At 54.9% G+C, this 57,671-nt stretch carries 45 protein-coding genes and 4 pseudogenes; 33 read left to right on the top strand and 16 right to left on the bottom strand.

All coding sequences use genetic code 11. The annotated features are described in order from the left end of the window. Positions 1-33: 33 nt before the first annotated feature. Positions 34-693 carry a nitroreductase family protein gene (locus PEH01S_RS06995; protein WP_025849965.1) on the bottom strand — a complete coding sequence of 220 codons (660 nt, stop codon included), beginning with the start codon at positions 691-693 and terminating at the stop codon, positions 34-36. A 183-nt stretch (positions 694-876) separates the two neighbouring features. Here PEH01S_RS06995 and PEH01S_RS06990 point away from each other — a divergent pair, with 183 nt between their 5' ends. From PEH01S_RS06990 to PEH01S_RS06975, 4 genes are all read left to right on the top strand, one after another. After that, positions 877-1,464, top strand: coding sequence for a TetR/AcrR family transcriptional regulator (locus tag PEH01S_RS06990; RefSeq protein ID WP_127484479.1), 588 nt, complete (start codon positions 877-879; stop codon positions 1,462-1,464). A 177-nt stretch (positions 1,465-1,641) separates the two neighbouring features. Next, positions 1,642-3,525 (top strand): PAS domain S-box protein, encoded by a 1,884-nt coding sequence (locus tag PEH01S_RS06985; protein WP_127484477.1) that lies wholly within the window; start codon positions 1,642-1,644, stop codon positions 3,523-3,525. Positions 3,526-3,832: 307 nt separating this feature from the next. Next, positions 3,833-4,510 carry a response regulator transcription factor gene (locus tag PEH01S_RS06980; RefSeq protein ID WP_036714102.1) on the top strand — a complete coding sequence of 226 codons (678 nt, stop codon included), beginning with the start codon at positions 3,833-3,835 and terminating at the stop codon, positions 4,508-4,510. A gap of 23 nt (positions 4,511-4,533) precedes the next feature. Beyond that, entirely contained in the window at positions 4,534-5,568 is a 1,035-nt protein-coding gene (locus PEH01S_RS06975; RefSeq protein ID WP_246062821.1) for a sensor histidine kinase, read from the top strand. Positions 5,569-6,510: 942 nt separating this feature from the next. Here PEH01S_RS06975 and PEH01S_RS06970 read toward each other — a convergent pair. Then, positions 6,511-6,837, bottom strand: coding sequence for a hypothetical protein (locus PEH01S_RS06970; protein ID WP_127484475.1), 327 nt, complete (start codon positions 6,835-6,837; stop codon positions 6,511-6,513). A gap of 278 nt (positions 6,838-7,115) precedes the next feature. Between PEH01S_RS06970 and PEH01S_RS06965 the strand changes: the two genes are divergently transcribed. The 16 genes and pseudogenes from PEH01S_RS06965 (at position 7,116) to PEH01S_RS36115 (ending at position 32,573) form a co-directional block, all read left to right on the top strand. Next, positions 7,116-7,898 carry an ABC transporter ATP-binding protein gene (locus PEH01S_RS06965; protein WP_025849972.1) on the top strand — a complete coding sequence of 261 codons (783 nt, stop codon included), beginning with the start codon at positions 7,116-7,118 and terminating at the stop codon, positions 7,896-7,898. Next, positions 7,876-9,813, top strand: a complete 1,938-nt coding sequence (locus tag PEH01S_RS06960) for an ABC transporter permease (RefSeq protein WP_246062819.1) — start codon at positions 7,876-7,878, stop codon at positions 9,811-9,813. Before PEH01S_RS06965 ends, PEH01S_RS06960 begins: the two co-directional genes overlap by 23 nt. A gap of 40 nt (positions 9,814-9,853) precedes the next feature. After that, positions 9,854-10,186: a YxeA family protein gene (locus PEH01S_RS06955; RefSeq protein ID WP_025849974.1), complete on the top strand. Its 333-nt coding sequence runs from the start codon at positions 9,854-9,856 to the stop codon at positions 10,184-10,186. 439 nt (positions 10,187-10,625) lie between these two features. Then, positions 10,626-11,534 (top strand): chitosanase, encoded by a 909-nt coding sequence (locus tag PEH01S_RS06950; RefSeq protein ID WP_246062817.1) that lies wholly within the window; start codon positions 10,626-10,628, stop codon positions 11,532-11,534. 75 nt (positions 11,535-11,609) lie between these two features. Then, positions 11,610-11,903, top strand: a pseudogene (locus PEH01S_RS35365) (DJ-1/PfpI family protein); the annotation flags it as partial. Between the two features lie 167 nt (positions 11,904-12,070). Next, positions 12,071-15,502 (top strand): non-ribosomal peptide synthetase, encoded by a 3,432-nt coding sequence (locus PEH01S_RS06940; RefSeq protein ID WP_127484473.1) that lies wholly within the window; start codon positions 12,071-12,073, stop codon positions 15,500-15,502. A 215-nt stretch (positions 15,503-15,717) separates the two neighbouring features. Further along, on the top strand, positions 15,718-16,938 hold the full coding sequence (locus PEH01S_RS06935) for an ABC transporter substrate-binding protein (protein ID WP_127484471.1): 1,221 nt from the start codon (positions 15,718-15,720) through the stop codon (positions 16,936-16,938). Between the two features lie 48 nt (positions 16,939-16,986). Beyond that, positions 16,987-18,003, top strand: a complete 1,017-nt coding sequence (locus PEH01S_RS06930) for an ABC transporter substrate-binding protein (RefSeq protein ID WP_127484469.1) — start codon at positions 16,987-16,989, stop codon at positions 18,001-18,003. Positions 18,004-18,069: 66 nt separating this feature from the next. After that, entirely contained in the window at positions 18,070-18,930 is an 861-nt protein-coding gene (locus tag PEH01S_RS06925) for an alpha/beta hydrolase (protein ID WP_025849979.1), read from the top strand. An 81-nt stretch (positions 18,931-19,011) separates the two neighbouring features. Next, positions 19,012-19,794: a 2,3-dihydro-2,3-dihydroxybenzoate dehydrogenase gene (locus tag PEH01S_RS06920; RefSeq protein WP_127484467.1), complete on the top strand. Its 783-nt coding sequence runs from the start codon at positions 19,012-19,014 to the stop codon at positions 19,792-19,794. 34 nt (positions 19,795-19,828) lie between these two features. Then, positions 19,829-21,085 carry an isochorismate synthase DhbC gene (gene dhbC, locus PEH01S_RS06915; protein ID WP_127484589.1) on the top strand — a complete coding sequence of 419 codons (1,257 nt, stop codon included), beginning with the start codon at positions 19,829-19,831 and terminating at the stop codon, positions 21,083-21,085. A 3-nt stretch (positions 21,086-21,088) separates the two neighbouring features. Further along, positions 21,089-22,720 (top strand): (2,3-dihydroxybenzoyl)adenylate synthase, encoded by a 1,632-nt coding sequence (locus tag PEH01S_RS06910; RefSeq protein ID WP_127484586.1) that lies wholly within the window; start codon positions 21,089-21,091, stop codon positions 22,718-22,720. A 21-nt stretch (positions 22,721-22,741) separates the two neighbouring features. After that, the gene (locus PEH01S_RS06905) at positions 22,742-23,704 is read left to right on the top strand and encodes an isochorismatase family protein (RefSeq protein ID WP_127484465.1); all 963 of its coding nucleotides are present in this window, start codon (positions 22,742-22,744) and stop codon (positions 23,702-23,704) included. Positions 23,705-23,718: 14 nt separating this feature from the next. Next, on the top strand, positions 23,719-30,915 hold the full coding sequence (locus PEH01S_RS06900) for an amino acid adenylation domain-containing protein (protein WP_127484463.1): 7,197 nt from the start codon (positions 23,719-23,721) through the stop codon (positions 30,913-30,915). Continuing rightward, on the top strand, positions 30,912-31,139 hold the full coding sequence (locus PEH01S_RS06895) for an MbtH family protein (RefSeq protein WP_025849985.1): 228 nt from the start codon (positions 30,912-30,914) through the stop codon (positions 31,137-31,139). Before PEH01S_RS06900 ends, PEH01S_RS06895 begins: the two co-directional genes overlap by 4 nt. Next, positions 31,136-32,573, top strand: a pseudogene (locus PEH01S_RS36115) (DHA2 family efflux MFS transporter permease subunit). Before PEH01S_RS06895 ends, PEH01S_RS36115 begins: the two are co-directional and overlap by 4 nt. Before the next feature lie 74 nt (positions 32,574-32,647). On the opposite strand, the gene PEH01S_RS06885 reads toward PEH01S_RS36115, so the two are convergent. Continuing rightward, positions 32,648-33,511, bottom strand: a complete 864-nt coding sequence (locus PEH01S_RS06885; RefSeq protein WP_127484461.1) for a DMT family transporter — start codon at positions 33,509-33,511, stop codon at positions 32,648-32,650. Between the two features lie 134 nt (positions 33,512-33,645). Here PEH01S_RS06885 and PEH01S_RS06880 point away from each other — a divergent pair, with 134 nt between their 5' ends. The 4 genes from PEH01S_RS06880 to PEH01S_RS06865 all read left to right on the top strand — a co-directional run bounded on the left by PEH01S_RS06880 (position 33,646) and on the right by PEH01S_RS06865 (position 37,680). Further along, the gene (locus tag PEH01S_RS06880; RefSeq protein ID WP_127484459.1) at positions 33,646-34,101 is read left to right on the top strand and encodes a MarR family winged helix-turn-helix transcriptional regulator; all 456 of its coding nucleotides are present in this window, start codon (positions 33,646-33,648) and stop codon (positions 34,099-34,101) included. 231 nt (positions 34,102-34,332) lie between these two features. Further along, positions 34,333-35,274 (top strand): thioredoxin-disulfide reductase, encoded by a 942-nt coding sequence (gene trxB / locus PEH01S_RS06875; RefSeq protein WP_127484457.1) that lies wholly within the window; start codon positions 34,333-34,335, stop codon positions 35,272-35,274. Positions 35,275-35,455: 181 nt separating this feature from the next. Then, positions 35,456-37,153, top strand: coding sequence for an amidohydrolase family protein (locus PEH01S_RS06870; protein WP_127484455.1), 1,698 nt, complete (start codon positions 35,456-35,458; stop codon positions 37,151-37,153). Between the two features lie 77 nt (positions 37,154-37,230). Beyond that, on the top strand, positions 37,231-37,680 hold the full coding sequence (locus PEH01S_RS06865; protein WP_127484453.1) for a MarR family winged helix-turn-helix transcriptional regulator: 450 nt from the start codon (positions 37,231-37,233) through the stop codon (positions 37,678-37,680). Positions 37,681-38,004: 324 nt separating this feature from the next. On the opposite strand, the gene PEH01S_RS06860 is transcribed toward PEH01S_RS06865, so the two are convergent. The 4 genes from PEH01S_RS06860 to PEH01S_RS06845 are packed head-to-tail and all read right to left on the bottom strand — an operon-like array spanning position 38,005 to position 41,527. Further along, positions 38,005-38,814, bottom strand: a complete 810-nt coding sequence (locus PEH01S_RS06860) for an ABC transporter permease (protein WP_127484451.1) — start codon at positions 38,812-38,814, stop codon at positions 38,005-38,007. After that, positions 38,811-39,761 carry an ATP-binding cassette domain-containing protein gene (locus tag PEH01S_RS06855; protein WP_127484449.1) on the bottom strand — a complete coding sequence of 317 codons (951 nt, stop codon included), beginning with the start codon at positions 39,759-39,761 and terminating at the stop codon, positions 38,811-38,813. The genes PEH01S_RS06860 and PEH01S_RS06855 overlap by 4 nt, the downstream gene beginning before the upstream one ends. A 19-nt stretch (positions 39,762-39,780) precedes the next feature. Next, on the bottom strand, positions 39,781-40,608 hold the full coding sequence (locus PEH01S_RS06850) for an NAD(P)H-binding protein (protein WP_127484447.1): 828 nt from the start codon (positions 40,606-40,608) through the stop codon (positions 39,781-39,783). A 1-nt stretch (position 40,609) separates the two neighbouring features. Then, positions 40,610-41,527, bottom strand: coding sequence for a helix-turn-helix transcriptional regulator (locus tag PEH01S_RS06845; RefSeq protein WP_127484445.1), 918 nt, complete (start codon positions 41,525-41,527; stop codon positions 40,610-40,612). Positions 41,528-41,830: 303 nt separating this feature from the next. Between PEH01S_RS06845 and PEH01S_RS06840 the strand changes: the two genes are divergently transcribed. The 8 genes and pseudogenes from PEH01S_RS06840 to PEH01S_RS06805 form a co-directional block, all read left to right on the top strand. Continuing rightward, the gene (locus PEH01S_RS06840; RefSeq protein WP_127484443.1) at positions 41,831-42,529 is read left to right on the top strand and encodes a class I SAM-dependent methyltransferase; all 699 of its coding nucleotides are present in this window, start codon (positions 41,831-41,833) and stop codon (positions 42,527-42,529) included. 90 nt (positions 42,530-42,619) lie between these two features. Beyond that, on the top strand, positions 42,620-43,051 hold the full coding sequence (locus tag PEH01S_RS06835) for a winged helix-turn-helix transcriptional regulator (RefSeq protein WP_127484441.1): 432 nt from the start codon (positions 42,620-42,622) through the stop codon (positions 43,049-43,051). Between the two features lie 174 nt (positions 43,052-43,225). After that, the gene (locus tag PEH01S_RS06830; protein WP_127484439.1) at positions 43,226-44,140 is read left to right on the top strand and encodes a YitT family protein; all 915 of its coding nucleotides are present in this window, start codon (positions 43,226-43,228) and stop codon (positions 44,138-44,140) included. Between the two features lie 23 nt (positions 44,141-44,163). After that, positions 44,164-44,847, top strand: a complete 684-nt coding sequence (locus PEH01S_RS06825) for a VOC family protein (RefSeq protein ID WP_127484437.1) — start codon at positions 44,164-44,166, stop codon at positions 44,845-44,847. Positions 44,848-45,022: 175 nt separating this feature from the next. After that, positions 45,023-46,420, top strand: coding sequence for a M28 family peptidase (locus PEH01S_RS06820; RefSeq protein ID WP_051570439.1), 1,398 nt, complete (start codon positions 45,023-45,025; stop codon positions 46,418-46,420). A gap of 162 nt (positions 46,421-46,582) precedes the next feature. Continuing rightward, positions 46,583-46,816: a GNAT family N-acetyltransferase gene (locus PEH01S_RS06815; RefSeq protein ID WP_127484435.1), complete on the top strand. Its 234-nt coding sequence runs from the start codon at positions 46,583-46,585 to the stop codon at positions 46,814-46,816. Between the two features lies 1 nt (position 46,817). After that, complete coding sequence (locus PEH01S_RS06810) at positions 46,818-47,222, top strand: hypothetical protein (protein WP_025850002.1); 405 nt, start codon at positions 46,818-46,820, stop codon at positions 47,220-47,222. Between the two features lie 214 nt (positions 47,223-47,436). Beyond that, positions 47,437-48,126 (top strand): annotated as a pseudogene (locus tag PEH01S_RS06805) (dihydrolipoamide acetyltransferase family protein); the annotation flags it as partial. An 82-nt stretch (positions 48,127-48,208) separates the two neighbouring features. Here PEH01S_RS06805 and PEH01S_RS06800 read toward each other — a convergent pair. The 6 genes from PEH01S_RS06800 to PEH01S_RS06775 all read right to left on the bottom strand — a co-directional run bounded on the left by PEH01S_RS06800 (position 48,209) and on the right by PEH01S_RS06775 (position 54,896). Then, positions 48,209-49,723, bottom strand: a complete 1,515-nt coding sequence (locus PEH01S_RS06800) for a serine hydrolase domain-containing protein (RefSeq protein ID WP_127484431.1) — start codon at positions 49,721-49,723, stop codon at positions 48,209-48,211. Further along, positions 49,710-50,492, bottom strand: a complete 783-nt coding sequence (locus PEH01S_RS06795; RefSeq protein ID WP_246062813.1) for a sensor histidine kinase — start codon at positions 50,490-50,492, stop codon at positions 49,710-49,712. Before PEH01S_RS06795 ends, PEH01S_RS06800 begins: the two co-directional genes overlap by 14 nt. A 166-nt stretch (positions 50,493-50,658) precedes the next feature. Next, positions 50,659-51,420, bottom strand: coding sequence for an ABC transporter permease (locus PEH01S_RS06790; protein ID WP_164827712.1), 762 nt, complete (start codon positions 51,418-51,420; stop codon positions 50,659-50,661). After that, positions 51,404-52,336, bottom strand: coding sequence for an ABC transporter ATP-binding protein (locus PEH01S_RS06785; protein WP_127484584.1), 933 nt, complete (start codon positions 52,334-52,336; stop codon positions 51,404-51,406). Before PEH01S_RS06785 ends, PEH01S_RS06790 begins: the two co-directional genes overlap by 17 nt. A 93-nt stretch (positions 52,337-52,429) precedes the next feature. Next, positions 52,430-53,119 carry a response regulator transcription factor gene (locus PEH01S_RS06780; protein WP_025850008.1) on the bottom strand — a complete coding sequence of 230 codons (690 nt, stop codon included), beginning with the start codon at positions 53,117-53,119 and terminating at the stop codon, positions 52,430-52,432. Positions 53,120-53,417: 298 nt separating this feature from the next. After that, positions 53,418-54,896, bottom strand: coding sequence for an Lsa family ABC-F type ribosomal protection protein (locus tag PEH01S_RS06775; RefSeq protein WP_127484425.1), 1,479 nt, complete (start codon positions 54,894-54,896; stop codon positions 53,418-53,420). 291 nt (positions 54,897-55,187) lie between these two features. Between PEH01S_RS06775 and PEH01S_RS35350 the strand changes: the two are divergent. Next, a pseudogene (locus PEH01S_RS35350) lies at positions 55,188-55,286 on the top strand (TetR/AcrR family transcriptional regulator); the annotation flags it as partial. 182 nt (positions 55,287-55,468) lie between these two features. Here the strand turns inward: PEH01S_RS35350 and PEH01S_RS06765 are convergent. The 3 genes from PEH01S_RS06765 to PEH01S_RS06755 are packed head-to-tail and all read right to left on the bottom strand — an operon-like array spanning position 55,469 to position 57,577. Beyond that, positions 55,469-56,182, bottom strand: a complete 714-nt coding sequence (locus tag PEH01S_RS06765; protein ID WP_127484420.1) for an ABC transporter ATP-binding protein — start codon at positions 56,180-56,182, stop codon at positions 55,469-55,471. Then, positions 56,175-56,996 (bottom strand): ABC transporter permease, encoded by an 822-nt coding sequence (locus PEH01S_RS06760; RefSeq protein WP_025850011.1) that lies wholly within the window; start codon positions 56,994-56,996, stop codon positions 56,175-56,177. The genes PEH01S_RS06765 and PEH01S_RS06760 overlap by 8 nt, the downstream gene beginning before the upstream one ends. Further along, a complete protein-coding gene (locus PEH01S_RS06755) occupies positions 56,996-57,577 on the bottom strand; it encodes a nitrous oxide reductase accessory protein NosL (RefSeq protein ID WP_127484418.1) in 582 nt (193 codons plus the stop codon). The genes PEH01S_RS06760 and PEH01S_RS06755 overlap by 1 nt, the downstream gene beginning before the upstream one ends. Positions 57,578-57,671: the final 94 nt, after the last annotated feature.

The following is a 57,671-nucleotide window of genomic DNA, read 5'->3' as shown; positions in this document are numbered from 1 at the left end:
TCCCGGTCATCGAATATCTTTAAAATCATTATCTTAGGCGTCAGGCATTTCGTTGAAGAAAGCTACATCGTCGATGGGCAGCCTCACCGTCGGATGACCGGGCTTCGCCGCCTTGCCGATGGCGATCAGCATAATCGGAACGTACCGCTCTGATATGCCGAAAGCTTTCATGAACTTTTGTTTGTCATAACCGCCTATCGGTACCGTATCGTAGCCTTTGGCGCGGGCAACTAGCATGAGCTGCATCGATACCAGCCCGCTGTCGGTATATACGATTTGGCGGATAGCTTCGGACGGCATGCTCGAATACATATCGGTATAGCGTTCGACAAACGATTTTGCCGTATCCGCAGGCATAAAACCCGCATCGACAGCCAGGCCGTAAATCTTCCCGGCCATCCGGATGTTCTCCAGGTCCCCAAGAACGGCGATGACAGCAGAAGCCTCGATCACTTGTTGTTGATTGAATGCGATCGGAAGCAGTTGCTGCTTCAGCTCCGGGGAGTCGATAACGAGAAAACGCCACGGCTGCAAGTTGGCGGCTGAGGGAGCCAGCGTGGCTTGCCGCAAGATTTCGGTCAATTCCTCCCGTGAAATAACCTGGGGATCATAGCTGCGAACCGACCGGCGGTCTCGAATAACATCGAAAAAGAGTTGTTGCTCCAGTGTTTGTGACGGTTGCGAAACGGACATGGTTCTCTCCTCCTCTTGGCATGTGGATCTGGCAACGCAGTACTCAGTATCCAACATAGGCTGCTTAGACAACATTTGTTGTATTTGTAGGTTATAATAATAACAGAGCGGTGACAATCATCAATATAATGAAATCGTTGTTTAGACAACACCATTTCGATAATGTCGTTTTAATCAGGAGGTTTGACAATGAAAAAGAATGAGGCTGATCCTCGGGTGATACGTACACGGCGGCTCCTTCAAGACGCTTTCGCTTCATTAATTCAAGAAAAAAACTTCGAATCGATAACCGTTAGGGATATTACAGAGAGGGCCACTGTTAACAGAGCGACGTTTTATGCCCATTTTGCAGATAAATTCGAAATTCTGGAGTCCAAACTAACGGAATCTTTTATGACCATCATAAATCGCAGAATAAGCGGTCACGAAATATTAAATAAAGAAACCATTCGGAGTATTTTTCTGGCTGTATGCGATTTTCACGAGAATCTAAGCACCATGTGCAAAAGAAGCTATAAACCGCTTGGACCCGTATTCGAAATTCAAATAAAGGAAAAAATTCAAACGGTACTTCTTTCCTTTATAGACAAAGACAGGATGCTTTCGAGTCCAGACGCGCAATTAATAAATACAGCTTCGATCATGTTAAGTTGGGGGATGTACGGGGCCGCTTATGCTTGGAACAATGAGGGGCGTCGACTAAATGCGGAATCATTCGTTAAACAGACCATGCCTTTAGTAATGAACGGAGCCAAAGCACTGCTGGGCTAGGTCCTGTCGCTCAACTAGCGGTTGGATATACTTTCAAAAAAACGTCTTAGCGATAAATCTTGGTAAAATCGGTAGCTTATATGTTTCAGCGGACCCAGTAATGGGTAAATACCTTAGGAAGTGTGTCATTTGAACGAAATAACGAAGTTATTTGTAGAACTTACGGAGGTAAGCCGCATGCATCGCGTGAATTTGAACCAAATCACCTTCAATCAACAAGTGTTTGACCATGCTTCTTTTGGAATTTTTCTTGTGTCGCCCGATGGTCTTATTTTGACGGTCAACCCTGCAATGGAAAAGATGTTTGGATATTCCAAAGCGGAGTTTGACGGCAAGCGCATCGGCGACTTTACTCACCTCGATGAAGCCCAAACCGACATTGACGATTTAAAGGCGCTATTAAGCAATGAGAGTGAAGTAATGATTGAAGGCAGGTACATCAAAAAAAACGGCGAGACCATGTGGGGACTGCTATCCTTCAAACTTTTTTGCGACGAAACGGACAAACCTTTGTATTACATTGCCCAAATGATTGATATCACGAAACAAAAGGAATCGGAGCGACGACTCCAGGAATCCGTCGAACGCTATACTTCGCTCAAAAAATACAACCATGATGCCGTCATTTCCTTTGGCCTCGACGGTCGCATTATTAATGCCAATACCATGGCCGAGAAGCTGACCGGGTACTTGATCGAAACGGAATTGATCGGCATGAAGCTTGCGAATCTGATTGGAAATGAAAATGTAAGCAAGATCCTTGAGAAGTCCCTTTATGATAATTCGATTGAACATGACATCGACATGCTGGTTACCAAAGGCGGGAATACCGTCGAAGTGCTTGCAAGTATAGCGCCGATTTTTGTAGGCGGGCATAATATCGGGTTTTACCTGATTTGTAAGGACATCTCCGAACAGAAAAAATTGCTGCTTGCCAAGGAGGCAGCCGAGGCCACAAATAAAGCAAAAAGCGAGTTTTTAGCCATGATGAGCCATGAAATCCGTACACCCATGAACGGAGTGATTGGAATGACGGATATTCTGCTCGATATGACCGATTTAAGTGAGGAGCAGCGGAGCTGTATCGAAGTGATCCGCAAAAGCGGAGAGACCCTGCTCAGCATCATTAATGACATCCTTGATCTTTCCAAAATCGAAGCGGGGCGAGTCGAACTTCAAGAGGAGATATTCGATCTGCACAAATGCATCAAAGACTGCTTTTCCGTCATTTCCGGCAGAGCTGAAATTAAGAATTTAACCCTGACGTATACCCTCAACCACGATGTTCCCGACTATATTTACGGCGACCCCGAGCGGCTGAAACAGGTGCTGATCAACCTGCTGGGCAATGCCGTAAAATTTACGCCAAGGGGCAGCATATCGGTAAAAGTGGAGCAACGGAAAGGAGATCCGGACAAGCTGGCCTTTACCGTTACGGATACGGGGATGGGCATTGATCCCGCGTGGCTTAACGACATATTTGAGCCGTTCGCACAAATCGGCAGCTTGATGACCCGCAGACACGAAGGAACCGGCCTGGGTCTTGCGATCAGCCGCAGGCTGGTCAGTATGATGGGCGGGGAAATTTACGCCGTTAGTGACGGCATGAACGGCTCGTCGTTTATTTTCACCATCAGGCTTAAGGAGGCTCCAGGACTTCCCTGTGAGCAGGAGTTTGAGCAGATGCTGAATAGGGCGATTAAAACGAGCATCCTGCTTGCTGAAGACAATCCAATCAATCAACTTGTGATGAGCAAAATGCTTGAAAAAATGGGGCATAAGGTTACCGTCGTCTCCAACGGTAAAGAGGCGATCGAAGCCGTCCACAAAGATCATTATGATATCATTTTTATGGACCTGCATATGCCCGTTCTGAATGGCTTGGAGGCAACACAAATCATAAAAAACAGCCTTAAAGAGAAGAGTCCCCGAATCATTGCCGTCACGGCCAACGCCTTGAAGGGCGATCGGGAAAAATGCCTGGAGGCTGGAATGGATGAGTATATCAGTAAGCCTGTTAAAAGAGAGGCCGTTATGAAGCTTCTGCGTCAGACTTGGTAACCGAAGATCTACGTTGGTTCAAAACAATTTGAAAAGGCCGCCGCGGGCGGCCTTTTCCGCGCGAACCGGCCGTTTCATTTGGCAGTGTCTGTTCAGCCGCGCAAGAGCAAGCGGGTTCAGCATCAGGCCTGTTCTCGACCGCGCCGGACGTATCCAGCACTTCTTCAAAGAAAAAATGCGGCCCGGCAAAAGTCTGCTGCCAAAATACCTATGTGTGAAAGTTGCATAAACGTCACATATAGTTTTTTTGTTTATTGGAGATGTTTCATTTAAACTAGGGGTGGAAAGGAAGTGCATTGGAATGGACATGAGCATCTTCATTGTGGAAGACGATACCTCTATCTTCGATTCCCTGAAGGAAAGGCTGGAGAAATGGTCTTTTCGCGTCATAGGACCTGATCGCTTCGATGATGTTATGGGGCCTTTTTTGCAGGAGAAGCCTCAGCTTGTCGTTCTGGACGTTCAGCTTCCCAAGTATGACGGCTTTCACTGGTGCCGGGAAATTCGGGCGGTATCGAAGGTGCCGATTCTTTTTATCTCTTCACGCGATCACCCGATGGATATGGTCATGGCCATGAATATGGGAGCGGACGACTATATCCAGAAGCCGTTCAACATGGACGTGCTGCTTGCCAAAATCCAGGCTGTTCTTCGCCGCACGTATGCCTACGGGGAAGAAACGTCCGATCTTATCGAATGGAACGGCGCGGTGATCGATATGAAACGCGGCGTCATCCGCATGGACGGCAAAGACGTCGAATTGACGAAAAACGAATTTTTCATTCTCGCCATCCTCGTCAAGGCGAAGAACGAGATTGTCACGCGCCATGACCTGATCCGCAAGCTGTGGGAAGACGAGCAGTTCGTCAACGATAATACCCTGACCGCGAATATTACGCGCTTGCGCCAGAAGCTGGCCATCCTTCGGCTGGAAGACGCCATCGTAACGAAAAAAGGATTGGGCTACATGGCCATCACTCTATAGGGGAAGGGAGGAACAGGACAGGGGTGTTTATACGCTACGTCGGCAGTATGAAAAGCTGGATTCTACTGTTTATGATGCTGCTTGGATTGACAGACTTGCTCATTTTGCTAGATAAAGGAATCTATGTACAAACAAGTTCCATCGTGTATTTGAATGCCTTGTTTCTTCTTTCTTTTACGGCTTTTTTCCTGTGGCGCTACCGGAAAGAGACGAAATATGCGGCGGCGCTTGCTGCACTCGCCGAAGAAATGAATGACGACTGGATCGAAGCCTTGCCAGTTGCCGAAACTGTTCGGGACGAGATCACGGGCGAGGCGTTGCGCGCGGCCGATCTTTTGTTCAGACGCAAGCTATCGGAATGTAAAATGGCACACCTCATCGAAAATGATTACACCGCCTCCTGGGTGCACGAAGCCAAAGCGCCTCTCACCGCCATGAAGCTGACCATCGATGCCAATCGCAGCGATCCGGCGATGCGCAAAATCGAAGCGGAATGGCTGCGGATCTACCTGCTTATCGATCGGCAGCTGTATATGACGCGTCTGCCTTCCCTGGAGTCGGATTATGTTTTGGAAGCAGCGGCCATTCAGCGGCTTGCAGCGAAAGAAGTTCGCGAACTGGCCTCGTGGTGCGTGGAGAAGAACCTCGCGGTCGAATTCGAAGGAGAGGATGCGGAGGTCGTCACGGATAGCAAGTGGTGCCGGTTCATGATCCGGCAAGTATTGACGAACGCCGTGAAATACAGCCCGGGTGGCGGGACGATCGTGATTTCGACCGAAACCGCGAAGGCCGGCAATGTCATACTTAGCATCAAGGACGAGGGGCCTGGAATTCCGGCGCACGATCTGCCGCGCATTTTCGACAAAGGGTTTACAGGAGGCAACGGCAGACTGCAAAATGCGGCGACCGGACTTGGATTGTATCTTGCGCAGACCGTTGCCGCCAAAATCGGCATTACCCTTGAGGCGCAATCCGAACCGGGGAAAGGTACCGTGATGCGTATGATGTTCACCGCGAAAAACGACTTCGAATCTATTCGAACCGGATTGCTGCCGTAACCTGAACGCTCCGTGGAACAGCGCCCTCTTTTCCGCTTTTTTAATTCGGCAATTGTCTTTTGCTCCAGCACATTAGCTCTTTATCGTCATGCGAAGGGTTTGGACAATTTTCCAGCTGACGCCGGTTGATGGCCGACGTCAGCTTACCGCTCAGGGTCTTTTTTCAATGTCTACAAATGGGGTCTTGACCACTTATTTTCCTTGAAGTCACAAAAAAGACCTTTCCCACACATATTTGGATTTAACAATACTTGCTACACCTCAGCCCAGAGCAATTGTGTCCAAGTATTTTCCAATCAGCTCTCGATGTATCCGATAAGGTTAGACCATTAAAGGCTTGCTGATAGTTTCAGACGAATTAAAAAAAAGCATGGTATCGAATTGTTCCCAATTCCGTAGAAAAGGGTATCCGCATCCAGTTCCGCAGGAGGAAAAAAAGCGAAGCGGGATTTCACCTCGTATCCGTATCAATTTACATTAAACATCGAAACACATTTTTGCCGTCGAAAAAGCGGAACATAGTTTGACGTTAGTTACTTTATTTAGAAATACATAGGCTAATACGAAACAAGCCAGTATTAGGAAAGCACCCGATACCCTCGTTAGCAATAAATCGAAATCACTGGGCTTCCTCACTTTTTTGGAAATAAATTCTCTCTTCCATACAACAGTTGGTTTAACAATAGCAAGAATTGCATAAGAAAGTGTTAGTAACAAAAGTAATACGATTAATACGATTAACGCTTTTTCCAACATGTTCATCTCCCTATTTTCTAAAAATGGATTCCCAGCTTTCTCCCTTGAAAAATCGTTCCCATTGTGCTGCTGTCGCTGGCTTCCCTTCATTTAGGTTTTGTTTAATTTTTCCCCCGTCGTAAAACAAAACAGCTCCATATTTTCCTTTTGCGAAAGTAGGTCCAAAACTACTCTTAACGCTACTTCCTATGCATGTGTAAATTTGACCTCTCGAATCGTCTTTTCGTACCTTACGATTCGTACGGTCACGCTTCGATAATAGTCATTGTCCGGCCTATACTCGGTAAGCGCCCATGTATACAGTGTATTGGAGTTGTCCGCCTCTTGTTCCACAGGGGGAAGCAGTCGAAGTGGAATCTCACCCCGGATCTGAATCGAGTGTACCACATTATAAGCTTTGGCAAAAAAATCCGCTGGGCTTGTGTTGATGTAGCTAAAGCCAGTAATTTGCCCATTGCCAAGCTCAATCGGCTGACCACCGGATTCTCGTTCAACCCTCAGCAATATATTCATACTGCATATCTCCCTTTTGGCTAACTACTCCTAGCTTCCTATAACCGATTCCTTATCTTAATATATATCGGACATCTTAATATTCCATTTAATGTAAATTATCACACTGGATATATGGGAATACAACTCAAGACATCCTGACTGCTTGTTTTATTCCCATTTTACATAGCGCAACATGACAATATTGTAACGTTGCCTTTCCGCTTTATCATCTAAAACGTGCGACAAAGCTGGAGGGACACTCTACAATAAGGCTATAGCAAACTTGGAGGTTAGGTATGAATCCAATATCGCAACAAACGATACTGCACGCTCAGAATGTTCGCAAATCATACGGGACGAAGGGAAGCGCGCAGCAAGTGTTAAAAGGCATCGAGCTTCGTGTCCTCGAGAGTGAATTTGTCGGAATCATGGGACCGTCCGGATCGGGAAAGACGACCCTGCTGAATGTTCTGGCTACCATCGACCGTCCGACAGAAGGGACGATTCTTATCGAAGACGCGGACATTTCCACGATGAAAGATGCCGAGCTGTCCGCTTTCCGCCGGAATAAGCTGGGTTTTATTTTCCAGGACTATAATCTGCTTGACACGTTGACGGTCAAGGAAAATATTCTCCTTCCTCTATCGCTTGGAAAAATGAATAAGAAGGAAGCGGAAGAAGAGTTCCATACCATTGCCAGTATTCTCGGCATCCAAGAGCTGGCGGACAAATACCCGCACGAAATATCGGGCGGTCAAAAACAGCGGACCTCCGCCTGCCGCGCCCTCATTCACCGGCCGGCCATCTTATTTGCGGATGAACCGACCGGCGCGCTTGACTCCAAGTCCGCTTCCTCGCTGTTGGGGACCATGGAAGCTCTCAATCAAAAACGCAGCGTCACCATTGTGATGGTCACCCATGATCCTGTGGCCTCCAGTTATTGCAGCCGCGTTGTCTTTTTGAAGGACGGGATGATCTACTCCGAATTATACCGCGGGGACAAAACGAGACAGGCCTTCTTCAAGGACATTATGGATGTGCAGGCGGTTCTCGGGGGTGACACGGTTGACGTTATTTGAGCTTGTCACCCGCAGCATGCGGAAAAATATTAAACACTATTACCTGTATTTTTTCGCACTCATCTTCAGCACGAGTCTGTATTTCGTCTTTGCCACGCTGCAGCATGATTCATCCATTGCCCGTACGTCGAGTGCGGATATGAAGTTCGCCGCTTCGTTCCAAGTGGCAGGCATTTTGCTGCTTCTGATCGTGGCCGTGTTCACGGTTTACGCGAACCGTATCTTCCTGAAGCGCCGCAGCAGGGAAATCGGGCTGTACCAATTGATAGGGTTGACAAGGAAGGGAGTGGCGCGCTTTCTCATCATCGAAAATGTGCTGCTGGGCGCAGGCGCGCTTCTGGCAGGTATCGGCAGCGGCGCTCTTGTGGCGCGCCTGTTCCTGCTTATTCTGATGAAGCTTCTCGGGTTTGAAGGATTCATCGAGCTGACGTTCTCCGCTCCGGCTGCGCTTCAGACGGTTATCGTGTTTGCCGCGCTGATCGTGCTCACCTCGATCCAGATGCTGCTAACGGTGTATCGCAGCACCTTGCTCCAACTGTTTCATGCGGACCAACAGGGCGAGCATCCGAAAAAGCCGAATTCTGCCGTTGCGGCGTTCCTGGCCTTATTGGGCATAGCGCTCATTGGTTTCGGCTATTGGCTTTCAGGGCATATGGTGAACGACATGCTGTTCTTTAACATGCTATTGGTTCTCCTGTCGACCATCTTGGGCACGTATCTTCTGTTCCGTGTCACGATTGGTTGGGCCTTCTATCTGTTCCGGAAGAGCAAAGACGGACACCTCGGACTGGCCAACAGTTTGTCCCTCGCGCCGCTTATGCACCGGATGAAGGCGAATGCCAACTCGCTGACCTTAATTACCGTGCTGTCGGCGATGACGCTCACGATGGTCGCGATGAGCTACTCGCTTTACTTTTCTGCGGAAAGCGATACCCGGATCTCGCTGCCGTACGATTTTATCTTCGAGAATAACGGGACGGATTCAAAGTCGTTCAGCGAGGAGCTGCAAAAGGAGGGGATCACATTCGTCCATAAGCCCGTGGAAGCCGTGCGGCTGATGGGAAAAATCCGCGATCCGGACAATCATTCGAAGAGCGATTACCGGGGGCTGCTCTTTCTTCCTGCTGAACAGCTTCTGGAGGCCGGGGCGGACATCAAGGTGCCTGGCAAAGGGGAAGCGGTTCTTTTCGACGGTCGGGCAAATCTTGCCGGAAAGAACACGGAAGAGAATAAGAAATTTCCACAGGAGATCGAACCGGGCAAAAACGGAGGTACGGAGACGCTTCGACTGACAGGACTCGTCGTTAAATTTGCCATGAATTTTAATGTGTATGGCGCTCAACTCGTGACAGATGAATCAACCTTTAAGGAGCTCAGGGAGAGCATGCGGACCTCGCCCGATTTTGAAGCGGTACGTTTCGACACGTACCTGATTCCCGACAAAAAGGAGCGTGCCAAGGCGTCCGGCCTCTATGCGAAGTATACAAAGGAAGATCGGTTTATGCCCGATTTCCATACGCAATATGAAGCTACACTCCAGACGTTCGGGCTGCTCATTTTCATATCGGGATTTCTTGGTCTCGTCTTTCTTATTTCGACCGGCAGCATCCTGTATTTCAAACAGATGACGGAAGCGGAGCAGGAGAAGAGGAGCTTTGTGACCCTTCGGCAGCTCGGCTTCGACGTGAATGCCATCATGAGGGGAATTGTACGCAAACAGCTGTTCGTCTTCGCCATACCGCTCTTGATTGGGCTTGTGCATTCCGTATTTGCCGTCAAAGCGGCATCCATCTTGGCGCTTTCCAGCATCGTCGTGCCGTCGGCGATTGCGATGGGGGTGTACGCCTTGATTTACTTTGTGTTTGCCGTGTTAACCATCGGTTATTACCAAAAGATTGTCAAACATGCCATGTAGAGCATGAATAAAGGGTACAAAAGGAAGGAGAAGACAAACCATGAAAAAAGGCGGCTCCATAGCAGCTTTAGTCATTGTGATTTTGGCGGTTCTGGTTGGTATAAAGTACAAAGACGTAGTCGACCGTTTCAACCCCTTAATGACAAAAGAATATGTTTATGTCCAAATTACTAAACCGGGAGAGCCCGATGAGGGCCGATACAAGTACGTGTTGGCCGGTTACAATGCCCAGGGGGAAAAGAAAGAGGTCACGTTCACGGCAAGCCTTTCCTTACTGCCGGGGACCTATCTAAAAGTATTGGCAAAAGGCGCTTACGCGCAAGAATGGGAAGAAGTAAAAAAAGAAGACATTCCCAAAGCAATCAAGTGGTAATACCTACAGCTAAGACGCGCCCGGGAGAAGCCTGCTCCATGAGCGCGTTTTCTTTTATAAATTTAAAAAAAGTGTCTTCACAAGGACCGGCGATGATGTTAATCTGGAAGTAAGTGGTTATGCGATCCGAGGTTAAAAGTGATTCGCTGTTGTACGCAACACGGGTCTGCTTTTCAAATACGACATCTCTTTTAGCCTAAAAGTATAAACGTTTATACTTTAGGGGGTGAGTCCCACTAAAGTGTATACGTTTATATATAAAATGAAGAAGGGAGGAAATGGCCTAATTTGTTAATCCGATGGGCTAACTGCTGTGCAAAAGTATAATCGTTTATATTTTGGTTGACGAAAGGAGAAGGATCATTAGATTTGAATTCGTCTGTGAGTCGGCAAGCCGCCCGTTGTTATTCATGAGGTCCATATTTTAGGAGGGATTACTATGCATATGTCCAATGGGAAACCATCCAAAAGCCCGGCAAGAAAACTGTTGGCATTCCTTTGTTGTTTTACCTTATTGGCTTCCTTGTTTGGCGCAACCGCTTTGTTCCAGCCATCCAAAGCGGCCGCAGCCTCTCCTGACGATAATTTCTCTCCGGAAACCCTGCAATTCCTCCGTGATCGTACGGGTCTTGATGGCGAGCAGTGGAACAATATCATGAAGCTCATCAATAAACCGGAGCAGGACGATTTGAACTGGATCAAATACTACGGGTATTGCGAAGACATTAATGATGAGCGCGGGTATACGATCGGCATTTTCGGCGCTACCACAGGCGGCCCCAGAGATACCCATCCCGATGGCCCGGAACTCTTCAAAGCCTATGATGCCGCCAAAGGAGCCGGCAACCCGTCGGTCGAAGGCGCATTGAAGCGCCTTGGCATCAACGGGAAAATGAAAGGCTCGATTCTGGAAATTAAAGATAGCGAGAAGGTTTTCTGCGGCAAGATTAAAAAGCTGCAAAACGATCCGGCTTGGAGAAAAGCGATGTGGGAAACCTTCTATAACGTGTATATCCGGTACAGCGTCGAACAAGCGCGTCAGCGCGGCTTTACCAGTGCGTTGACGATCGGATCGTTTGTCGATACGGCTTTGAATCAAGGCGCCACCGGCGACTCCAATACGCTCCAAGGCCTGCTCGCCCGTTCCGGCAGCAGTACGAACGAGAAAACCTTCTTGAAGAAATTCCATGCCAAACGTACCTTGGTTGTGGATACCAACGAATACAACCAGCCTCCTAACGGTAAAAACCGCGTAAAACAATGGGACACCCTCCTGGACATGGGGAAAATGAATCTGAAGAACGTCGATGCCGAGATTGCTCAAGTCACGAACTGGGAAATGAAGTGATCTTTTTCATATTATCATGTTCGTTCGTAAGGACGGTCGCATTTTGCGGCCGTTTTTTAGCTCTTTAGAGCTATCGTAAAGTTTATCGGCAAGAAAAAAGGGATTATCCAATTGGACTCCAAAATGGGGGATTTGCATGCCGATTACAGCTTTTCCGAAATAACTTCAGCCGATATTCTTGTCGTTCCCGGTTGCAGTCCGCCTAACTATAAAACTCCAATGAACGACGAAGAAACGCTGGATTGGATTCGCCAAACACACGGTACCGTGAAATAGACGACGTCGGTTTGTAACGGCTCTCTGATTTTGAGCGCCGCAGGCTTGTTGAACGGAGCGGCGGCAGCCTGCCATTGGGGTTCTTTTGACTTGCCCATCCAGACGATGGAGCTTCGTTGGACAAAAAAGGAACAATAGTGTTAATCTTACATTAGAAATGGAGGAGTAAATAAATTACAATCCTGTATGATATATGAATGTAATTTCGTTATCGGCAATTGTCCGCCAAATGGAAGAAGGATGAACGGGGGGGAGTAACGATGCAGGAGAAGGCGCAATGGCCGCAACGGACCGGCAACAAGACCGCATGCCCGAGGGAGAAAACGATTTTCCAACTGTTCGAGGAGCAAGCGGAGCGAATGCCGGACCGAACGGCTCTCGTATTCGAGGACCGGCAGCTGACGTATGCCGAGCTGAACGAGCGGGCCAACCGGCTGGCCCGGACCTTGCGGGCGGAAGGCGTGCAGCCGGATCAACCGGTCTGCATCATGGCCGAACGTTCCTTGGACCTGATCGTGGGCCTCCTGGGCATCTTGAAAGCCGGCGGCGCGTACGTGCCGATCGATCCCGGTTACCCGGAGGAACGCATCCGCTACATGCTGGACGATTCGGGCGCGAACCTTGTGCTCACCCGGGGCCGGTTGCCGGTACTTCCGTACTTTAGCGGGAAAACGATCCATTTGGACGCTCCGCAAGCATACGACAGCAACGGATCGAATATCGGGCCCGCAGCCGGGCCGAATCATTTGGCGTATGTCCTCTATACCTCGGGTTCGACCGGCAAGCCGAAAGGCGTTATGGTCGAGCACCGCAGCGTCATTCGGCTGGTGAAAAATTGCAACTACGTCGCACTGGATGAAACGACGCGGATTTTGCAAACCGGCGCGGTCGTTTTCGACGCCTCCACGTTCGAAATTTGGGGAGCGCTGCTGAATGGCGGCCGGCTTTATCTCGTCAACAACGAGGTCATCTTGAATGCGGCAAAATTGAAGGAAGCGATCCGGCGTTACGAAATTACGACGTTGTGGCTCACCTCGCCGCTTTTCAATCAATTGTCTCAGCAGGACAGCACGCTGTTCGGCGGCCTGCAAACGCTGCTTGTCGGGGGCGATGTCCTATCGGTGCCGCATGTCAATCTTGTGCTGCGCGATAACCCCGGGCTGGCTGTCGTAAACGCTTATGGCCCGACCGAAAATACGACATTCTCCACGACCCATCCGATCGTCGGTAGGCAGACGGAAGCGGTGCCAATCGGCCGTCCGATCAGCTATTCGACGGCCTACGTGACCGACCGTTCGATGAAGCTGCTGCCCATTGGTGCATGGGGGGAGCTTCTCGTCGGCGGCGACGGCGTTGCGCGCGGGTATTTGAACCTGCCGGAGCTCACGGCGGAGAAGTTCGTCGAGAGCCCTTTTCGGCCGGGAGAGCGCTGCTACCGCACGGGAGATTTGGTCCGGTGGCGCGCCGACGGCACGCTGGAATACAAAGGCCGGATCGACGGGCAGGTCAAAATTCGCGGATACCGCATTGAGCCGGGCGAGATCGAGTCGCAGCTTGCGAAGACGGAAGCGGTCCGGGAGGCCGTCGTGGTCGCCAGGGAGGACGAGAGCGGGCAGAAGCAGTTATGCGCCTACTTTGTGGCGGACCGCGCGTTCACCGCAAGCGAGGTGCGGAGCGCTTTGGCACAGAAGCTGCCGGACTACATGATCCCGTCCTACTTCGTGCAGCTGGAGCAAATCCCGCTCACCATCAACGGCAAGGTGGACCGCAAAGCGCTGCCGGTCCCGGAGGAAAGTCTGCATACCGGGACGGAACATGCCGCTCCCGCCACGGAGCTGGAAGCCGAGCTGGCGGAGATTTGGCGGGAAGTTCTGGGAGTTCCGAACCTTAGCGTGCTGGACGGCTTTTACGATCTCGGCGGACATTCGCTGAAAGCGTTGGCGTTAATGACAGAAATGGAGAAAGCGGGCTATTACGTTACCTTAACCGATATTTATCACTGCAATTCGATCCGGGCGCTGGCCGTTTACCTTCAATCGGCCAAGGAGCGGGAACGCGTTATCGAAACGAAAGAAGAGCTGACGGCCTGGCTGCACCGGGAAACGGGGGGCGTATACGAGCTGGTCTCGTACTTGGTGCGGGATTTTCTTCACGAAACGAAAGAGATTTACGTTCTCTACAGCGATGACGCAGAGGAGGACCGCGTCGAAAGGCTCGTACGGATGATGACCGGGAAAGTGGCCAAAACGCTCCTGCCCCACTATATCGTGCCTCTGCATCAAAAAATCGAAGCGGAGCCGCACGAAGCGGTCGAGGAAGAGGTCTTTTGCCGCCGTCTTGGTCTGCGACGGATGGGAGCGGATGAGGCGGAGGCTATTCGCGGGCGGCTGCAAGACGATTACGATCAAATGGACCGGTGGATCAAAACGGGGCAAGTGGCGCACGAATACCCGCTCGGGGCGATACAACAGATGCAGATTAAGTTCCAAACGCCTCCCAGCCTTGTTTTCTTCAAGCTGGACGAGTATGTGGATTGCGCGCTGCTGGACCGGGCTTACGCTTGGCTCGTACAAAACCAAGGGCAGCTGAGAAGCGTTCCCGTCCAAGGGGAGCCGTGCGTTTGCTGGAAGGAGTATGCGTTTCCTTCCGGACGTCCGCCGAAGCTTAGCCTCATCGACGTTTCGGGCCTCGATCCGAGCGGCCCGTTTATGGACATGCTGCAGGATGTCGTTGAAAACACCCGGTACGCCGGGGAGCATATTTTGTATCAAATGGTCGTGCTGAAACGAAATTTGCGCGAGCATTATGTGATCGGGGTCCTGCATCATGTCCTGTGCGACCGGGTGACGACGGAAGTCATCGAGCGGCAGCTGGTCTCCTGCTACAGAAATCTGCTTCAGGACCAAGCGCCGCCATTGGAGGAAGTCAAGCCGTTTGCTGCGTATGTCCATCAAATTCAACGCGGCCCCCAAGCCATCGCGGAGCAAGAACTGATCCCGGCCTTTGAATTGGAGACGTTTCAACGGAGCAAGCGGGACATCCTGCGTCGGCTGGCTCATCGGACGAGTGACGAAGCTTTATTGTTCAACGTGAATATACCGGCGAAGGAGCATTCTTTGGGGGCCGCGCTTTCCGTCTATGCCAAGGGGCTGCAAACTTATTTGGGGACGAATCATTTGCCCTTGCTGTTCTTATATGACGGACGAAGGTACGAAGATGCGTCGTATTACAATACGATCGGGGAATTTATCGATTTCGTGCCTCTCTTGATCGATGCGAGATGGAAGCAGGAAGAGACGATTCGTTCCGTAAGAACCCGGTTGGATCTTTTGAAGGACCACAACATCAATTTTATGCACCTGCTTACCGATCCCGCTTGCCGTGGCAGCTGGGACCGAATCAAGGAGCTCGTACAGTTTGGGGAGCAATACGAGCACCTCGACCTGTTCATGTTTAATTATTTGGGCAACAGCACCAAAGGGCTTTCGCAGCAAAACGTGTACGACGATACCGTCGTGAAGCAGCCGAATCCGCTGCCGATTTACTCGCTGTTTAATTGCATCGCCGCGTCTCACGCCGACGGCTTCATGTTTTCCATGCGATGCAGCTACAAGATTGACGTCGAGGAAGTCCGGGCGGCGTTCCATGAGGCGGCATGTGCGGAATATCAGGGGGAATCGCTCCCAAACTAGCAATTTGAGTTATAGGCTGACCGGAGAAAGGCAACGGTTCGAAGCGCCGTTGCTTGTTTCTTCGGTTCTTTTTTTATCAACGCTGCGCGGTGGAAGGAAGCGTTTATTATATTTTCTTGAACGGGATTGACTGGAAATAAAGGGATATGATACCTTACTGATAATGATTATCATTATCGCGAAGTCATCATGTGGATACTGGAAGGAGGGCTATTATGCTTCAAAAAGAAAGGCTGCCCAGAGAGCGAACCAAGTCTGCGAGGAGCCGGAGTCCGAAGAAGAGCCTGATTGAAATCCGCGAGTTTATGAACGAGCACTATAACGAGCCTTTGTCGATCGGACAGTTGGCGCAGATGGCGAATATTACCCCCAAATATTTTGTGGACCTCTTCAAGAAAACCTACGGGCAGAGCGCGATGGATTACTTGACGGACCTCCGGATTAGCCGGGCCAAGCGTTACTTGATGGAATCGGAGGAGCGGCTGCGGGAAATCGCCCAAAAGGTGGGGTACCGGGACGAGTTTTATTTCAGCCGCAAATTCAAGAAGGAGGTGGGCGTATCTCCCTCCGACTATGTCAAAAAAGCCAGGCAGCAAATCGCCGCATGCTCTTCCTCGGTCACCGGGCAGCTGCTGGCGCTGAATATTATGCCGACGGCGGCGCCGCTCGATTCGAAGTGGACTCCTTATTACTATAACGCCTATAAAGAGCGGATCAAGCGCCCCCTCAAGCTGACGGACCCTTATACGAGCTGGTCGTTCGAGGAAAATTTGGGGACGCTGGTGCAGGCGCGCCCCGATGCGATTATCGGCACCGACCGGCTGGGCGAAGACGAGAAACGGAAGCTGAAAGAAATCGCGCCGTCTTTGTTCGTTTCGGCGGAGCGGGACGGATGGCGGGAGCAGCTTCGCCTGATCGCCGGGTTCCTGGAGCAAGAGGAGAAGGCGGAGCAGTGGATCGCCGGCTACGAACGGCGGGCGGAGCTGGCCCGGGCGCACATCGGCGAGGCGCTCGGTGACGACCGGATTCTGGTCCTGCGTATTTTCGGGCAAGGTCTTCATGCTTATTGCAACCGCGGCATGGAAGACGTGCTCTGCCGGGATTTAAAGCTGAAATTGGTTTACCGGGCGGAGCCGTCCGGCCACCAGCCGCTTACGATGGAACGGCTTGCGGAGCTGAATCCCGACCGTCTGCTGCTCCTCGTATGTCCCGAAGCCGCGTCGCGGGCGTATTGGCTGGCGCTTCAGCATTCGGCGGCGTGGCGTCAGCTCAAAGCCGTCCGAAACGGGCAGGTGCATCTGATTTCCTCGGACCCCTGGTTCGAGTATTCCGCCGTGTCCGTGGCGCGGATGCTGGATGAAGCGCAGCTCTTGTTTACAGGGAATTGTCCAAATTCATTACAGGATAGCGTCCATGGTGCCCGCTTCGCACCATGATGTATAATCCTCCTGAATGAGAATTATTATCATCGAAGGAGAGATTCCATGCGTGATATGCTTCATCGATTAAGGCTGGCCGGCCGCATGCCGATGTCCGTCTTGCTGTGCCTTGTCGTGGCGGGCGGGCTGCTGTCCGGCTGCGGCACGGCGAACAATGCGGCAGCCCCTGTGCCGGAGGCCGATACAAACGACAAAAGCGCTGCCGCAGGCGGCCAAAGCCCGGCTCCTGCCGAAGAACAGGTCGTCAAGGACGAGCTGGGTCATGAGGTCAAGGTGCCTGCGGCGCCGAAGCGGATTTTTGCCCCGTATTTGGAGGACTCCTTATTGAAGCTGGGGATCAAGCCGGTCGCCCAATGGTCAAGCGGTTCGCAAGGGCAGGATTATTTGCAGCAGGAGCTGAGCGGCGTTCCCCGGCTCGATTTCTCGGGCGGCCCTCCTTCTCCGGAGGTGCTGATGGCTTATAATCCCGATTTGATCATTTTGCAAAATACCAGCTACTCGGGCAACGGCAATTACGAGAAGTATGCCAAAATTGCGCCGACGTACGCTTTTACGAATGCCTCCGGCGATGTTGAGAAATCGCTTACGACCCTGGGGAGCCTGCTCGGCAAATCGGCGGAAGCGGAGCAAGCGCTGAAAGCGTATCGTCAGAAGGTGCAGGAAGCCAAGGAGAAGCTGGATCAAGCCGCAAAAGGGAAAAAGGTGGCGGTCATCCGCTTCGCAGCCAGGGGCGTGAGCTTGATGGGCGGGAACTACATGAGCGGGCAGGTCCTGTACCAGAAGCTCGGTCTCGGCAAGCCCAAGCTTGTGGAAAAGGAGAACAGCGCCGCTATTTCCTTGGAAATACTTCCTGAATTGGATGCGGACTACATTTTCATCATCAATCAATATGGACAGGGGACGGAGCGGATCAAAGAAATTACGGGCAGCCTGATTTGGAAGGCGATGCCTGCCGTCAAGCAGGGACAGGTGTTCGAGGTGAGCGATAATTACTGGCTCGGGAACGGCCTGATCGCTTACGAGAAAATTATAGACGATACGGTCAAGCATTTGGTCAAATAAGCGAATTCGCCGATGAACGGAAGCGTGGCGGTTCAGAGCGTAAGCATTGAAGGAGATGGAAGCATAGTGACGTTCAAGCCGAACGAAAAAAGCGAAGTGACGCTGAAGGACCTTACGCGCAGCAAAGTCGATATTCCGTGGGCGGAGCAGTGGATCATGAAATCGCGCGATCATCACCGGAGGTATCAGATTCTTGTGGCGAAGCCTCCGGAGGAGCCGCCTCCTGCCGGATTTCCGGTCATTTATTTGCTGGATGCGAATTCGGTGTTCGGCACGATGGTGGAAGCCGTGCGGCTGCAAAGCCGCCGGCCCGACAAAACCGGGATCGTCCCGGCGGTGATCGTCGGGATCGGGTACCCGGTGGATGGGCCGTTCGCGCCGGAGCGGTTTTACGATCTGACGCCGGCGCCTACGATACAATATTTGAACAGATCGGACAGCATGCCGCTTCCCGAGCAAGGCGGAGCCGATTATTTTTTGACATTCATCGAGGAGGAATTAAAGCCGCAGATCGAAGGCGAGTTTCAAGTGGACCGCAGCAGACAGACGATTTTCGGACATTCGCTCGGCGGGTTATTTGTGCTGTACGCGCTGTTTGCGAGGCCGCATGCGTTTCAAAGCTATATTGCGGGAAGCCCTTCGCTTCACTGGAACGAGCCGTTCCTGCTGGAGGCGGAGCGGGAATTTGCGAGAGGCTTGCAGCCTGCGCCGAACCGGATCGAGCTGCTGCTCGGCGTAGGCGAGCTGGAGAAGACGCATATCTCGCGCAATTGCGACCGCGCGCTGGCGCTCTCGGAGCGCTTGGCGGCATTGTCCGGGCGCGGATTGGATGTAGAATATAAGGAATTTGAAGGCGAGGGGCACGTATCGGTGCTGCCCGTGCTGATCAGCCGGGCTTTGCGGCTGGCGCTGCGGCCGAAGCCGTGAACGGCGGCGGGAGCTATCGGGAAGGGGATGCGGGGGAGCAGAGGACGTTAAAGCGAATGGCGAAAGGACGGAGATGAAGAGGTGGAGCTTGGAATCAAAGGAAAAGTCGCGCTCGTCACCGGAGCGGCCCAAGGGATAGGGGAAGCCGTAGCGCGTGCGCTGGCTGAGCTCGGGGCTTCCGTGGCCGCCGTAGACCGCAACGCGGACGGGCTTGGCCGTCTTGTAGCGGAGCTGAGTGCCCAGGGCTGTCAGGCTGCGGCTTATCCGGCTGATGTAAGCGACAGCTCGGCGGTAGAGGACGCGGTGGAGCGCATCGAGCGGGAGCTGGGGCCCATCGGCATCCTCGTCAATGTCGCCGGGGTGCTGCGGATGGGGGCTATCGAATCATATAGCGACGAGGACTGGGAGGCGACATTTGCCGTCAATACGAAAGGCGTGTTTTACGTATCCCGCTCTGTGGTTCGGCGCATGGCCTTCCGCCGATCCGGGGCGATCGTAACCGTAGGGTCGAATGCCGCCGGGGTACCGCGCATGCATATGGCGGCCTATGCGGCCTCCAAGGCGGCGTCGACGGTGTTTACCAAATGCCTGGGGCTGGAGCATGCCAAGCACAATATCCGCTGCAATATCGTCTCGCCGGGCTCGACCGATACGGCGATGCAGCGTCTGCTGTGGGCGGATGAGTCCGGGGCGCGGGCGGTCATCGCGGGCTCGCCGGAGTCGTTCCGGCTGGGCATTCCGCTTGGGAAGCTGGCAAGACCGTCCGATATTGCGGATGCGGTCGTTTTTCTCGTATCCGACCGGGCAGGTCATATTACCATGAGCGATTTGTGCGTCGACGGCGGCGCAACGCTGGGAAATTAATTTCATTTCATTCTAAAAGAGAGGGATGATGGACATGGTGAACCTGGACACGGTTCCTGCCGCATGGGCTTCTGAACTTATCGATATGTATGAAGCCGGCTCGTCGTTTTTCCTGGCCTCGCCGCAGCGTACGCTGCTGGCGAAAGGGGAGGCGGCCAGACTGTCCGTACAGAAAGACGCGGATCGGCGCAAGAGCTTGCCGCAGCGCGTGGCCGAGCTGCTGGCCCGCACGCAATTTTCCGGAGGGGCGCCATCCGTTGTCGTAGGAGCGATTCCCTTCGATCCCGCGAAGCCAGCGGAGCTGATTGTGCCGCAGACGGCCCGGTGGGCCGGCAGGCTGCAGCTGCACGGCGAGGCTGCGGAAAAGCAGCTTGCCGCATCGGATTATCAGCTGCGTCCCGTACCGGAGCCGGAAGTCTACGAGCGGAGCGTGAGCCGGGCTTTGGCGTATTTTCAGAAGGGGGACCTCCGCAAGGTCGTTCTTGGGAGAACCTTGCATCTGACGCTTCCGGCGAAGGTCGATGTCAACCGGCTTCTCCGCAACTTGGCCCGGCATAATCCGCACGGCTATACGTTTGCGGTGAATCTGGCCCCGGGAGAAGCCCGGGCCGCATGGACTCCGAACGAAACGAACAGCCGGGAGCCGCGAACGCTGATCGGCGCCAGCCCTGAGCTGCTTGTGACGAGAACGGGAGGGCGGCTGAAGGCGAATCCGCTCGCGGGCTCCGCGCCCCGCAGCAGCGATCCGGTCGAGGATCGGCGGAGGGCGGAGGCGCTCCTTGCTTCGGCCAAGGACCGGCATGAGCACGCGGTCGTGATCGAAGCCGTCGCTGCAGCGCTGCGTCCCTATTGCAGCAGGCTGGACGTACCAAGCGAGCCCTCGCTTGTACAGACCTCCACGATGTGGCATCTGTCCACGGTCCTTACCGGAGAGCTGTCCGATCCTTGGGTATCGTCGCTGGAGCTGGCTTTGGCGCTTCACCCGACACCGGCGGTTTGCGGAACGCCGACCGATTTGGCGAGAGAGACGATTTGCGATAGCGAGCCGTTCGACCGGGGCTTCTTCACGGGAGCAGTCGGCTGGTGCGATGCGAATGGCGACGGGGAATGGGTCGTGACGATTCGCTGCGCCGAGGTGGAAGGCCGTGAGCTGCGGCTGTTCGCCGGCGCGGGAATCGTTGCCGGATCGAACCCGCAGGCCGAGCTGGCGGAGACGTCCGCCAAATTCCGGACGCTGCTGCAGGCGATGGGGCTGAATCAGCCGCAGCCGGCAGCCGTAAGGGAGGGATGAATGATGCGATCGCAATACCCTTCATGGCCGAAAGAGATGGCGGATTTTTACCGGGAGACCGGCTGCTGGCAGGGCGAGACGTTCGGTGAAATGCTGCGTGGGCGCGCTGCCGCTTACGGGGACCGCATCGCCGTTGTCAGCGGAACAAGCCGGATCAGCTACGCCGAGCTGGATGCGAGAGTCGACCGGTTGGCCGCCGGATTGTACAAGCTTGGCATTCGGCAGGACGACAAGGTGATTTTGCAGCTTCCCAATATAGCGGAGTTTATCGAAGTATGCTTTGCGCTGTTTCGGTTGGGCGCGCTGCCGGTATTCGCTCTTCCACTCCACCGCAGGAGTGAGATCGTTTATTTTTCCGAGTTTACAAATGCGAATGCTTATATTATTCCGGATGTCGAGGCAGGCTTCGATTACCGGGAGCTGGCGGCGCAAGTACAGGAGCAGGTGCCGACGCTGCGTCATGTCATCGTAGCCGGCGATCCCGGGAAGTTTACGGCGCTGCGCGACCTGTATGCCGATCCGCTGCCCGATTTGCCGGGGCCAAGCTCCGGGGATGTTGCGTTTCTCCAGCTGTCCGGCGGCAGCACCGGACTGCCGAAGCTGATTCCGCGCACGCACGACGATTATATCTACAGCTTGCGGATGAGCGCCGAAGTGTGCGCTCTCGACGAGCAGAGCATCTATCTTGCCGTGCTTCCTGCGGCCCACAATTATCCGCTGAGCTCCCCGGGCGTGCTGGGCACGCTATACGCAGGCGGGCGCGTCGTGCTGTCCCGCGGCTCCAGCCCGGACGAGGCGTTCCCTCTCATCGAGCGGGAACGCGTCACGATCACCGCCGTCGTGCCTCCGCTGGCTCTCGTATGGCTGGACGCCGCCGAGTCGCGCCGCAGCGACCTCTCGTCGCTTCGGCTGCTGCAGGTCGGCGGGGCCAAGTTCAGTGCGGAGGCCGCCCGTAAGGTCAAGCCGATTCTGGGCTGCACGTTGCAGCAGGTCTTCGGGATGGCGGAAGGGCTGGTCAACTATACCCGACCGGACGATCCCGAGGAGATTGTGGTGAATACGCAGGGAAGGCCGATGTCGCCTTATGACGAGATCCGCATCGTGGATGACGAGGATGAAGAGGTCGCTCCCGGTCAGGTCGGACATCTGCTGACGCGGGGGCCGTATACGATCCGCGGCTATTACAAAGCCGAAGAGCATAATGCCAGGGCGTTCACGGCGGACGGCTTTTACCGCACGGGGGACATGGCCCGAATGACGCCTGAAGGCTACCTTGTCGTCGAGGGCCGGGCCAAGGACCAGATCAACCGCGGCGGCGATAAAGTAGCGGCGGAGGAGATCGAGAACCATCTCCTCGCTCATCCGGGCGTGCATGACGCCGCCGTCGTTTCGATGCCCGATGCTTACCTTGGCGAGCGCACCTGCGCGTTCATCGTGCCGTATTCACCGGCGCCTGCCCCGGCCGAGCTCAAAGCGTTCCTGAGGGAGCGTGGGCTGGCTGCTTACAAAATCCCGGACCGGGTGGAATTTTTGGAGTCGTTCCCCCGAACCGGGGTCGGCAAGATCAGCAAGAAGGCGCTGCGCGAGCTTATTGCCCGGAAGCAGCAGGCTTTAGCTGCGCCTCCGATAAAATAACGAAAGAAAAGAGGAGATACGATGGCTCTTCCTGCCATAACGCCTTATCCGATGCCGACGGCGTCCGACCTGCCCGCCAACCGGGTGAATTGGACGCCTGACCCGAAGCGTGCGGTTTTGCTGATTCATGACATGCAGCAGTATTTCGTGGACGCTTTCACGGCAGGGGCATCCCCTGTCATCGAGCTGCTGGAGAACATCCGCGCGCTCCGAAGCGCTTGCCACGAGCTGGGCATACCGGTCGTCTATTCGGCCCAGCCGGGCGGCCAGACGCTGGAGCAGCGCGGCTTGCTGCAGGATTTCTGGGGTCCCGGGATCGACGACGGACCCTATCAGAAGCAAATCGTGAAGGAGCTGCTGCCGGACGAGCGCGATATCGTGCTGACCAAGTGGCGGTACAGCGCCTTTCAGAAGACCGATTTCCGCGCCAGACTGACCCAACTGGGCCGCGACCAGCTAATCGTATGCGGCATCTACGCTCATATCGGCTGCCTTATGACTTCCTGCGAAGCGTTCATGCAGGAGGTGGAGCCTTTCTTTGTCGCCGATGCGGTCGCGGACTTCTCGCTGGAGAAGCACCGGCTGGCGATTACCTACGCGGCCGAACGCTGCGCGGTCGTCATGACGACGGAGCGCTTGGTCAAGGCGCTTCGCGGTGAAACGGGAACCGCAGCCGAGCCGGAAGCCGCATCGGAAGCGGCTCCGGCGGCGGAAAGCGCGACGTTGACCAAGGACGGCTTGCGGGAGCTGGTGGCGGACTTGCTGCAGGAAGCCCCGACGTCCCTTGCGGAGCACGATAATCTGATTACGCAGTGGGGCTTGGATTCGATCCGCATCATGAGTCTGGCCGAACGGTGGCGGCGCTCCGGGGCGGAAGTCACGTTCGTGGAGCTGGCGGAGCGTCCGACGCTGGCCGATTGGTGGGCTCTGTTGTCCGGTCGCCTGAGCAGGGCTTTGCCGAACGGGGATTATATTACGACATGAAGGAGGGGGAGCATATGTCCGAAGCTCGGCAGGCCCGCCGGCCGTTGACGGGGGCGCAATTGGGGATTTGGTTCGCCCAGCAGCTTGACCCGGAAAGCCCGATGTTCAATACGGGGGAATATATCGATATTCATGGACCTCTGGACCCGGTGCGTTTCGAAGCGGCGCTGCGTCAAACCGTGGAGGAGGCGGAAACGCTGCATCTGCGCTTCGGCGAAGACGGGGATGGGCCTTGGCAGCGTCTTGAGCCGTCGTCCGACTGGGTGCTGCATCATGTGGACTTCAGCGGATCGGACCATCCGTTGGAAGCGGCCGAGGCTTGGATGAGACAGGACTTGGCCGAGCCGATAGACCTGACGCGAGGACCGCTGTTTACGGAAGCGTTGTTCAAGCTGGCCCCGGACCGCTTTCTCTGGTATCAGCGCATCCATCACCTCGTCATCGACGGCTACAGCTTTTCTTTGCTGGCCCAGAGAGCCGCTCAAATTTATACCGCCCTCACCCGGGACCAGCCGCCCGGGCCGGAAGCCTTCGGCGCGCTGCAATCGATTCTCCGGGAGGACGATGCCTATCGTGCTTCGGAGCAGCAGGAGCGGGACCGGGCCTTCTGGCTTGCCCGCTTCGCCGACGCGCCGGAAGCGGTTAGTCTGGGCAGCCGGGCGGCCAGAGCCGGCGCAGGCTTCCTGCGCCGGACCGCGCAGCTGTCGCCGGACGAGGCGTCCGCGCTGCGGAAGGCGGCCGACCGGACGGGAACGACTTGGCCCGATGTCATGATTGCGGCCGTAGCGGCCTACGTGCATCGGATGACCGGCGCTAACGATGTGATTCTCGGTCTGCCTATGATGTGCCGCTTGGGTTCGGCTTCGCTGCGCATTCCGGGCATGGTCATGAACCTGCTGCCGCTGCGTTTGGCCGTGCGGCCCGAGATGCCGCTGTCCGAGCTGCTGCGCCAAGTTTCGCGGGAGGTCTGCGAGGCCCGGCGCCATCAGTTGTACCGGCAGCAGGATATGCGGCGGGAGCTGAAGCTGATCGGGGAAAACCGCCGCTTGTTCGGGCCGATGGTCAACGTGATGCCGTTCGACTATCGCCTGAGCTTTGCCGGCTGCCCGGGCATTCCGCATAATCTGTCTGCCGGGCCGGTGGACGATCTGTCGATCCATGTCTATGACCGGTCGGACGGCAGCGGGCTGCGGGTAGATTTCGACGGAAATCCGGCGGTGTATGGAGCGGAAGAGCTGGCGGCCCATCAGCGGCGGTTCCTTGGCTGGCTGGGGCGCCTTGCCTCGGCCGATCCCGGGCAGCCGATCTCGCAGATCGATATGCTGCTGCCCGAGGAACGGGAGCAGGTGCTCATCGGATGGAACGAAACGGCCCGGGAATGGCCGGAAGCCTCCACGTCCGCGATGGTCGAGGCCCAAGTCGCCCGCACGCCGGATGCGGTCGCCGTCGTATTCGAGGACTCCGTCCTCACGTATGCCGAATTGAACCGGCGCGCCAACCGGCTGGCTCATGCGTTGATCTCGCGGGGCGTCGGTCCGGAAGGCGTTGTAGCGCTGCTGCTGCCGCGGTCGGCGGAAGCGGTTGTGGCGGTTCTGGCCGTCCATAAAACCGGCGCCGCGTATTTGCCGCTGGACCCCGACTATCCGCAGGACCGGTTGGCCTACATGCTCCAAGACGCCGCCCCTCTGTGCGTCCTGACGGACAGCGAAACGGCCGCCCGGCTTCCTTCCGGAGCGGCGGGGCCTCTTCTGGTGCTTGACGAGCCTGCTGTTGAAGCGCAAATGCTGCGCCAGCCGGAAACCTCTCCCGGCGACGAGGACCGTACCGGCCGTCTGTCGCCTCTTCACCCTGCCTACATTCTTTACACGTCGGGCTCAACCGGCAAGCCGAAGGGCGTGATCGTGACCTTCGGCAGCTTGACTAACCTGCTCACGGCCATGCAGGACCGGTTCCGGCTGAGCGTCCGGGACCGGCTGCTGTCGGTAACGACGATTGCTTTTGACATCTCGGTGCTTGAAATGTTCCTGCCTCTGATTGCGGGAGCCTGCATCGATATCGCTCCGAGGTCGGTGATCATCGACCCGCCTGCGCTGGCGAGGATGATTCATGAGTCGGGGGCTACGATCATGCAGGCGACGCCGACCCTGTGGCAGGCGCTCGCGTCGAGCAAGCCGGAGCCGTTCCCCGGCCTGCGGATCATCACGGGCGGTGAGGCATTCCCGCTGGGGCTGAAGCTCGCGATGCAGTCGCTCGGCTGCGAGGTTCATAACCAGTACGGACCGACGGAGACGACGATCTATTCCACCGCCGGGCGTTTGGGCGAAGAGCGCACGGGCACGCCGCCGATCGGCGGGCCGATTGCGAACACGCAGGCCTATGTGCTGGATGCGGGACTGTCTCCGGTACCGCCGGGCGTCGCGGGCGATCTGTATCTTGCGGGGACGGGATTGGCCCGCGGTTATTTGGGGCGGCCGGACTTGACGGCCGAGCGTTTCGTGGCCAATCCGTTCGGCCCGCCCGGCAGCCGGATGTACCGTACGGGCGACCTTGCGAGATGGCTTGAGGACGGCACTCTCGATTACATAGGACGCGCCGATCATCAGATCAAGATACGCGGTTTTCGGGTGGAGCTTGGCGAAATCGAATCGCTGCTCTCCCGGCATCCGGCGGTCGATCAGGTGACGGTCGTCGCGCGGGAGGACCGGCCCGGGGATAAACGGCTTGTGGCTTATTTCACAGCTCAAGCCCAGCATGGCCCCGATCCGGCGGAGCTTCGGCAGTATGTGGCCGAAGAGCTGCCCGATTACATGGTGCCTTCCGCCTTCGTGCCGTTGGCGGCCATGCCCTTGACGCCCAATCAGAAAATCGACCGCAAGGCGCTGCCTGCTCCGGATTTCCACTTAGCCGTCAGCCGCAGTCCGAGAACGCCGCAGGAGGAGCTGCTGTGCGGCTTGTTCGCAGAGGTGCTCGGCCTGGCGAAGGCGGGCATCGACGACGACTTCTTCGGACTCGGCGGCCATTCCCTGCTGGCAGGGCGGCTGGTGGGCCGAATCCGGGAAGTGTTCGGCGTGGAATTCGGCATCGGGGGGCTTTTCGAATCGCCTACCGTCGCCGGTCTCGCCAAGCGCCTCGATCAGGCGCAGGCGGCCAGACCGGCCGTGCGTCCGGCCGAGCGGCCGGAGGCGGTCCCGCTTTCCTTCGCCCAGAACCGGCTGTGGTTTCTATACCGTCTCGAAGGTCCGAGTCCGACCTACAACATTCCGCTGGTTGCCCGGCTGTCGGGCCCGTTAAACGCGGCTGCGCTGGAAGGGGCGCTCGGCGATGTGGTAAGCCGGCATGAGACGCTGCGCACGATTTTCCCGGATACGCAGGGTTCTTCGCAGCAGCTCATTTTGGATGCGGCGCAGGCCAAGCCCCGGCTGCTTGTGACCGAAGTCCGCGAAGACGAGTTGTCCGAACGGCTCGCCGAGGCGGTGCGCTACGGCTTCCGGCTGGCCGAGGAGCCTTCGCTTCGCGCCGAATTGTTCGTGCTTGGCGAGAATGAATACGCCCTGCTGCTGCTGCTTCACCATATCGCGGGCGACGGCTGGTCGCTGGTGCCGCTCACCCGCGAGCTGTCCGCCGCCTACGCCGCACGTCTGCGGGGAGAATTGCCCGCTTGGGCTCCGCTGCCGGTGCAGTATGCCGACTATGCGCTCTGGCAGGAGCGGCTGCTTGGCAGCGAGGGCGATGCCGACAGCCTAATTGCGCGCCAGCTCGCCTTCTGGACCCGGACACTGCAGGGCTTGCCGGACGAGCTGACGCTGCCGGCCGATCGTCCGAGGCCTTCGGCTGCAAGCTACCGGGGAGGGGTTGTCCGCTTCCGGATCGGCAGCGAGCTGAACCTCCGGCTTGCGGAGGTTGCCCGCGAAAGCAAGGCCAGCTTGTTCATGGTGCTGCAGTCCGCGCTTGCGGCGCTGCTTACCCGAATCGGCGGCGGGACGGATATTCCGATCGGCAGTCCGATTGCGGGGCGGAGCGACGATGCGCTGGACGGCCTGGTCGGCTTGTTCATCAATACGCTGGTGCTTCGCACCGATACGTCCGGCGATCCGTCCTTCCGCGAGCTGCTGGCCCGCGTCCGCCAGACGAATCTGGCCGCTTACGAGCATCAGGATGTGCCCTTCGAGCGCCTGGTGGAGGTGCTGAATCCCGTGCGTTCGCGGGCCCGGCATCCGCTGTTCCAGATCATGCTGGTGCTGCAAAATACGCCGGATGCCATGCTTGACCTGCCCGGAGTGGACGCCCGTCTCCAATTGGACAGCGCCGGCACGGCCAAGTTCGATCTGACCTTCGAACTGAACGAGTGCCGCAAGCCGGATGGCACGCCGGACGGGCTGGAAGGGCTGCTGGAGTACAGCTCCGATCTGTTCGAGCGCAGTACGGCGGAAAAGCTGGCCGAGCGGTTTGTGCAGGTGCTGGAGGGAGCGGCGGCCGAGCCGGATCAGCCGATCGGACGGCTGGAGATTTTGATGCCCGACGAGCGCAGCAGCCTGCTGGCGCAATGGCGCGAGCCGCTGCCTGTGACGCCGGGGGCCCATCTGCCCGCGCTGTTCGAGGCGCAGGCGGCCCGCAGCCCCGGATCGGCGGCAGTCGTCTGCGAAGGCGAGCTGCTCGACTATGCGGAGCTGAACTGCCGCGCCAACCGGCTGGCGCATCTGCTGATCGCCGAAGGCGTCGGCCCCGAGCAGATGGTGGCGTTGGCGCTGCCGCGCTCGGTAGAGATGGTGGTCGGCGTGCTGGCCGTGCTGAAGGCCGGAGCGGCGTACTTGCCGCTGGACCCGGATTATCCGGCCGACCGGCTGGCTTATATGCTGGAGGACGCCCGGCCGGTGGTTGTCGTCACAAGCGAAGCCGGGGCTCAGGGCTTGCCGGATACCGGGAGCCTGCCGCGTCTGGTGCTGGATGCGCCGGATACGGCGGAGCGGCTAAGGGCGTATTCGCCGGACAACCCCGGCGACCGGGATCGCACAGGGCCGCTGTCGCCGCTCAGCCCTGCGTATATGATCTATACCTCGGGCTCGACGGGCAAGCCGAAGGGCGTCGTGATTCCGCATCAGAACGTCGTGCGGTTGTTTGCCTCGACGCAGCATTGGTTCGGCTTCGGTTCGGAGGACGTCTGGACGCTGTTCCATTCGTATGCTTTCGATTTTTCCGTATGGGAAATGTGGGGGCCGCTTCTCCATGGCGGCCGCCTCGTGGTCGTGCCGCACACGGTCAGCCGATCGCCCGCGGAGTTCCTGCAATTGCTCGTACGCGAGCGGGTTACGGTGCTGAATCAGACGCCGTCGGCGTTCTATCAGCTGATGCAGGCGGACCGCGAGCATCCGTCGCTGGGCGGGGAGCTGGCTCTGCGCTGCGTCGTCTTTGGCGGCGAGGCGCTGGAGCTCGGACGGCTGGAGGAATGGTATGCGCGCCATCCGGACGATGCCCCGAGATTGATCAACATGTACGGCATTACCGAGACAACCGTGCATGTCAGCTACAAGGAGCTGGACCGCGGCAGCGCCGCTTCGGGCGCCGGCAGCCTGATCGGCGAAGCGATTCCGGATTTGCGCGTCTATGTTCTGGATGAGGCGCTGCAGCCTGTCCCGCCCGGGGTAACGGGAGAAATGTATGTCGCCGGCGCCGGGCTGGCGCGCGGCTATTGGGGACGGCCGGGGCTGACGGCGGAGCGGTTCGTGGCCGATCCGTTCGGCGCGCCGGGCTCCCGGATGTACCGTACCGGCGATTTGGCCCGGCGCCTCGCCGACGGTTCGCTGGATTATTTGGGCCGGGCGGATCATCAGGTGAAGATCCGCGGGTTCCGCATCGAGCCGGGCGAGATCGAGGCGGTGCTGGCAAGGCATCCCGGCGTCGCGCAGGTCGCCGTCGTGGTGCGCGAGGATCAGCCGGGCGACAAGCGGCTGGTCGCTTACGTCGTCCCCGCGCCGGACTCGCTCGCCGAGCCGGCCGAGCTGCGCCGGTATGCCGGCGCCAGCCTGCCGGATTACATGGTGCCGTCGGCCGTCATCGGCATGGACGCCCTGCCGCTTACTCCGAACGGCAAGCTGGACCGGAAGGCGCTGCCTGCGCCGGATTGGACCGTCGATCCCGACGGAAGAGGCCCGCGGACGCCGCAAGAAGAGGTGCTGTGCGATTTGTTCGCCGAAGTGCTGGGACTGCGGCGCGTGGGAATCGACGACGGCTTCTTCGAGCTCGGAGGGCATTCGCTGCTGGCGGTACGGCTGATGAGCCGCATTCGCGAAGCGATGGGCCGCGATCTCGGCATCGGCGTCCTCTTCGAGACGCCGACGGTTGCCGGGCTCGCGGAGCGGCTGGAGATGGGAACGGATCAAGGCGCGCTTCAAGTGCTCCTGCCGCTAAGGGCCCACGGAACCGAACCGCCGCTGTTCTGCGTGCATCCGGCGGGCGGACTGAGCTGGTGCTATGCCGGCCTGATGAAGCATCTCGGGATGGAATACCCGATCTACGGGCTACAGGCCCGGGGCATTGCGCGGACCGAGACGCTGCCGCAGACGATGGACGAGATGACGGCGGATTATATCGCGCATATCCGCACGGTGCGGCCAACCGGCCCGTACCGGCTGCTGGGCTGGTCGCTCGGCGGCAACGTGGCGCAGGCCATGGCCGTCCAGCTGCAGCAGGAAGGGGAGGAAGTAGAGTTCCTCGCGATGCTTGACGCCTTCCCAAGCCACTATTTGCCGATTCGCGGCGAGGTGGATGAAGAAGAGGCGCTGACCGCGATGCTGGCGCTCGGCGGCTACGACCCGGACAGTCTCGGCGACGTCCCGCTGACCATGGCCGCCGCCATCGAGATCCTTCGCAGCGACGGAAGCGCGCTGGCAAGCTTGGACGAAGCGATCATCCGGAATCTGAGAACGACCTACGAGAACTCGGTCCGACTGTTAGGGTCGTATGTGCCGAAACGGTTCGAAGGCGATCTGCTGTTCTTCCATTCCACGATCATCCCGGACTGGTTCGATCCGATCGATCCGGAGATGTGGCTTCCGTATATTAGCGGGCAGATGGAGCGCTATGATATTGCGTGCCGGCATAAAGACCTGTGCCAGCCCGGACCGCTGACGGAGATCGGACGGCAGCTTTCGGTGAAGCTGCAGGCGCTGAAAAACCGGACAGTCAAAACCTTTAGGGAGGAAATCAAACGATGACCAATCCATTCGAGCGAACGGACAGCGACTATCTGGTGTTGATCAATGAGGAGGGACAGCATTCGCTCTGGCCCGCTTTCATTCCGGTTCCGCAGGGCTGGACCGCGGCGTTCGGGCAGGCTGCGCGGGAGGCGTGCCTCGACTACATCGCCGCACACTGGTCGGATCTGCGGCCCCGCAGCCTTTATGCCGGGCCTGCCTACGCCGACACGAAGCAGGGATGACGGAAGGACCGAATCCCAAAGTCGTTGTGTGCATCGTCTATGTCGCCGCCATGTTCATGGTAGCGATGGACGCCACCGTACTTAATGTTGCGCTGGGCACCATCAGCCGGGAGCTCAATGTGCCCCCGGCTGCTTCCGGCGCGCTCAACGTCGGCTATCTGGCGAGCCTTGCCCTTGTTCTTCCCGTAGCCGGCTGGCTTGGAGACCGCTGGGGAACCAAACGGATCCTGCTGCTGGCGCTCGGCCTGTTCACCGGGGCCTCCGCCCTGTGCGGATGGGCCGGCAGTCTGGCGGAGCTTACCGCGTACCGGATGCTGCAAGGCATCGGCGGCGGCTTGCTGACGCCTGTTGGCATGGCGATGCTGTTCCGGGCCTTCCCGCCGCAGGAGCGGGCCAAGGTGTCGCGGGCGCTGGTGCTGCCCATCGCCGCTGCGCCTGCCTTGGGGCCGATCGTCAGCGGCTTGTTGACGGACCAGTTCTCCTGGCGCTGGATTTTCTACATCAATCTCCCGGTCGGCATTCCGGTTCTGCTGTTCGGACTGCTGTATCTCAAGGAGCATAAGGAGCCGGAAGCCGGACGTCTGGATCTGCCGGGCTTCCTGCTCTCCGCTCCCGGCATGGCGCTGACGATGTACGCCCTCAGCCAAGGGCCGGTTCTCGGCTGGCATTCGCCCTGGATTGCCGGCGCCGGACTTCTGGGCTTGCTTTTGCTGGCCGCTCTCGTCGCAGTCGAACTGCGCGCGCCGAAGCCGATGCTGGATTTGCGTCTGCTGTGCGACAGGCTGTTCCGCGCGGCGGGGCTCGTCGGCATGTGCTCGGCCGCCGGGCCTGCTGGGCATGCTCTACGTCTTCCCGCTGATGTACCAATATGTGCTGGGGGCTTCGGCGCTTGAGACCGGGCTTACGACGTTTCCGGAAGCGCTGGGGCTGATGGTGTCATCCCAGCTCGTGCCTTGGTCTTATCCGAAGCTCGGCCCTAAACGTATGATCATTACGGGGCTGCTCTGCACGATAGCGATCTTTGTAACGCTGAGCTTCGTCCGCGAAGGATCCGATCCGTGGCTGATCCGCGGTCTGCTGTTCGGCGTGGGCGTCTGCTTGGGCCATACGGTCGGCGCGGTGCAGATCGCCTCGTTCGCCAACATTCCTCCCTCGTCGATGGGGCGCGCCTCGACCTGGTTCACGGTTCAGAACCGGCTCGGTTCAGCCATCGGCCTGGCGCTGCTGTCCGGCATCCTTGCAGCGGCAGGCACGGGAGCGGCAGAACCAGCCGGAGCCATGGAGCCCGATCAGACAGCTTACCGGGCGGCACTGCTCGGGGCGGCAGGCTTCCTGCTGCTCGGGCTGTGTTTTGCGCTCGGCATGCGCGACTCCGATGCCGCCGCAACGCTCCGCAAGCGGGGCGCTCCCGGCAAGACTGCGGTGGAACGATAATAAACGTAACGTAAGCTATGAAATTCAAACACGGGCGGGCTTTGCGGGAGCGCAGAGCCCGCTTTTTCATGCCTTTACGGCCAAGATACGATCAGGATGCCGGCGAAGGTGCAGCCTACCCCGACCCATTGATTCCAAGCCGGCTTTTCGCCTCCCGCAAGCACTCCCCACAGCAAAGTGACGATGGCAAACAGCGATGTGGCCGTGATGACGATGGAGGTGTCCTCCAGTCCCAATCCGGTGTTGTAGCTGACAAGAGCGACCGCATCGAGAATGCCGACGAGGGCGACCAGCCCGGCGCCGTTCCTGCCCGGAGAGGTGAGCCTGATCTTCAGCAGCCGGTAAAGGACCGGAAGCAGGATCACGGCCTGCAGCCGTCCGATCCAGACGGTCAGCAGACCGCCAAGGGCTTCCTGTGCGAAACGCAGCCCGAAGAAGGCCGCACCGAGAAACAGCGAGGCCAGTACGGCCCAAAGCACTCCGCTCGCCAACGCAGTGCCGGGCCGCTGTTTTGACCTCCCGGACCGCCATACCATGGATGCCAGGATGACTCCCGACAACGTCATGATGATGCCGAGCCAAGTTCCCGTGCCCAACCGTTCCCCGGATAGAAAGGCCAGAGCGACGGTCACTACGGAGAAGCTGGAGGCGACAGGCGCGACGACGGCGGAGCTTCCGGTAAGCAGGCCTTGATAAAGAAAAAGAATTCCGATCAGATCAACCGCCATCCAGAGGCTGGCTGCGGCAGCATGCCGGAGCGACAGCAGGGCATCCCACTGTCCCTGCCAGAAGACAGCGGCCGTCAAGAAGAGGAGACCGACGAGCTGCATATAAAAGAGGGTGGAGAACACGCCGATTTTTTTGCTCGATTTTCCCGCGAAGAAATCGGCCGTTCCGAAGGATAAAGCCGACAAAAGTCCGAGAAAAATGCCATTCATGAGTCACCCCTCCTTTTCAAAATAGTTGTATAATCAATTATTTCCTATGCAACTAAATTAGCACGGTTTATTTGCTCCGTCAACGATGAATCAAGTATGATAAAATTATCCGATGGTTCAGGAGGAAGAACGGGATGCAACGACTTGAGGAAGACCAGCTTGCGGCTTGGCGCGCTTTTGTCAATGCCCACGCCGCCGTGATTAAACGAATCGAAGCCGATTTATCCGATCAACGAAGAGTGCCGCTTACGACGTATGATGTTTTGGTAGCCTTGTACCAGTCGCCGGATAAGAAGCTTCGAATGACCGACTTGGCCAACAAAGTCGTGTTGACCCGAAGCGGGCTGACCCGGGTGATTGAGCGGTTGGAGCGGGAGGGGCTTGTGGAGAGGGAAAGAACGGAGGAAGACCGGCGGGGGGCTTTTGCCGTACTGACCCGGGAAGGGAAACGGGAGTTTCTCAGAACCTGGCCGGTTTATTCGGAAGGCATTTACAATTACTTCGTAAGCGTGCTGGACGAAGAGGAGCGGAAGGCTGTCGAGAAGGCGCTGTCGAAAGTTTCCAACGCACTGAAAAAAGGGAAATGCTAGCGGGATTTACAAGCGGAACGGCCAAGCTGACACGGACATACGACGAAAACCGAATGAAACCCGGCATGGAGCAAGCGGCGAGCTGCTCTTTTTTTGTTGCGTCAGAGGGTTCCTGGGCTTGCGCTTTCTTCATGATTCCTTCATGTGACCTTAATCAAACCTTCATGCAATCTTTCTCCGGGGGAGATATGATAAAGCTTAAGGATAGGCTGTATGAAGGAGGAACACATCATGTACAATAGCGTAATTATCGGAACAGGCCCCGGAGGGTTGACGGCGGCGATATATTTGGCGAGAGCGGGATTGAAGCCTTTGGTGATCGAAGGTCCGGAGCCGGGAGGACAACTGACGACGACGACCGAGGTCGAGAACTTCCCGGGCTTCCCGGAAGGCATCATGGGTCCCGAATTAATGGATAACATGCGCAAGCAGGCCGAACGCTTCGGCGCCGAATTCCGGACGGGATGGGTGAACAAAGCCGATCTCTCCAAGCGGCCATTCACGCTTTCGGTCGAAGGCATGGGCGACATTCAAGCGGAAACGGTGATCGTATCCACCGGCGCTTCCGCGAAATACCTCGGCATTCCGGGAGAAAAGGAAAACGTCGGACGCGGGGTAAGCACCTGTGCGACATGCGACGGCTTCTTCTTCCGGGGCAAAAAAATTATCGTTATCGGCGGCGGGGATTCGGCCATGGAAGAGGCGAACTTCCTGACCCGCTTCGCTTCGGAGGTCGTTCTGGTGAACCGGCGCACCGAGCTTCGCGCGTCGAAGATCATGCAGGAGCGGGCACGCGCCAACGAGAAAATCAGCTGGAAGCTGAACCGGACTCCGCTGGAAGTCATCGCGGGCGAACGGGGCGTGACCGGGCTGAAGGTGAGAAACAACGACACCGGCGAGGAAGAAATCATCGAAGTAGACGGCATCTTCGTAGCGATCGGCCACACGCCGAATACGAAGTTTCTGGAGGGCCAGCTGACGACCGACGAGCACGGCTACTTGCTGGTGAAGCCAGGCACGACGGAAACGAACATTCCCGGCGTATTCGCCTGCGGCGACGTCCAGGACAGCCGGTATCGGCAGGCGATCAGCGCAGCGGGCACAGGCTGCATGGCGGCGCTCGATTGCGAGAGGTTTCTGGAGTCGGCCGAGCTGAAGGAGCTTGCTTTGTAATTGAATCGGAATGCAATGACCCTGGCGTCTGCAAACGGCGCCGGGGCGTTTATTTTTTTGCGAAGCTTCCGGGTTCTCCTTCATCGCTTGATACGGATTTTATTTGCTTTACGCAAGCAAATAAAATAAAATGATGATGCTAAAGAAATTTTTTTAAGAGAGGAGCGCATGAAGTCATTAATTGTTATTAAAAAAGAAAGGAATGATAAGTGTGAGGAAAACTGTAATCCTCTTCTGTAGTTTAATCTTGTTTATGTTGTTGAGCGATACTTCCTATGCAATGAAGGTGCCGAAAACCCAGGGGACATTTGTTATTCGCGGTGTAACGATTATTGATATCCGAAGTGGTGAACTCAAGCCGGATAGGGCCGTGGTCATTGAAGGGAACAAAATTAAACAAATTGTAAATCGTGCCGACGTTTCGATCCCTTCCAACGTATATGTCGTCGAGGCTAAGGGGAAATATATGATTCCCGGTCTGTGGGACATGCATATTCATATACTGGATAACTACAAAGTAGCCTTTCCGAGTCTTCTGGCTAATGGTGTCACAGGGGTTCGAGATATGGGGGCGCGATTTGAACAGATAAATCAATGGGAGAACGAAATGGACAAGGGAGCGTTAGCCCCGCGTATTGTGTATTCAGGGCCTATTTTGGATGGTGCTCCTCTTCCTTTGCATGAGAATATTCAAACGGTTCAAGAGGCACGGGAAAAGGTTAGAGAGCTGAAACAAGCCGGGGTTGATTTTATAAAAGTGTATTCATATCTTCCTGCGGATATATACACGGCCATAGTAGACGAAGCAAAAAAACAAGAGATGACGGTTGCAGGTCATGTTCCCAATAGTATAGGGGCATATCGCGCCTCTAATCTAGGGCAGAAGTCACTTGAGCATTTGCATGGGATTTCCATAGCTGCCTCAGACATCGAGGAGAAGATTCTGAATGCGCCGCCTTCCTACCGGGACGCTCCTTTTGCGGCAGATTTGCAAGCTATTGGGCAGCATAATGAGAAGAAAGAACAAATCCTGTTTGATACGTTCAAGAAAAACAATACGTGGCAAGTTCCGACCCTCGTAACCTTCAAGAGTTTAATCAATACCTCTCCGGATGAGCGCAGCCGATATGTGCCTACGGAAGTGCAAGCTAATTGGATCAAAGTGCAGGAGCACATGAAAACTTCAAATGACTATAGGGAACAATTGAACGCTGCGGAAAAGATATTTAACGCGCACCTGGCCTTGGCAGGTAGAATGCATAAAGCAGGAGTGCCTATTCTGGCCGGAACCGACGCAAATATGTTTGAAGGAGAAGCGCTGCCAAACTTATTTTACGGTTTCAGTTTGCATGACGAGTTAGAGCTGCTTGTCCAAGCAGGAATGACTCCATTGGAGGCTCTGCAATCGGCAACGATTCATCCTGCGGCCTACCTCAATATGACCGACACGCTGGGAACCATTGAGGAGGGAAAACTTGCTGACATGGTTTTGTTGAATGATAATCCGCTTGCGGACATAAATCATATTCGAAACATAGAATCCGTGGTTAGCAATGGTCACCTAATAGAGAAAGAAAATCTGCGGAAAATGCTGAAAACCTATCCTGCACCTGCCAGTTGGAGTAAAAATAAACCGTCCGCGCTTTATCCAATCCGAAATATTGGGGAGGAGATTGGAGCCGTTGTCCGTTTCGATGAGAATACGAGGACGGTATCCGTTCGCAAGAATAAATATTCCCTTGAATTTCAATTAAATGCCAAGGAGTATACGTGGAATGGGGAGCATTATTCTCTAAATGAGCCTATTCACGTAATCAATGGCAATGCCATGATCACAGAGGAGTTAGCTCAAGCTTTAAGAAATTGGGGGACAGAATAACGAATCGTGTATTTTGTTTGCTTTTTGCAAGCAAATAAAATACACTGTAAGTCAGTAAGCTATATTGGAGATGTCACATGAACAGAAAAGCGATTCGAGAACTTGTGCTGGCTCTCATGGGGGTCGTGAAAGAAGTGCAGATTATGAAGGATCGAACATTAGACCCCATATCCGTGGAGATTTTCCAACTTGCCCTAAAGCAGCCTCAAATTAGACCCTCTGATCTTGCTAAAGAACTCAATTTTAATCCTTCTTCCGTTACCCGCCGGATTCAGAGTTTAAAAAATGCAGGTTTTGTTCAAGTGAAGACAGATCCAGCCGATCAACGTTCTAGTCTGATATCGTTAACTAAAGCTGGTGAATTGGAGCTGCAGAGGCTGGATGAAAGTTTTGTTCATGATTTTGAGAAAGTGCTCTCGAATTGGAGTGAAGAAAATATGGAACAGTTAAAATCGCTGCTTTTCCTTTTATCCAAAGGGCTGCAAAGTCATCGGGAGTCAGATTCTGTAGAGGAAACTACGAAGTAGGTATCCTCATAGGCCCATAAATATAAACAACCATCGATTGATTTTCTGAAAATAAAGCCTCGAGAGGGTGTTGAAGTACCCCCTTAGAACGCCTTGGATAGGAACTGTGTTTACTCCAACGACTATTCTAAGGGATGCTACTTTGATCAAATGTGGGCCGATCCGCGCCGCTTGCGCGCTAGCCGCGCAAGTACCGGCCCGTCAGCGAATGTTCTGCGCGCAGCAGTTATTCGGGGGGGCCTTCGAACACGCTGTCCACCCGTCGCTTCATAATCTCCGGCAGATGCCCGATGTCCGACATGTGGGCAAATGAACGCTTCCCTTTTACCGCAGTTGTCTTCTTAGATAAACATACATCGTCAGGGGAGCGAAGACGACAGCCAGAAGCAGAGCGACGCCGATGCCCGACGCCAGGTCGGCTGCGTCCGCCGTGCCGTGCAGCAGTCCTCTTACCAAATGAACGGCGATACTGACTGGGTTCAAATCGATCGCCGTCTGCAGCCATCCGGGCATGGTCGACGTGTCGACAAGTATGTTGCTGGCAAACAGGAGCGGATACACAATCATCATGCTCGTGCCGGATACCGTCTCCGGACGCTTGGCCACATTGCCGATCAGCGCGAAGACCCAACTGGCGCTATAGGTGAAGAAGAGGGCGTACGATAAGGCCAAAGCGGTACCCGCGACGCCGCCACCCGGTCGGAATCCGAACGCAATTCCCATCGTCAGGACGACGAGCAGGGCAGCCAAATAGCGCAGGCCCTCAGCGGCAATGGAGCCCAAGATGGCGGCAGGCTGCCAGAACGGCATCGTGCGAAACCGATGGTAAATGCCTTTGGCGATATCCGTGCATAATGTGGTACCGCTGTATACCGTCATCGGTATTATCGTCAGCATGAGGATGCCCGGCAACAGGTATTGGATATACTCTTGGACGGAACCGGCGATGGCTCCGCCGAACAGAAAGGTGAAGATGAGAAGCATGACGATCGGCGACAAGATTGCCTCAATGGCGAGTCCGAAGCTGTTGTTCCCCATGTGATACAGCGTTCTCCGCGTAAACAGTGCCGTCGCAGCCAGGCGGCCCGGACTTCTCAGCGGCTTCCGCGCTTTTGTTGCCGGAGGGAAGTTCATGATGCCGTCTCCTTTCCGTGGGCAGCGGTCAGTGCGAAAAATACATCGTCGAGACTGGGCTCGTCTAAGGCGAAATCGTCGACCGTCACCGCATGGCGCAGCAGGGTACCGATTACGGAGTGGGCCAACGCGGTTTCCTGCACAGCGACTTTCACGATCGGCTCATCCCCGGCCGGTTGAGCGGTCAGCCCGTGCTCGCTTGCGAGCAGACGGCAGACGTCGGCCGGATCGGTTCCTGAAACCAGCCGAATCGTCAACATCTTGCCGCCGGTGGAAGCTTTAAGCTGCCCCGGGGTGCCGACGGCGATGATCCGTCCCTCGGCGATGAATCCGATCCGGTTGGCCAATTGATCAGCTTCTTCCAAGTACTGCGTCGTCAGAAGCACCGTCGTTCCTTGTTTCACCAAGCGGCGCACCAGTTCCCACAGCTCATGCCGACTTTGCGGATCCAGCCCGGTGGTCGGCTCATCGAGGAACAGCACCTCGGGCCGCGAGAGAATGCCGGCGGCAAGATCCAGCCGGCGGCGCATGCCGCCGGAGTACGTCCCGACCGTTCGGCTGCCGGCTTCCGCGAGGCCGAACGATTCGATCAGTTCCGCCGCGAGCGTGCGGGCTTCCTTGTGCAAATAGCCGTGAAGCCCGGCGAACAGCGTCAAATTCTGTATACCTGTCAATGCTTCGTCCAGCGCGGCGTATTGGCCCGTGACGCTAATGCGCTTGCGAACCTCGTCGGGGCTTTCCACAACGTCGTGGCCGCAGACGCGCGCCGAGCCCGCATCCGGGCGCAGCAGCGTCGTCAGCATGTGGATCGTTGTCGTCTTGCCGGCGCCGTTAGGGCCGAGGAGCGCGAACAGTTCCCCTTGCCGAATCGACAGATCCACTCCCCGCACCGCCTCGTGCATCCGGAAAGATTTGCGCAAGTTCTGCGCTTCGATAGCGTGGGCCATCTGCTCTTCCTCCTTACGTTTACAGAAAATCCCGTTTATGCTCGGCCGCCCACTCGGTGAACGTGCGGGCCGGCCGACCGAGCACCTGCTCAACCGTCGGCAATACGGTGTAACCAGCTTCAGGCGTTTGTGTCGCCATCTGTACAAAAAATTCGATGCTCTCCTCGTCGTAGCCCTGATCCCGCCATTGCCGCCGCGCCTCTTCCTCGGTCAGTTCGATGAACGGAATATTTTTCCCTATCGCCGCCGCAATCGCGCGCACCGCCTCCTTGCGCGTTATCGCTTCGGGACCGGTCAGCAAGTAGCTTTGTCCATGATGACCGTCCTCCAGCAGCGCCTTGACGGCGACTGCGGCGATATCCCCTTCGTGTACCTTCGCGCTGATCGCGCCGCCATAAAATTCCTGCACGACGCCTTCCGTACGGATCGCATCCCGCCAGTCCGACAGCGCGTTGGCCATAAATTCAACAGGTTTCACCAGCGTCCATTGCATGCCGCTTGCCCGCAGTGCTTCCTCGACCGGCCCTTCCTCATAGCCGACCAGTACGACGACACGCTTCACGCCTGCCGCTTCCGCCAGTTCCACTACTTGTGGATCCGTATTGAGGTCAGCGCCCGGCTCGTCGCTGGAAATGATCAGGAACATCGCTTCCACGCCTTGCAGCGCATCCCGCAGCGTCTCCGGCTTCATCAGATTTCCCGCCGAAATCGGCACGCCTTCCGGCAGCTTCGTTCTCGCTTGTTCGGGCTTACGCGACAACGCCCGTACAGGCGCGCCCCTCTTTACCAGCAACTCCGTCACGTGCTGTCCGACGGTTCCCGTTGCACCTGTCACTAAAATGGTCATGCTAAATCTCCTCCTTGTTTTTTCGGTAATGATGGCGAATGGCTTCGATATGGGCGATGACGTCGTCCCGCAGTTCGTCCGGCGACACGATGTCGACCTTCGTCCCGTAGCTGGCGATGACCGAGAGCGCATACTCCTTAGTGTAAAAAGTCGTGTGCACGTTGATACGATCCCCCTGATACGTGCATTCGCCCGGGAATTGCTCGAGCACGCGCGTGCATACCGACAGGTCGAATCGGAGATGGGCTTGGATCCCCTGCTCGGTTTCCTGCGCCGGCTCGTCCGAGATGCGCCGCGGGGCGAACGTCGTCTCTGTCACGTCGAGACGGGCGATGCGCGATACGCGGAAATACCGTCTCGCCTGGCGCAATCGGCAGTAAGCCTCCAGGTACCAGACGCCTTTCTCCCAAAGCAGATTGAGCGGTTCCACACTGCGTTCGGAGCGTATGCCGGACGCGCTCGTGCCCGTGTAAGCGAGTTCGACTACGCGGGATTGTCGGATTGCCTGGAACAGCCGGTGAACGATATCCCTGTCGTGCTCCTGCGTGCTCATATTTAGGATGACGGCTTTGCCGCTTTCTTCGTTCGCCGCCAGCGCCGGATGCAAGCTGGCCAACTTTCGCATTGCGGGCGCCACGGCACCGCCCATCGCCCCTTGCATCGCCTTCAAGAGCGTGTAGATTACCGACAAGTCGTCGACGGAAAAATGCTGCCGAGTCAGGAAAAATCCGTTCATCAGCTCAAATCCGCCGTCCGCACCGGTGAATGACGCGACCGGAATGCCGGCCTGGTTGATTAATTCGACATCGCGGTAAACGGTACGCACCGACACTTCGAACTTGGCGGCCAATTCTGCGGCGGTTACCCTCTGCTTGGCCATCAGTTCCAGCGTAATCCCGAGCAAACGGTCCAATCTCAAGTCATCACCACCTTTGTCGATGACCTCGTGAAGGTCATCTGGTTATGATCGTAATACAGTAATCCTGACAACATGGTTGGCAGGATTAGAAATTCTGTGCGCCCGGCTGAGACGTGCACAGGTGGACAGAGTTGACGCTTACGCATAGACCGTTTTCCATACGTCTGTTAGTCTCTTCCGGCCCGTAAACAATTATAGATATTAACTATATAGTTTATAAGTTTAATATATTTTCGTTATAAACATACTTTGCTTATACTATCGCTAAAGCAATCGATAATCTTTTTTCCGGAGGGAACCGAGATGGACCATACAAAAAAGCAGCTCGTAGAACAGTTTAACGAGGCCGCAAGCGCATACGACCGCCAAAGACGCAAATTGATTCCTTGCTTCGACGACTTTTACCAGACTGCCGTTTCATTAACGGATGAGGGGAACGATGCTCCGAGCATCTTGGATTTGGGCGCGGGCACCGGCTTGTTTTCGGCGTTCATGCTGCAGAAGCACCCTCGTGCCAAGCTGACTCTCGTGGATCTTTCCGGCCCGATGCTGGAGATGGCCCGGACGAGATTGAGCGGCGTGCCGAATGTCACGTACATGATCGGGGATTATACGACCTGCGAGTACCGGGAGAAGTATGACATCGTCATCTCGTCCCTTTCGATTCATCACCTGGCCGATGCCGAGAAGCAACAGGTATACCGGACCGCCTACGCCTTGCTGAACGACAACGGATTATTTATTAATGCGGATCAGGTTCTGGGGAGCACTCCTGCGCTGGAGCGGCGCTATAAGCAGGATTGGAGACGCAAAGTGGAAAGCAGCGGGCTGTCCCCGGGCGAAATTTCGGCGGCTTACGAACGGACCAAGCTGGATCGGATGTCAACCTTGGAGGAGCAGCTTGTCTGGCTGAAGCAGGCCGGATTCTCGGATGTCGATTGCTTTTACAAATATTTTAATTTCGTGGTCATGGCCGGTTGGAAAATAGATACGGAGAAGTGATTGACAAATCCGCAAACGGATATCATAATTTATATACATAAAAGTATATAAAGTTTATAAAATCCTTGCGAGAAGGGAGAGACTACCCTTATGGTACATAGCGGCGAACAGGCGGCACCCACGCTTCATGACCTGCCGGAAGCCGGCGCCGAACCGGATCATTCCGATGGCTCGGCAGCTTATCAATTTCTCGGAACGCGATGGAATCTGCAGATCATCTCGGCGCTGCTTGACGGTTATACAAGGTTTACGGAAATCGCCCTGCTGCTGAACCTGAATTCCCGCACCTTGGCCGAGCGGTTGAAGCATCTTGAGCTCGAAGGCATCGCCGTCCGACGGGGGCATAACCAAATTCCGGTACGCGTTGAATACGAACTCACGGCGAAGGGTCAGGCGCTGCGCGAGGTGGTGAGCGAAATTCGGAAATGGGCGCTGCAAGCCGACGGCCAGACGGCTATGGAGGTCATCGGTGAAACGAACGGCGGACGCTATGCGGAACACGATATTTTGCGGATTGGATAACGGTTGAAAGACGGTAGAAATGTATCGGACTGCTTCACTGCAAAAAAGAGTGAAAGCATTACGGCGTAGGCGTTATACAGCGAATTCGCGTTGCACTGCGCTCTTGCGGGGGTGTAGCATTCATGATAAAAAGATGAAGAACTACATCCAAGAGCAGGGAGTGTGCAAGGCAACATGAAACAGGATCGCGGCGCTTCCGGGTATGGCCGTGCGGCGGCCCTCGGAGTGCAGATGGCTTACTTGACAATGGGTTGCCTTCTGATGGCAATCAGCTACAATATGTTTCAGCATCCGCATCAGATTGCTGCGGGCGGTGTGACCGGCTTGTCCACCGTCCTCGAATATGTAACGGGCCTCAAGCCGGCGATCAGCCAATGGCTGATCAACGTGCCGCTGCTTCTGGCGGGAGCGGCGGTATTCGGCCGGGGCTTTGCGGTCAAAACGGTACTGGGCTCCGTCCTGCTGCCTTTGTGTATCCTGTTAACCGAAGGCGTGCCGTTGCTGACGGACAACATGCTGCTGGCCGCCATTTATGGGGGCATCGGGACCGGGCTTGGGCTAGGCTTGATTTTCAAAGGCAACGCCTCCTCCGGCGGGTTTACGATCGTGGCGCTGCTGCTGAACCGCAAGCTCGGTATCGGGCTGGGGAAGGCGCTGCTCATCCTCGACTTTTGCGTTATTTTTATGGCCGCAATCGTGTTTACGCCGGAGAAGGCGCTGTATGCATGGATCGGCTTGTTTTTGACCAAAAAGGCGCTGGAGCTGACCCACTCGGCCTCGGATTCCAAGGTAGCCTTTATCATTACGGATCAAACACGCGAAGAGACGCTGCGCGCTGCGATTTTGCTGGAACTGGACCGCGGCTTGACCCGGTTCACAAGCTGGGGCGGCTATACCGGGGAACCCCGCGGGGTCCTGATGGTCGTCCTGAGAAATGCCGACATTGCGCCGCTTAAGAAGATCGTCAGCACCGTAGATCCGCAAGCGTTCGTCATTCTAAGCGAAGCCAGCGAAGTGTACGGACAAGGGTTCCACAGCTATCCCTTGGTTCCGCGGGCAGGAAGGGACGCGTCGAAAGTCTTCTCGTGACCTATCGCGAAGGAGAGATCGAAATGAACATACGCGAAGTTATTTTGCACTCATCCAACTACGAGGCGACAAAACATTTCTATTGTGAAACGCTCCAGCTTCCCATACTTGAGGAGAATGCGGATTCGCTTGTGCTTCAGGCGGGAGAGTCGAAGCTTACCTTTGTTGCGGATGACCGGGAGCAGGCTTTTTACCACATCGCTTTCACGATTCCCGACAACAAAGCGAACGAAGCGCTGGCATGGGTTCGCAGCAAAGGAATCGAGCCGATTGCCAAAGAGGAAGCCGTACAATTTCCTTTCCCCAATTGGAATGCCACGGCCTTGTATTTCTACGATCCGGACGGCAATCTCGTCGAGCTCATCGCTCATCATTCCCTGAGCAACGGAACCGGCGAGCCTTTCTCGTCCAAGGATATTATACGTATTAGCGAGATCGGGCTTCCGGTCGAAGATCTGCCGGCTGCCCTCCAACAATTGAACGAATCGTTTTCGCTTGAAATGTGGAGCGGAGACGGCCGGCAATTTGCCGCGGTCGGCAATGTGGAAGGTCTGCTGATCGTTATCGATATCAAGCGCCCTTGGTTTCCGGATGAGCGGATGCCCGGTATGTTTCCGACAACGGTTAAGCTTCAGGCGGAACGTGCCGGCAGCATCGAGCTTGGACCCAAGCGGTATCGGATCGAGAGTATAAGCGGGCAGGCTTGATCGGTTAAATAAAATTAAACGTCGGTTAATTATTCAAAAGCGTAAGCCTCTCCGTTGTTACGGGAATTCGGCTGCGCTTTTTTCATTCGTTCATTCCAAAAATGCATACATATTTGAGCTGGCCGCCGCAATAAAGTAGAAGCGTATTACATTTCAAAACAAAAGGAGTGACATGATGAAAGGAATTTTTTGGTCGCGTATGCTTTTGGCAGCCAGTCTTTGTTGGGGGACGGGCACAGGACTCGCTTTAGCGGCTCCTCCGGAGGCCGGACCCGAAGACGCTGTTGTCCAGGGCTCGGCGAAAGCCATCACCGTGAATGGGGACGCCATATTCAACCATGTTTCGCGCTTGGCCGTGTCTTCGAGGGTAGCCGGGACGCAAAATGAGTACAATGCGGTGCAGTATATCAAAGGCGAGTTCGAAAAGTACGGCTACACGGTCACTCTCCAGCCCTTTAGCTTCCCCAAATTTAGCGCCCCAAGCAGCATTCAACTGACCATCGAAGGGACTCACGGATTGGCAAGCGAGCAGCTTGCCCCGCAAGCGCTTCAAAACACGCAAGGCGGCGATGTCAGCGGCGAGATTGTCGATGCGAAAAAAGGAACGCTGCAGGATTTGAAAGGTCTGGAGCTTAAGGGCAAGATCGCTCTGATCGAAGCAGGCCAAATCGACATCAATGAAAAAATCGCCAACGTCGCGGACCAAGGCGCCGTGGCCGCCATTCTCTACGATCCTTCCTCCGACGCCCCGGTTTCGGATACTCAATTCAGCACCCTGTCCCTTCCGACCGTCAGCCTTTCGGGCAAAGACGCGCAAGCCTTGAAGCAGAAGCTGGCGGCTAACGGCAGCCCCCGGGCGCGGCTCAGTGTTCAAGGGGTAGTCACTATGGCTGCCACCTCCTACAACGTCGTGGCTACGCTGAGACCTAATACGTCGACGACGACCAATGATCTGGTAACGGTCGGCGCCCATCATGACTCGGTTGCCGCAGGCCCCGGAGCGAATGACGACGCATCCGGCGTGGGCGTTGTGCTGGAGGTTGCGCGGGCCGTCGCGGGGACCCAGCGGGATTCGGAGGTCCGTTTCCTGACGTTCGGCGCGGAAGAATACGGCTTGTACGGCTCTCAAGCCTATGCCAATTCGCTCAGCTCCGCGGATATCGGCCGGTTCATCGGACATTTTCAGCTCGATATGGTAGGCAGCAAAAATTCGGGCACTTTGGTCATGTTCACCGTGAACGGACAGAAAAACGTAGTGACCGACTTGGGCGCGACCTTCGCCTCCAGATTATCCGGCGTCATTCCGTACGGCCGGTTCGGACGGAGCGATCATGTTCCGTTCTACCAAAGAGGAGTCGCAACGGCGTTGTACAGCCATTCCCCTGCCGAGCCTGAATACCATACCCGGCACGATACTATCGATAAAATCAGCAAGGAGAAATTGCTCAATGTCGCCACGATTGTCGGCAACTCCGTGTCGGAGATCTTGTCGCCGACGACGCCGTCGTTCAAGCGATACAAGGATTTCTTTACGCCGGTGAGCTATCCTTTCGACCCGAATCCGCCGGTTTGATCCGCTTCACAGGGGACTGGGCTTCAGCCCGGTCCTTTTTCTCATTTTCGGTTAACCGCCGCAAGCAATATTTTCCAGGAGGGGGGGATGTGGTACACTACTTCACAGAGATATAGCAGATTAAGCAGACAGGAATAGAAAAGAGACGGGAGACGGGACGAAATGGACATGCTTTACCGAAGGGCCGTGCTGCAGGATAGTCCGGAGATTGCCAGGTTATCCGGGCAATTGGGCTACCCCGCCAAGGCGGAGCAAATCGAAGAAAGGCTGGCTTCCATTCTGAATGCGGCCGATCATGTCGTGATCGTGGCGGAAGCGCAGAGCGAGCTCGTCGGCTTTAAGCACGCAGGATTCGAAAATACGAAAACCCAGCAAGTTTTCCGGAAAGAGCTGTAGCATGAAAAAAGCAATCGCATTCGTCACAGCCATGCTGCTTGCCGCAGTGGTCGTTTACGGTGTGATCCGGCTCGAAATCGGCAGCCCGGAGCAGCAGCTCGCCCGCGCCATTGAGAAAGCAGCGTCCAAGGCCAGGGAAGCGGGCACAGCGGTTTATTTGAAGGATCATACCGACTTCGCTTGGGACAAGATGTACGTCTTTGGGCCTTACACCGATCCGCAAACCATCAATGCCGCTGTAGGCTATCATTGGACCGATCGACATTTATCCTATGACGATGCCAACAGGATTATCGTTTTTTGCGATCAAGGCAAAGTGGTCCGGCATATCGTCTACTCGGGCTACATGAGCAATGATTTATACAACGGGCCCTTAAGTCCGGAAGAAGCGGTGATTTGGCCGTAGAGAACGAAGCGAATCGAAATACCGGAGTTGACACCACTCGTTCTTAAGGGTACGATTGGAGGAGAATTAGTACCTGATCCTATGATTACATACTAAACGTTCGGAGACTTCGCGTGGAGAGGGTGACTTAAGAACAAAGATTGGAGGAAAAACCGTGAGCCAGTCCAGTATTATGGAAATGATCGTACCCCATCCGCAGGAGGAGCTTGCCGATTACGCCATCGACGTGACGCCCGTCCGAAGGACGATTGCCGAGCGTACGCTGCAGAGCGTTACCGAGATTCCGCACGCCCTGACGGTCGTCGAAGCGGACGTGACGAATCTGGTCCTGCTGCGCAGCAAGCTCAAAGACGGCTTTATGCGGCAGGAAGGCGTCAATCTGACGTACTTCGCCTTTTTTATCCAAGCGGTCGTCCGGGCGATCAAGGACTACCCGATCATGAATTCCACGTGGGCGGACGACAAAATTATCGTGAAACGGGACATCCATCTCTCGGTCCTTGTGGGGACGGAAGACTCGGTACTGGCCCCGGTCATCCGGAGTGCCGATCTCCGCAATATCGCCGGCTTGGCGCTGGAGATCGACAGGCTGGCCCAATTAGCGCGCACGGGCAAGCTGGCGCCAAGCGACATGCAGGGAGGCACGTTCACGGTCAACAATACGGGGGCGTTCGGCTCCATCTCGTCTTTCCCGACCGTCAATTATCCGCAGGCCGCTATTTTGACCTTCGAATCGATCGTCAAAAAACCGGTTGTTGTGGACGACCGAATCGCCGTGCGTTCGATGGTTCGCTTGTGCCTGGCGCTGGACCATCGCATCTTGGACGGAGTTGTGTGCGGGCGCTTCTTGCAGCGGGTCAAGGAAAATCTGGAGGCATACGGTCCGGAGAGCTCCTTGGATTGATGAATAAGTGTGTGACTGAATGTGAATAAAAAGACAGCTGCAGCTTCGGACTTGATCAAAAGTCCTGGACTGCCGCTGTCTTTTATCCTTGTACTGTTGCCTTTTCGATTCTCTTCAACCGCAAAATTCGGGTCACGCGTAAAATCACGATAACAAGACTTTGCACAGAAGCTATGGCTAGCCATATGATAATGCTCGGCATCATTAAAAAGATTCCTTCCAAACTAAGCACTCGCCCGCCTCCGATAAAAGTGAGGATGTTCGGCAGGGCCAGGAATACGTACAGCGGGAATAGGTTCAAAATTAGATAAAGTATAATCTGCCATTGGGCACGATGCTTAGAGTTCTCTTCCCATTTTTTTAATCGTAAAAAACGGCGAATTCCCAAAAACACAGTAATCATAATAATGATACCCATACCAATTTCCATCATAGTAATGGAGAGAAGAGAAGCTTCCGGAGGATGATTCGTCAATATGCCGGATATACCGCTAATGAATGAATAATAATCGACAAACGCATTCAAACCGCTATTGAATAAGATGACAATGCCAAGTCCCTGTTCAGGTAATAAAAGCTCTTCCGCTTTATAGGTCCATAAAATTCCGCCATGTTGTATTTGTTTCTTTCCATCCTCCGTTTTCGGGATTTCCCACCCCAAGCCATAAGAATTCGAGGGACCTGTTGGAGAATGCATGGAACTAATCCCCTCGGGGCTAAGCAGCTGCGCATGACGGTACTTTCCATTGTTTTGCTGCACGATTAACCATTTTGCCATGTCGTTCACTGTGGACACCATTCCGGCCGCACCTTCCACGAACCATTCCGGCTCAGCAGTAGCTATCGGTTTGCCAAATAGCAAATAATGTCCCTTCGGAAGGCTGCCGTAATCGAATTGATTCGTATTCGAGACATCCAGAGTAGAGTTCATTTCAAGCGGTTTAAATATATGCCGCTGCAAATAATCAGGGAATTTTTCTTTACTCACCACTTCTACGATCCAGGCTAATAGTTGATAATTGGTGTTATTATAATGAAATTCTTTGCCGGGATCGCTATGAAGTGTTACTGCATGTAATCGCTGCACTACATCTTCCAACGAATCGGGTTGCGGGTTAACGGTCATATCAGGGTATACTGTATCGGTAATACCGCTAGTATGATTCAACAATTGTCGTGCTGTGATTGCCGATCCGCGGGTATCGTTTAGTTTAAACGAAGGAATATATTGGGTGATTGGCCTGTCCAAATCCAACCGCCCGGCCTCGACTAGCTGCATGACGGCCAAAGCCGTAAATGATTTGCTTAACGAAGCGATTGCGAATGGAGTATCTGTTGAGATCGGACTTTGATCCGCTGTTTTTCCATATCCTTTTGAAAAAATAATTTGGTCATTGCGGGTAATCGCTACGGCTAATCCGGGAATCTTATTTTTTTCCATTTTTAATTGAATATACCGGTCGATTTCATCTTCGGGAAAGCCGGCTTGTGCGAAGGCACTTTCAACAAATATGTTCAATAAAGTCAAACAACAGAAAAGAATCAAACTGATTTTGATATAGTTATGTCGATCTATTTTATATTTATAATATCTCAAAGTTTCGCCTTCTTTCCTCCAGCTTCCATTCACAGTTCATGGTGAGTAAATCCGCTTGTAGCTCGGCAGTCAGCTCCCCATTCATTTTAAGCATAAGACTCCTGGCAATGGTTAGGCCGAGTCCTGTGCCTTTGCCTGATCTCGCTGAATCAACCTTGTAGAAGCGGTCGAACAACTTATCCACATCTTGTTCCGTGATGTGCCGGGTCCTGTTGCTTATAGATAAAACGACGCCCTCTTGCCGTTTCTCAAGGCGGATCGATACATGACTGACAGCGTGAGCAGCGACATTGGCCAACAGATTTTCAACTACCCGCTGGATCGAGGATTCATCGCCGTACACCATGATTTTGTCATTCGGCAGCTGAATCGACGTCTCCAAGCCGCGCTCGTTGAACCGGTCATAAAAGCTCAGTAAAACGTCCGCAATCAACACATTCATATCCACTTTTTCCGGTTTTAGTTCAAAATCGGCAGATTCAATAACGGAGAGGTCTAAAAATTCGTTCAATAAAATTTGCAGCCGCTTCGTTCGGCTCTTGGCGATGGTCAAGTATTCCTGCCTCTCCGCCTCGCTTATATTGTCCGACTCCATAAGCTGAATGTAACCGAGAATGGATGTCAGCGGCGTCCGCAAATCATGCGAGATATTCGCGATGCCTTGCTTAAGCTCGTTTTCAGTCCTCCTGCGCAAAGCGTTTGCTTCCACAAGGAGATCAATCATTTTATTGATTTCCCCGGCCAGTTTCTCCAGATCTTGATCGAACAAGGCGATATCCACTTTTTTTTCGGTGAATCCCTGCGTATACGACTGCAGCTGACGGGTCACGAGCTTCAATTCTCTTTTCAAATAATATAAGCGGATCAGAGCGGCAGCCGCTATGGCCAATACAAAACATACCACGTAAAGCATCCTGATCTCATCCGCCTCTCCGTTACTTTATCTCTTTTCTGCTGAATACCCTATTGCCGAGAAGTCCACACCCGACAAACGTTAGGATCGGGACGATTATCAACCGCCACAATTCGCTTTTGCCAGGCGCAATCCTTCCGATGTCGCCCAATAATTTAAACACGGTATATCCATAGACGGTTCCGATGACAGAATGATAGCTTCCAATGATAGCGGAGAGGGAATCGACCACCAAAAAGAAGATCAGTGTGACCGTAATCGTCTTGCCGCTATCCGTCAGGATGATGGCAAACAATGCCGCTATGGAAGCAAATGCCGCTGAATACAGCGAGGTCAGGGCGAGCGATCTGAAAACGAATTCAATCACAGCTCCCTGATCCAATTCCCCAAATCCGGACAATAATGTACTCAACACCACATTAAAAACAGGAAACAGGAGAGACACAATCATCATGCCACAAGCATATACGGTTAGCTTAGCGGTGAAAATGGTTTTACGGCTATGTCCGCTGGACGCCATACTCTTCATGACGCCTGTCGAGAAATCGTTAGAGATGAAGAAGCCTGCCAAGATACACAAGGAGACTCTCATAATGTAGGCATTGCCTTCAAGTGCACCCAGAAAGGATTCAATCCCGGTCATTGGGGGGTCACCGTCCAGCAGGTTATCAAAATACCAAAAAAACGGCCAAAATATGGACATCGCAACGATGATGATCGTCAGTATCCGGAAGGAAGGGTTTTTACGCAGCTTGTACCATTCCGATTTAACGAGATTGTACATATCGTTCATCTCCGATCCGGCTTGCGAAATAGCTTTCCAAATCTTCGCCCATCGGCATGAACTGTTCGATAATGAGCCCTGCTCTGAAAAGTGCCGTAGATACCTTGCCGGAATCATGAACCAACTGATACAGCTTGATCGTGCCGTCCGGCATGACCTCAAAATCGGAGGCATGGAGCTCCTGATCGAGAACCGCAGCCGCATGGCTTGCATCGTTCACTTTGATGTGCAAGTACTGCTGACACTTTTCATTCAACTCGCCTGCTGTTAATTGCTCCAGCAGCTTTCCTTTATGGATGATGCCGTAATGAGTGGCGAGCAAATGCAGCTCGCTTAAGATATGGGTCGAAATCAAGATCGTAATTCCGTTTTCGCGATGGAGTCTTTTCAAGAGCTCTCTTATTTCCATGACTCCCATAGGATCGAGGCCGTTCGTCGGTTCATCCAGGATTAAAAATTCAGGATCGCCCAGTAAGGCGATAGCCATTCCAAGACGCTGCTTCATTCCTAGGGAGAAGTTTTTAGCTTTTTTCTTCCCGGCTTCTTGTAATCCGACCAGCTCTAGTGTTTTCTCGATGCATTCCTTTCCCGGTATTCCCCGCTGGATGCGATGAACTTCCAGGTTCTCCCGGGCCGTCATATGAGGAAACAATGCGGGGCTTTCAATAATGGAGCCGATTCGTTTTCTTGCAGCTACCAGCTCCCGATCGGCGGTTTCTCCAAACAGCTCAATGGAGCCTGATGAAGGAAAGGCAAGCCCGTTTACGATCCGAATCAAGGTGGATTTGCCTGCGCCGTTTTGTCCGATAAACCCATAGATCGTGCCCTTTTTAACACGAAGCGTAACTTTGTCCAGAGCAACGTCGTGCTTATATATCTTGGTCAATTCCGTCGTTCTAAGAACAAATTCAGTCACAATTTGAATACCTCCTCTCTTAGGTGATAGCTTCATTATCGATAGCACACCATAAGAGATCTCAAAGAGAATCTTAAGAAATGATAAAGTTCGTTAAATTAGACGATAACCCATACCCCATAGCGTCTCGATATATTCGTGATCCGGATTCGCTTTCGCTAACTTATTTCTCAAATTGCTGATATGTACGCCTACCGTATTGTCGTCTCCCATGAACTCTTCGTTCCAGATGCTCTCAAAGAGATTGGCCTTCGAGAATACTTTTTTGGGAAAAGCCATGAACAACTCCAATATCGCAAATTCCCGCGCAGTCAAAACAACCTCAGACCCGTTGACCGTAACGGATCGGGTTTCTTTGTCCAGGGTTAAATCCTTGAACGTTAATCGATTGCCGGAAGGCGGACCCGATAATCGGCGGTATCTTCGGATGTGGGAATCGATTCGGGCTGATACCTCCTCGATATCGAACGGTTTCGTTATAAAATCGTCTGCCCCGGTGCGAAGCGCTGAAATTTTTGTTTGTTGCTCGCCTTTGGCTGAAATGATAATAACCGGCACCCGAGACTGCTCGCTTATCTTCAGCAACAATTGCTCACCGTCAAGTCCGGGGAGCATCAGATCAAGCAAGACGAGATCCCATGCCTGTCTGTCCAAGTACAGCATCGCTTCGGTTCCGGAGTAGGCTGCCTGGGGGACGTAACCGCTCTTCCTTACAATGGCGCACAACAATTTGTTGATATCATTATCATCTTCCACAACTAATACATGGATGCTTTTATCCATTTGCTCACCTTTTTCGCGTAGTTAAATTAATCATAAAGGTTAGATATGGTGACAACAAGGTCGGCAAAGATACGGCAGAAAGTTGCAGCGTAACGTAAACTGCGTACACCAAGCATTTCTGATGTGGGTAAGTGGGAGGGATGAAGGGGCGGCTCGCCTGTTACTTGCCATAGGGCAAACCTGGCGGAGAAGCTTAAAGCGCGGGTAGGAAAAGCCGTCTGTCAAGCAAGGCGCTTGACAGGCTTCGTTCATATTAAAGTTCCGGACGACCGCCGCCTCTATTCCACTTGCGGCCAAGTTACAGCTCAACGATCCGGGTAGCCACATTTTTGCAAAATTCGCTGTCATGCTCCACAAACAGAATAGTCGGCGCGTGCTCAAGCAGCAGTTCCTCGATTTGCATGCGGGAAATCACATCGATAAAATTAAGCGGTTCGTCCCAAATATGCAAATGAACCTTTTCGCAAAGACTTTTCGCAAGCAGCACCTTCTTCTTTTGGCCGCCGCTGAAGGCTGACATATCCTTTTCGAATTGCACTCTGGAAAAATCGAGCTTTCTTAGGATCGATTTAAACAGGCTTTCGTCAATTCCGCTGCTTCTGGCGTAGTCCGATAAATTCCCCTGCAAATGCGACGTGTCCTGCGAAACATACGATATTTTGAGTTGGCTGCCCTTTCGGAACGTGCCGGTATAGTGTATACTCTCGCCGCAAATCAGCTTGAGAATGCTTGATTTTCCGGAGCCGTTCGCCCCTGAGAGCGCGATTCGCTCCCCTTGCTCAATCGTAAAGCTGACATCGGTGCAAACCTTCTTCTCCCCGTAATAAATGGCAACACGGTCCAGCTCGGCGAGCTGGTTTTTATGAAAAGCCAGTTGGGTAATCTTTAAGCTCTCGGAGCCTTCGATATTTTTCAAGAGCTTCGACTTTTCCTCGATCGCGGCTTGCTGCCGGTGCTCCATGGCTTTGGAGCGCTTCATCATTTTCGCAGCCTTATGGCCGATGTACCCTTTATCCACCTTGGAGCCGGAATTTCGGGTTCCGTTCTTCGTTTTTTCCACCTCGTGCGACCAGTTGCTCGTTCGTTTGGACGCTTCGGACAAGCGCTTAATGTCTTTTTTCAGCTTTTCATTCTCGCCAAGCTCAAATTGGTCTTGCCTCTGTTTATTTTCCCACCAATCGGAAAAGTTGCCTTTTTGAATTTCGATGTCGGTCTTATTGATGGACAGAATATGGTCTACGCAGCGATCCAGAAACGACCTGTCGTGGGAGACGAGAATAAACCCGCTTTTCGTACGGAGATATTGACTGACAAGCTTTCTGGCATTCATGTCCAGATGATTGGTCGGCTCGTCAATCAACAGAAAGCTGTTTTCCTTAAGAAATAAGGCGGCCAGCAATACTTTCGTTTGCTCACCATTGGACAAGGAAGCAAAGGGCCGGTATAGCACATCCTCCGACACTTTGAGCAGTGAAAGCTCACGCATCAATTCCCAGTGAAGGTAATCCGGGTAGATGCCGCTGATGACATCGATGGTGTTCTGCTCCTTATTCTCCACATGGAATGGAAAATACTCAAAGCCGACCTTGGCGGAAATCGTTCCGCTGTATTCGTATTTTCCAAGCAAAAGGTTGAGGAAGGTCGTCTTGCCTCGGCCGTTTCTTCCCGTAAATCCTAGCTTCCAATCGGTATCGATCTGAAAGCTTACGTTCTCGAATAAGTTATCGTAGCTGCCGTCATAGGCAAACGTCAGGTTCGTCACGCTGATTAATGACATGGAATAGATCCTCCTGTACAAAAATATAAAAGCTGCAAGAAAGTTACTTTCCCGCAGCTCAAATAAATACAGCAAATCCAACCCGGCATCAGGTTAGACAAGGATCTATTGATTGAGCGAAAAGATATCGTAACTTTCTTGCATATCAATAATAAAACATGCGTTCGTACCGCTTTTGTGTTTTACTATTTTCCCGGCAAGAAAGTTTTACATTATATCTTTTCAGCTCCCGTTATTAATTTAGAGCCATCTTACCATACCCGTTTGTACATTTCAACCGTCTGACCTGACGGGTATGTACAGACGACGATGCAGGAAATCGCCGAAGCTTGCAAAATATCCAAAGGCAGCGTGTATCAGCAGTTTTCCTCGAAGGAAGCGCTGTTGGTTGAACGCGAACGGCATCCGAGCCCGAGGGAACGCCTGGAGCGCTCCCCGGAACTGGCCGATTTGCTGGCGGGGCTGGAGGCGGCGTGCAGGCAGGCGGGACTCGTTCGCGGATGACGAAAGAAGCCTTGTTCTCTTCATGGAAAGAGGACAAGGCTTCGGTGTTGATTTTAAACGAAATGCGCTTAAGCCATAAATTCCGTGAACGCTCCGTCCAGCCCCTTCGGCCCGTAGTGCTGCCGAAACTCGTCGATGGAGCCCTGCCGCACCAATTCGCCGTTTCGCAGAAACATGGCCCGGTCGGCGACGGATTCGGCCACTTGCAGGTGGTGCGTCGAGAAAATCACGGCACGGCCTTCGCGCTTCACTTCTTCGATCAGATGCACGAACGATTGCAGCCAGTACGGATCGAGGCCGTTCGTCGGCTCGTCCAGCACGAGCAGAGGCGGGTCCCCGAGCAGCGCCTGCGCGAACAACAGCCGCTGCCGCATCCCTTTGGAGAAGGAGGTGACGGGCTTCTGCTGCACCTCGGCCAGACCGACCTTGTGCAGCAGTTCCTGAACGCGAGACGGCGGCACGCTGCGGAGCTTCGCCCAGAACGTGAGCGTCTCCCGGGCGGACAGCGCCTGCCCGAACACGTAGTCGTCGGGCATGTAGCCGACGGAAGCGGCATAGCGCATCCGGTCGGCGCGCCACTGGAGGCCGCACGCCTCGATGGAGCCCTCGGTCGGCTGCAGGCTGCCGACAATCATGCGCAGCAGCGTGCTTTTGCCTGCTCCGTTGCCGCCGCACAGAGCCATCACCTGGCCCGGATACAGATCCAGATCGACTCCCTTGACAATCGGCTGTTTGTTGATCGTTTTGCGGACATTCGTCAGCTTCAGCACCGGTTCAGCCACGCGACCGCCCCCTTTCCCAGAGGAGGACGGCGGCGCCCAGACAACCGGCGATCCAGACGGCCGACACGAGCAGGAACAGGAGCGTGCCGCCGGTCCCGCGAATCCATCCGATCCATTCGTAATATTCGGGCCCGAGTACGGACCCTCCGCTCAGCTTGACGACGATGAACAGCCGGACCAGCTCCGCCGGGTTGAGCAGGGTAAGCACGGCGAGAGCCGGCTTGATCCACAGATACGGCAGCAGGCCCAGCACGGCGACAAGCAGCGTCGGCCACCCGATGACGGTGAAGAACCAGATCGCCACGCCGTACGTCAGCGCCTGCCAGCGGTTTTTGGCGAGCGTGCCGACGATGGCGGCCACCGCCAGAAACAGCAGCACGATGCCGGCCGAGAAAGCCAGGAACAACGTGAAGGTTTTCACATCGAACGGCTTTCCGGTGAGCTGTCCGACGATGCCGGTCAAGCCGTAGCCGAAGGCGACGATGACGAGCAGCACGGCGGCAATACCCGCATATTTGCCCAGCACGAACGCAGGCGTGCCAAGCGGATAAGCGGAGAGCAGCTGCCAGCCGCCTTCCTCCTTTTCCGCGGTCAGGGAGAAGGAGCCAAGCAGCAGCGTCATGAGCGGCAGCAGGTACAAGATCAGGTTCAGCATCGTGCCCGTGACGCTGGAATAGCCTTCGACGACCCGACTGGAGTGAATCAGCAGCAGGGCTAGGCTGAACAGCGAAAAGAGCGCAAGGAACGAGTACGCCCACGGGTTGCGGAAGCCGATTCTCATCTCGCGAATCGCCACAGTCAGCATCGGTTTCATTAGTGCGCGACCTTCGGCTCTTCTTTCTTCGCTTCGCTGCCGCCATGACCGTCCTTCATGTCTTTCATCTCTTGCTTGCCTTCATCGCCGGGCTTGTGGCTGTCTTTCATATGCTTCATCTTGTCCGAATTGCGTTCCCACGTATGGGAGCCCAGCTCGGAGCCCGTCATCAGCTTGCCTTTTCCGTTCTCCGCGATGAATTTCTCCGCCGCCGCTTTATCCTTGAACGAATAGATGCCGTAAGCCATCGGCGATTTGAACGATTTGTCGTACACGTAGTAAGCCTTCTCCAGCTCGATCCATTCCTTCGAATGGTAGTCCCGGACGAACGTCGCTCCGACCTGCTCGGTGCCGTTTTTGCTCTTCCATTCGTTGTAGCAGCCGATATCGTCGAATTTGAGCGATTTGCCGTCCTTCAGGACCGCTTGCGTTGCGAACTGGTCGTCCTTCACCTGCATGTTGCACACGGCGCATTTGTCCGTCGCTTCGTTGATGGCCTGCGGCTCGTATTTTTTGGCTCCGCATGCCGACAGCACCAGAATGATCATGACGATGGCCAGGCTAAAAGTAAATTTTTTCATTTTCGTCGAACCCCCGTTACGAATATGGTTGTCACTGCGCTCCCCAGCAAGAGGAGGCTGATCGCCAGCGTTCCCGCCGTTTCAGATCCGGCGG

This window comes from Paenibacillus ehimensis NBRC 15659, assembly GCF_004000785.1.
Classification (GTDB): domain Bacteria; phylum Bacillota; class Bacilli; order Paenibacillales; family NBRC-103111; genus Paenibacillus_G; species Paenibacillus_G ehimensis.
This window is presented reverse-complemented; position numbering and strand designations above follow the sequence as displayed.

What these genes read in the sequence shown, in the direction of transcription:
- PEH01S_RS06895 (WP_025849985.1), top strand. Translation starts at nt 30,912, where the DNA reads ATGACCAATCCATTCGAGCGAACGGACAGCGACTATCTGGTGTTGATC.
- PEH01S_RS06865 (WP_127484453.1), top strand. Translation starts at nt 37,231, where the DNA reads ATGAACAGAAAAGCGATTCGAGAACTTGTGCTGGCTCTCATGGGGGTC.
- PEH01S_RS06940 (WP_127484473.1), top strand. Translation starts at nt 12,071, where the DNA reads ATGCAGGAGAAGGCGCAATGGCCGCAACGGACCGGCAACAAGACCGCA.
- PEH01S_RS06835 (WP_127484441.1), top strand. Translation starts at nt 42,620, where the DNA reads ATGGTACATAGCGGCGAACAGGCGGCACCCACGCTTCATGACCTGCCG.
- PEH01S_RS06980 (WP_036714102.1), top strand. Translation starts at nt 3,833, where the DNA reads ATGAGCATCTTCATTGTGGAAGACGATACCTCTATCTTCGATTCCCTG.
- PEH01S_RS06850 (WP_127484447.1), bottom strand. Translation starts at nt 40,608, where the DNA reads ATGACCATTTTAGTGACAGGTGCAACGGGAACCGTCGGACAGCACGTG.
- PEH01S_RS06780 (WP_025850008.1), bottom strand. Translation starts at nt 53,119, where the DNA reads ATGGATAAAAGCATCCATGTATTAGTTGTGGAAGATGATAATGATATC.
- PEH01S_RS06965 (WP_025849972.1), top strand. Translation starts at nt 7,116, where the DNA reads ATGAATCCAATATCGCAACAAACGATACTGCACGCTCAGAATGTTCGC.
- PEH01S_RS06815 (WP_127484435.1), top strand. Translation starts at nt 46,583, where the DNA reads ATGGACATGCTTTACCGAAGGGCCGTGCTGCAGGATAGTCCGGAGATT.
- PEH01S_RS06790 (WP_164827712.1), bottom strand. Translation starts at nt 51,420, where the DNA reads ATGTACAATCTCGTTAAATCGGAATGGTACAAGCTGCGTAAAAACCCT.
- PEH01S_RS06825 (WP_127484437.1), top strand. Translation starts at nt 44,164, where the DNA reads ATGAACATACGCGAAGTTATTTTGCACTCATCCAACTACGAGGCGACA.
- PEH01S_RS06900 (WP_127484463.1), top strand. Translation starts at nt 23,719, where the DNA reads ATGTCCGAAGCTCGGCAGGCCCGCCGGCCGTTGACGGGGGCGCAATTG.
- PEH01S_RS06885 (WP_127484461.1), bottom strand. Translation starts at nt 33,511, where the DNA reads ATGAATGGCATTTTTCTCGGACTTTTGTCGGCTTTATCCTTCGGAACG.
- PEH01S_RS06755 (WP_127484418.1), bottom strand. Translation starts at nt 57,577, where the DNA reads ATGAAAAAATTTACTTTTAGCCTGGCCATCGTCATGATCATTCTGGTG.
- PEH01S_RS06860 (WP_127484451.1), bottom strand. Translation starts at nt 38,814, where the DNA reads ATGAACTTCCCTCCGGCAACAAAAGCGCGGAAGCCGCTGAGAAGTCCG.
- PEH01S_RS06855 (WP_127484449.1), bottom strand. Translation starts at nt 39,761, where the DNA reads ATGGCCCACGCTATCGAAGCGCAGAACTTGCGCAAATCTTTCCGGATG.
- PEH01S_RS06995 (WP_025849965.1), bottom strand. Translation starts at nt 693, where the DNA reads ATGTCCGTTTCGCAACCGTCACAAACACTGGAGCAACAACTCTTTTTC.
- PEH01S_RS06810 (WP_025850002.1), top strand. Translation starts at nt 46,818, where the DNA reads ATGAAAAAAGCAATCGCATTCGTCACAGCCATGCTGCTTGCCGCAGTG.
- PEH01S_RS06760 (WP_025850011.1), bottom strand. Translation starts at nt 56,996, where the DNA reads ATGAAACCGATGCTGACTGTGGCGATTCGCGAGATGAGAATCGGCTTC.
- PEH01S_RS06830 (WP_127484439.1), top strand. Translation starts at nt 43,226, where the DNA reads ATGAAACAGGATCGCGGCGCTTCCGGGTATGGCCGTGCGGCGGCCCTC.
- PEH01S_RS06775 (WP_127484425.1), bottom strand. Translation starts at nt 54,896, where the DNA reads ATGTCATTAATCAGCGTGACGAACCTGACGTTTGCCTATGACGGCAGC.
- trxB (WP_127484457.1), top strand. Translation starts at nt 34,333, where the DNA reads ATGTACAATAGCGTAATTATCGGAACAGGCCCCGGAGGGTTGACGGCG.
- PEH01S_RS06955 (WP_025849974.1), top strand. Translation starts at nt 9,854, where the DNA reads ATGAAAAAAGGCGGCTCCATAGCAGCTTTAGTCATTGTGATTTTGGCG.
- PEH01S_RS06985 (WP_127484477.1), top strand. Translation starts at nt 1,642, where the DNA reads ATGCATCGCGTGAATTTGAACCAAATCACCTTCAATCAACAAGTGTTT.
- PEH01S_RS06970 (WP_127484475.1), bottom strand. Translation starts at nt 6,837, where the DNA reads ATGAATATATTGCTGAGGGTTGAACGAGAATCCGGTGGTCAGCCGATT.
- PEH01S_RS06930 (WP_127484469.1), top strand. Translation starts at nt 16,987, where the DNA reads ATGCGTGATATGCTTCATCGATTAAGGCTGGCCGGCCGCATGCCGATG.
- PEH01S_RS06820 (WP_051570439.1), top strand. Translation starts at nt 45,023, where the DNA reads ATGAAAGGAATTTTTTGGTCGCGTATGCTTTTGGCAGCCAGTCTTTGT.
- PEH01S_RS06905 (WP_127484465.1), top strand. Translation starts at nt 22,742, where the DNA reads ATGGCTCTTCCTGCCATAACGCCTTATCCGATGCCGACGGCGTCCGAC.
- dhbC (WP_127484589.1), top strand. Translation starts at nt 19,829, where the DNA reads ATGGTGAACCTGGACACGGTTCCTGCCGCATGGGCTTCTGAACTTATC.
- PEH01S_RS06880 (WP_127484459.1), top strand. Translation starts at nt 33,646, where the DNA reads ATGCAACGACTTGAGGAAGACCAGCTTGCGGCTTGGCGCGCTTTTGTC.
- PEH01S_RS06840 (WP_127484443.1), top strand. Translation starts at nt 41,831, where the DNA reads ATGGACCATACAAAAAAGCAGCTCGTAGAACAGTTTAACGAGGCCGCA.
- PEH01S_RS06910 (WP_127484586.1), top strand. Translation starts at nt 21,089, where the DNA reads ATGCGATCGCAATACCCTTCATGGCCGAAAGAGATGGCGGATTTTTAC.
- PEH01S_RS06950 (WP_246062817.1), top strand. Translation starts at nt 10,626, where the DNA reads ATGCATATGTCCAATGGGAAACCATCCAAAAGCCCGGCAAGAAAACTG.
- PEH01S_RS06935 (WP_127484471.1), top strand. Translation starts at nt 15,718, where the DNA reads ATGCTTCAAAAAGAAAGGCTGCCCAGAGAGCGAACCAAGTCTGCGAGG.